The sequence below is a fragment of the Pseudovibrio ascidiaceicola genome (assembly GCF_900114245.1).
Classification (GTDB): Bacteria; Pseudomonadota; Alphaproteobacteria; order Rhizobiales; family Stappiaceae; genus Pseudovibrio; species Pseudovibrio ascidiaceicola.
Window position 1 is genome coordinate 1 of sequence record NZ_FOSK01000023.1, and the last position, 41,365, is coordinate 41,365.

At 51.2% G+C, this 41,365-nt stretch carries 33 protein-coding genes and 1 pseudogene; 22 read left to right on the forward strand and 12 right to left on the reverse strand.

Annotated elements, in window-relative coordinates:
* Positions 1–375: 375 nt before the first annotated feature.
* Genes BM231_RS25870 through BM231_RS27280 form a run of 4 tightly spaced genes read right to left on the reverse strand, consistent with a single transcriptional unit; the run spans position 376 to position 1,679 of the window.
* The gene (locus BM231_RS25870; protein WP_093524193.1) at positions 376–642 is read right to left on the reverse strand and encodes a hypothetical protein; all 267 of its coding nucleotides are present in this window, start codon (positions 640–642) and stop codon (positions 376–378) included.
* 36 nt (positions 643–678) lie between these two features.
* Positions 679–1,011 (reverse strand): LssY C-terminal domain-containing protein, encoded by a 333-nt coding sequence (locus BM231_RS25875; protein ID WP_093524195.1) that lies wholly within the window; start codon positions 1,009–1,011, stop codon positions 679–681.
* A 40-nt stretch (positions 1,012–1,051) separates the two neighbouring features.
* Positions 1,052–1,507, reverse strand: coding sequence for an FCSD flavin-binding domain-containing protein (locus BM231_RS27275; RefSeq protein WP_208860661.1), 456 nt, complete (start codon positions 1,505–1,507; stop codon positions 1,052–1,054).
* Complete coding sequence (locus BM231_RS27280; protein WP_208860662.1) at positions 1,413–1,679, reverse strand: hypothetical protein; 267 nt, start codon at positions 1,677–1,679, stop codon at positions 1,413–1,415. Before BM231_RS27280 ends, BM231_RS27275 begins: the two co-directional genes overlap by 95 nt.
* A gap of 589 nt (positions 1,680–2,268) precedes the next feature.
* Here BM231_RS27280 and BM231_RS25885 point away from each other — a divergent pair.
* From BM231_RS25885 to BM231_RS25905, 6 genes and pseudogenes are all read left to right on the forward strand, one after another.
* Positions 2,269–3,942, forward strand: coding sequence for a cytochrome D1 domain-containing protein (locus BM231_RS25885; protein ID WP_208860663.1), 1,674 nt, complete (start codon positions 2,269–2,271; stop codon positions 3,940–3,942).
* Between the two features lie 247 nt (positions 3,943–4,189).
* A pseudogene (locus tag BM231_RS27415) lies at positions 4,190–4,681 on the forward strand (NapC/NirT family cytochrome c); the annotation flags it as partial.
* A 90-nt stretch (positions 4,682–4,771) separates the two neighbouring features.
* A complete protein-coding gene (locus BM231_RS27420; RefSeq protein WP_280142378.1) occupies positions 4,772–5,914 on the forward strand; it encodes an ethylbenzene dehydrogenase-related protein in 1,143 nt (380 codons plus the stop codon).
* 209 nt (positions 5,915–6,123) lie between these two features.
* A complete protein-coding gene (locus tag BM231_RS25895) occupies positions 6,124–6,543 on the forward strand; it encodes a cupredoxin domain-containing protein (protein ID WP_093524201.1) in 420 nt (139 codons plus the stop codon).
* Between the two features lie 189 nt (positions 6,544–6,732).
* Positions 6,733–8,265, forward strand: a complete 1,533-nt coding sequence (locus tag BM231_RS25900) for a nitrite reductase (RefSeq protein WP_093524203.1) — start codon at positions 6,733–6,735, stop codon at positions 8,263–8,265.
* Between the two features lie 1,021 nt (positions 8,266–9,286).
* On the forward strand, positions 9,287–10,480 hold the full coding sequence (locus BM231_RS25905) for an NnrS family protein (protein WP_093524205.1): 1,194 nt from the start codon (positions 9,287–9,289) through the stop codon (positions 10,478–10,480).
* A gap of 10 nt (positions 10,481–10,490) precedes the next feature.
* On the opposite strand, the gene BM231_RS25910 is transcribed toward BM231_RS25905, so the two are convergent.
* The 4 genes from BM231_RS25910 to BM231_RS25925 all read right to left on the reverse strand — a co-directional run bounded on the left by BM231_RS25910 (position 10,491) and on the right by BM231_RS25925 (position 15,035).
* Positions 10,491–11,636 carry an HlyD family secretion protein gene (locus BM231_RS25910; RefSeq protein ID WP_093524207.1) on the reverse strand — a complete coding sequence of 382 codons (1,146 nt, stop codon included), beginning with the start codon at positions 11,634–11,636 and terminating at the stop codon, positions 10,491–10,493.
* Positions 11,633–11,845 carry a DUF1656 domain-containing protein gene (locus tag BM231_RS25915; RefSeq protein ID WP_093524209.1) on the reverse strand — a complete coding sequence of 71 codons (213 nt, stop codon included), beginning with the start codon at positions 11,843–11,845 and terminating at the stop codon, positions 11,633–11,635. The genes BM231_RS25910 and BM231_RS25915 overlap by 4 nt, the downstream gene beginning before the upstream one ends.
* 14 nt (positions 11,846–11,859) lie before the next feature.
* Positions 11,860–14,010, reverse strand: coding sequence for an FUSC family protein (locus tag BM231_RS25920; protein WP_093524211.1), 2,151 nt, complete (start codon positions 14,008–14,010; stop codon positions 11,860–11,862).
* Between the two features lie 146 nt (positions 14,011–14,156).
* Positions 14,157–15,035 carry a LysR family transcriptional regulator gene (locus BM231_RS25925; RefSeq protein ID WP_093524213.1) on the reverse strand — a complete coding sequence of 293 codons (879 nt, stop codon included), beginning with the start codon at positions 15,033–15,035 and terminating at the stop codon, positions 14,157–14,159.
* Between the two features lie 265 nt (positions 15,036–15,300).
* On the opposite strand from BM231_RS25925, the gene blaPSV reads away from it, so the two are divergent.
* Positions 15,301–16,167: a PSV family class A beta-lactamase gene (gene blaPSV / locus BM231_RS25930; RefSeq protein ID WP_093524215.1), complete on the forward strand. Its 867-nt coding sequence runs from the start codon at positions 15,301–15,303 to the stop codon at positions 16,165–16,167.
* A 59-nt stretch (positions 16,168–16,226) separates the two neighbouring features.
* On the opposite strand, the gene BM231_RS25935 is transcribed toward blaPSV, so the two are convergent.
* Entirely contained in the window at positions 16,227–17,741 is a 1,515-nt protein-coding gene (locus BM231_RS25935) for an alkaline phosphatase family protein (protein ID WP_093524217.1), read from the reverse strand.
* A gap of 214 nt (positions 17,742–17,955) precedes the next feature.
* On the opposite strand from BM231_RS25935, the gene BM231_RS25940 reads away from it, so the two are divergent.
* The 7 genes from BM231_RS25940 to BM231_RS25970 all read left to right on the forward strand — a co-directional run bounded on the left by BM231_RS25940 (position 17,956) and on the right by BM231_RS25970 (position 26,215).
* The gene (locus tag BM231_RS25940; protein WP_093524219.1) at positions 17,956–18,729 is read left to right on the forward strand and encodes a DeoR/GlpR family DNA-binding transcription regulator; all 774 of its coding nucleotides are present in this window, start codon (positions 17,956–17,958) and stop codon (positions 18,727–18,729) included.
* 214 nt (positions 18,730–18,943) lie between these two features.
* Positions 18,944–19,783, forward strand: a complete 840-nt coding sequence (locus tag BM231_RS25945) for an EamA family transporter (RefSeq protein ID WP_208860665.1) — start codon at positions 18,944–18,946, stop codon at positions 19,781–19,783.
* Between the two features lie 204 nt (positions 19,784–19,987).
* Complete coding sequence (locus BM231_RS25950) at positions 19,988–20,884, forward strand: LysR family transcriptional regulator (RefSeq protein WP_093524223.1); 897 nt, start codon at positions 19,988–19,990, stop codon at positions 20,882–20,884.
* A gap of 104 nt (positions 20,885–20,988) precedes the next feature.
* Positions 20,989–21,465 (forward strand): formate dehydrogenase subunit gamma, encoded by a 477-nt coding sequence (locus BM231_RS25955; protein ID WP_063297700.1) that lies wholly within the window; start codon positions 20,989–20,991, stop codon positions 21,463–21,465.
* Positions 21,465–23,021 (forward strand): formate dehydrogenase beta subunit, encoded by a 1,557-nt coding sequence (locus tag BM231_RS25960; RefSeq protein ID WP_093524225.1) that lies wholly within the window; start codon positions 21,465–21,467, stop codon positions 23,019–23,021. The genes BM231_RS25955 and BM231_RS25960 overlap by 1 nt, the downstream gene beginning before the upstream one ends.
* Positions 23,022–23,025: 4 nt before the next feature.
* Positions 23,026–25,896 carry a formate dehydrogenase subunit alpha gene (fdhF, locus tag BM231_RS25965; RefSeq protein WP_093524227.1) on the forward strand — a complete coding sequence of 957 codons (2,871 nt, stop codon included), beginning with the start codon at positions 23,026–23,028 and terminating at the stop codon, positions 25,894–25,896.
* Positions 25,897–25,996: 100 nt separating this feature from the next.
* Positions 25,997–26,215 (forward strand): formate dehydrogenase subunit delta, encoded by a 219-nt coding sequence (locus BM231_RS25970; protein WP_063307844.1) that lies wholly within the window; start codon positions 25,997–25,999, stop codon positions 26,213–26,215.
* Between the two features lie 78 nt (positions 26,216–26,293).
* On the opposite strand, the gene BM231_RS25975 is transcribed toward BM231_RS25970, so the two are convergent.
* The 3 genes from BM231_RS25975 to BM231_RS25985 form a co-directional block, all read right to left on the reverse strand.
* On the reverse strand, positions 26,294–27,091 hold the full coding sequence (locus BM231_RS25975) for an enoyl-CoA hydratase-related protein (RefSeq protein ID WP_093524245.1): 798 nt from the start codon (positions 27,089–27,091) through the stop codon (positions 26,294–26,296).
* A 138-nt stretch (positions 27,092–27,229) separates the two neighbouring features.
* On the reverse strand, positions 27,230–28,081 hold the full coding sequence (locus tag BM231_RS25980) for a carbon-nitrogen hydrolase family protein (protein ID WP_093524229.1): 852 nt from the start codon (positions 28,079–28,081) through the stop codon (positions 27,230–27,232).
* 24 nt (positions 28,082–28,105) lie between these two features.
* A complete protein-coding gene (locus BM231_RS25985; protein WP_063311731.1) occupies positions 28,106–28,984 on the reverse strand; it encodes a MurR/RpiR family transcriptional regulator in 879 nt (292 codons plus the stop codon).
* Between the two features lie 604 nt (positions 28,985–29,588).
* On the opposite strand from BM231_RS25985, the gene dctP reads away from it, so the two are divergent.
* The 8 genes from dctP to BM231_RS26030 all read left to right on the forward strand — a co-directional run.
* A complete protein-coding gene (gene dctP, locus BM231_RS25995) occupies positions 29,589–30,623 on the forward strand; it encodes a TRAP transporter substrate-binding protein DctP (RefSeq protein WP_093524233.1) in 1,035 nt (344 codons plus the stop codon).
* An 81-nt stretch (positions 30,624–30,704) separates the two neighbouring features.
* Complete coding sequence (locus BM231_RS26000) at positions 30,705–31,307, forward strand: TRAP transporter small permease (protein WP_093524235.1); 603 nt, start codon at positions 30,705–30,707, stop codon at positions 31,305–31,307.
* Entirely contained in the window at positions 31,304–32,593 is a 1,290-nt protein-coding gene (locus BM231_RS26005; RefSeq protein ID WP_093524237.1) for a TRAP transporter large permease, read from the forward strand. The genes BM231_RS26000 and BM231_RS26005 overlap by 4 nt, the downstream gene beginning before the upstream one ends.
* Positions 32,594–33,248: 655 nt before the next feature.
* The gene (locus BM231_RS26010) at positions 33,249–34,613 is read left to right on the forward strand and encodes a TolC family outer membrane protein (RefSeq protein WP_063290605.1); all 1,365 of its coding nucleotides are present in this window, start codon (positions 33,249–33,251) and stop codon (positions 34,611–34,613) included.
* A gap of 88 nt (positions 34,614–34,701) precedes the next feature.
* Positions 34,702–36,879 (forward strand): type I secretion system permease/ATPase, encoded by a 2,178-nt coding sequence (locus BM231_RS26015; RefSeq protein WP_093524239.1) that lies wholly within the window; start codon positions 34,702–34,704, stop codon positions 36,877–36,879.
* Between the two features lies 1 nt (position 36,880).
* Positions 36,881–38,188 carry an HlyD family type I secretion periplasmic adaptor subunit gene (locus tag BM231_RS26020; RefSeq protein WP_093524241.1) on the forward strand — a complete coding sequence of 436 codons (1,308 nt, stop codon included), beginning with the start codon at positions 36,881–36,883 and terminating at the stop codon, positions 38,186–38,188.
* A 28-nt stretch (positions 38,189–38,216) separates the two neighbouring features.
* Complete coding sequence (locus tag BM231_RS26025) at positions 38,217–39,122, forward strand: transglutaminase-like cysteine peptidase (protein ID WP_093524243.1); 906 nt, start codon at positions 38,217–38,219, stop codon at positions 39,120–39,122.
* Between the two features lie 369 nt (positions 39,123–39,491).
* On the forward strand, positions 39,492–41,365 hold a 1,874-nt coding region (locus BM231_RS26030; protein WP_244527220.1), incomplete at its 3' end, for a T1SS-143 repeat domain-containing protein.

Here is a 41,365-nt window from a genome sequence, read left to right on the forward strand (position 1 = left end):
GTGGCGCTCCGTTGCACCTGCATGCGGTGGAGGAGCTTTTGGAGGTGATTGACGGGACTGCAGAGATCACTTGCGGAGACGACCGGTATGTTGCGTTGCTAAGTCGGAAACAGGCGTGTGCCATGGTTTGAGTGGTTTGACGGGTGATGTTCGTCTGCGGGAATAAGTGGCGTGGGTGATGCCGGTGAACTTGGAGGTTCGCCTAGGAGTGCTTAAAAAGATATCCCCGCGTCGCTAAGCCTTCTCAGAAATGTTCTTGGAAGCAGGTCGGGGATGCGAGGGGAATAACCGGTGTGCAGGGGCGGCTTGTCTGCAAGAAAAAGAGTAGACGCCATGTTCGTTGTCTCCCGACGACTTTGCCCGTCAAAGCCCCGGTCATTCACGTTCCCACCCGCTTAGAGTTATTCCCTTTGCCGCCGCAACCAGCAGTTTGCCGTCGGTAATGTATTCGTAGTCGTCAGCTTGCGTAACGGGTGAGGTCAACGACGACATGGATGCTCTGCTGATGAGTTTGCTTTGTGTAAGTTGAGCTTTGAGCAGGTTCCGGTCACGGTCAACGTTTGGAGCTATGCCATGGAGCAGGGCGGGGATGGCTTTGTAGTATTTGATGGTCAGTTTGTGATCTCTGCTGATAGCGCGCATGTAGCCCTTCTTGTCATTGCTCTGCGCAACCTGCCATCACCGGATGTGGATGCGCTCAATCCAGTCTCCTGGCATCTGGAAGGCGCTGGTGGCTGGTTGGCCCCAGAGGTAAAGCTCGGAAACGGGTAGAAGGTTCTGAAGGGCCAGTTGTATGTAGGTGAAGAGGTTGATGTGGTTGCGGGTGTAGGTGTGGTTTTTGTACCAGCCGATGTCACCCATGAGATCTTCCAATGGTTGATCAGTGATCAAAATTGCATTGACTGGTTGGGGAGCATGCCAACTGGTGGAGCCAGGTTTTACGATCAGTTGACGTTCCAGAACTTTGCAGACGTTGGAGGTCAGCGTCGGAACTGGAGGTGGTGAAGGCATCAAACAGTCCTCTCAGCACTGGCTCAAATCCGCAGAGTACTCAGTTGAGCGCCCCGCAGCTACATTTGTTATCCAAACATGCCAGAGGACATGTCGGCGTGCCAGCCGAGGCTTTCCTCGTAGGTTTGCTTGTGCAGGCGTCGTCCTCGTTGTTTTGGGAGATGAAGCCATCCACTTTGGCGATCTTCTCATCTGTGGCTACATAGCTTGCACCAACCTTCACGCCGTTGTCTGGAGAGAACAGCGACCAGCAGGTGTTGGAGAACCGTGGTTTGAACCCGCGTGGGCCGGTGAGGGCGTGACTGATCGCCATGGAGGCAGCTTTGGCCTGATTGTTGGGAGAATAGCCGGACTTTGGCATGTCACAGTTCTGGGTCGCATCACCAAGCACATGGATGTTCTCATCCAACTGGCTTTGCAGTGTTGCTGGAACGATCGGACACCAACCTGCCTCGTTGATCGAACCGGCTTGCTGAGCAATGTTTCCAGCCTGCATAATGGTTCTCCCAGCCTTCCATGAACAGGCCTTGTTTGGAGAACTTCTCCTTTGGATCAAGAATGGGGATCTGGGCAGTCGGGTTCCGTTGCTTCAGCACATGAGCAATCATGGCAAAGGTGCCACCTTTCGGCATGACCTCAACCAGCGCCTTGAGCAGCTGGGTCTGCATGCCAGCCTTCAATAGCCTTTTTGACGAAGTCGATACATAGAGACTGCACCAGTCGGATGTAAGAAGTTGCATCGGTTGGTAGACGCTAGTCACTGCAGCATTGAAGTTGGTAATCTTCGCAAGCTATCCGAGTTAATTGATCCCAACTGATTTCTGCATTGGTGTCGAGCCCGGCTCCATTATTGTTGGTATCTAAGCCGGATCGGCATTTGGGAGAAGATGCACTTGTGGGGTGGCATTACTTACAACGGAATCGTCACCTCAATGTTCTGAATTAGTTTTTTGAAAATTTAGAATCAGCTTGGTCAATGCGATTTTGTTGAGGCTTTATCGGGGTGTCACTCTTTCATAGTGTACCGGAGTAACCGGTTGGCGATGGCTTGGGCCAAATTAATTTACTTCTTTTTACACCTCAATTTCAGATTGAGACGTTCTGTCGCAAGTTTGGTTAAATGGGGAGTTTTCGGCGGTTTTTGGGGGCGTGATGTTTCAGGGCGAGGTTCTAAGTTTTCTTGCTTAACATTAGTCAAGGAGGAGGATGCCCGTTCAATTCACTGTGACCTCGTCTCACCAGCATTGGAGATTGAGAATGTTACAAAATAAGAGACGTGGGTCAGGGTACGCTTTAGCGGCCGGCTTCGCGATGTTGCTAGGTAGTGCAGCTGCACCTGCATTTGCTGAAGGTCCATCACTGAGCGAAGAAGCCTTTGAACGTTCTAAGCAGCTTTATTTTGAGCAGTGCGCAGGCTGTCACGGCGTTCTGCGCAAGGGCGCGACAGGTAAAAACCTTGAGCCGCATTGGAAGAAAAAAGGCAAGGACGGCACCGTCACTGAAGGTGGTACCCTTCAGCTAGGTCAGGAACGCCTTGAGAAGATCATCGCCTGGGGCACAGAAGGCGGCATGAACAACTTCTCGGAAATCCTGAGCGAGCAAGAAATCAAGGACATGGCGACCTACATTATGTTGGAACCGCCTAAGCCACCTGAGATGTCACTTGCTCAGATGCGCGAAACCCGCAAGGTTTACGTCGAAGAAAAAGATTACCCAACCAAGCCTATGCATGGCCGCAACTGGGAAAACTTCTTCGTTGTTATCGAGCGTGATGCAGGTAAAGTTGCAGTCATCGACGGCGACACCAAAGAAGTTCTGGTTCATATTCCTACCGGTTATGCAGTGCACGTGATCAAAGCATCCGAGCATCACAAACTGGCAGAGCCTGAAAATCCAGGTCGTTTCTGGTACACCATGGGCCGTGACGGCAAGATGACGAAAATCGACCTCTGGCAGACACCAGACAAGATGCTCGTTTCTGAAGTTACCGTTGCTTATGATGCACGTGACGTTGCCGTATCCGGCGATGGCAAATACATCATTGGTGGTGCTTACTGGCCTCCACACTTCGTGATTTCTGACGCAGTGACCATGGAACCGCTTAAGGTTGTTTCAACCCGCGGCGTGAACGTGGACGGAGATTATGTAGAAGAAAGCCGCGTTGCTGCTATCTACACAACTCCAAATGAGCCTACATGGCTGGTTGCTGTTAAAGAACTTGGCCAGATGTGGCAGGTTGATTACTCCGATATCGACAACCTTCGTATCGACAAAATCGACTCCGCTAAGTTCCTGCATGACGGCTTCTTCGATCCAACAGGCCGTTACTTCCAGATCGCTGCTAACGCATCGAACAAAATGGTTGTTGTCGACACCAAAGAGCGCAAGCTCGAAGCTATGATCGACGTTGCTGCTCTTCCACACCCAGGTCCAGGTGCTAACTGGAACGATCCTAAGTGTGGTCCGGTTGCAGGTACAACCCACCTCGGCGTTGGTACTGTTTCTGTTTGGTCAAACGACCCTGCAGGACGTCCGGATGAAGCTTGGAAGAAGTGTTACGAAGTTGAAACTGACGGCCCAGGCCTGTTCATCCGTACACACCCAGACTCCAAGTACGTATGGGCTGACCAGACCAAACACCCAGATCCTGAAATTCAGCAGGCTGTTCAGGTGATCTCGAAAGAAACCGGTGAGATTGTGAAAACAATCACCATCACCGAAACAGAGGGCAATGCCGCTGTTCACTTCGAGTTCAACGCAGATGGTTCTGAAGTTTGGGTATCCAACTGGAACATGGGTGACTCACTGGCACCAAACGGTGAAATCGTTGTCTTCGATGCAGAAACACTCGAAGAGAAAACCCGGATTAAGGGCCTTTACGCTCCAACCGGTAAGTTCAACGTTCACATCCGTTCGAACCACGTTACCTAATGTGATCTAACGATCCTTTTGAGGGGCGGGCACCACGCCCGCCCTTCTTTTTTATCAGCGGTATCGAGACTGCAACGGCTGGACACCAGTCGGAGATGGCGGATTTGCTCCCCGCATCTTGAAAGCCGACCGCACACGACCCGGCAAGGATGGGTCGACAGAAAATCCAAAACGGAGCCTGGAAATGACCCAGTCCAACGATACGGAAAAGAAAAAGCCGATCTGGCGCAGGTATTTCCTATGGGGAATGCCGGTAGGTGGCCTCTTGGCGGCCTTTGTCGTCGGCATCATCTTCTGGGGTGGTTTCAACACCGCCATGGAAGCGACAAACACAAAAGAATTCTGCGTCTCGTGCCACGAGATGAATGACTTTGTCTATCAGGAATACCAGGGCACGATCCATGACGTAAACCGGTCTGGTGTTGGTGCAGTTTGCTCAGACTGCCACGTTCCTAAAGACTGGACACATAAGATCATCCGCAAGATCAAGGCATCCAAAGAAGTTTGGGGCAAGTTGGTCGGCACCATCAATACACCAGAGAAATTTGACAAGAAGCGTCTGCACCTCGCCAAAAACGAATGGGCGCGGATGAAGTCTTCTGACTCTCGTGAATGCCGTAACTGTCATGACTTTGAATCTATGATGCCGGAGTTCCAGAAGCCACGCGCACGTCAGCAGCACCTGAATGCAATGAAGACAGGCCAGACCTGTATTGATTGCCACAAAGGTATTGCGCACACCAACGTTCGTGATCGCGCTTCTGACGAATATCTGGAAATGATCGAAGCGCCGAACCAGAACTTCGTTCGCGAGATTCCAAAAGAATACATGGAAAGCCTTGCTCGCATTGAAGCCAAGGAAGCTGCTGAAGCGGAAGCTGCAAGCGCTGCGAAGAAAGCACAGCAGGAAGCCACACAGGCACAGATTGCTGCTGCCGTTGATGCAGCTGTTGCTGAAGAACGCGCCAAAGCTGCCGGTGATGCACCTGCTGCTGATGCAGGCGATACGGTTGGTGCCAACATCGACTGGAGCGGTGTGGACAGCGTAGACATGACCTTGTTCTACCCTGGTCAGGCTTCCTTCGAGTTTGTACAGAACGGCAAACAGCACGGTGGCGCTCGTCCGCTGACAAAGGGTGGTGACCAGTGCACAACCTGCCATGCGAAAGAGCTGAACAACATCGGCAACAAGATCGTCAAGGGCACTGAAAATACTGAGCCAACCCCAATTCCTGGGAAGCCTGGTGTGATCAACGCAACAATGCAGGCTGCTCATGATGATGAGAACGTCTACTTCCGCCTGCAGTGGCCAGATACTCCTCATGCACCTGCACCATTTGTTGACGGTGGCAAGATGGATCCTGAAAACCAGATCAAGGTTGCCATGATGATCACAGGCACTGGCATCAAGATGGGTGAACAAGTTGGTTGCTGGGCAACATGCCACGCAGACAACACCTACATGCCATTTGATCCGGGTCCAGAAGCTATCGCTGCTTCCGGTGATGTTGCTGAGATGCTGCAAGCCAAGCAGTCTATCCAGAAGTACCTGAGTGAGACCCGGACAAAGGTCGAGATCAAAGGTCGTCGCGGTAAGGCTCAGGGTGGCTGGAACAAGCTGAAGTCCGCTGAGGAAATCGATCAGCTGCTGGCTGATGGTACCTTCATGGACCTGATGCGCGTCTATGCTGACGGTTCTGCAACCAATGGCTACCTGCTTGAGCGTCGTGTTCAGAACGACGGTGATATCACTGCCTCTGCCAAGCTCTCCGCTGGCATGTGGACTGTGGTCTTCTCCCGTCCGTTGACAAGCGACAAGCCAGGAGATGTGCCTCTGGAAGCTGGCAAAACCTACACAGTTGGCTTTGCTATCCATGATGACTTCTCAGCAGCACGTTTCCACCACGTGACGTTGAACACCAGTCTGGCACTGGATGACGAAACTGCCCAAATCAATGTGGTAGGGCGCTAAAAAACACAAAGGGTGGCCGAGCAATTGGCCACCTTTTCTTGGAGGTTGGATCCTCCTTTATTTTTTGCTTTTGCGTATCTTTATCCGAAAACCGGTTTCCACTTTTCAAAGATATGCATAGTTGCAGAGCTTGCTCTAAGTTTTTCCGAGCATATCATTATCAATAATATCAGGTGATTTTTGGATATGCATTTGCGAGGGGGCGCTTCATGTACTCAAGATTTCTTCACTCTTCCGCACTTCTTCTGGGTTTTTTGATGGTGGCACCTGCTGTTGCAGCAGATGACAAAGCAGCTGCGCTGTGCGCGAAGGCTGAAGCCCGTTATGTCGATATGTTTGGACATCTGGCAGCTGAAGCAGATGGCGTCACTATCGTGAAAATGTACAAGTACCGGTTCTGCCCTGAAAAGCTTTCTGTCCCTGTTGGTACCACCGTCCGCTGGGTGAATGTTGACAAGCGGACAAGCCACACCGTTCATTTGAATGAGGCGGGTGAGAAAGAGTCCGATCGATTGTTCCCTGAAGAGACCTTCGAATTCACATTCCTGAGTGCGGGATCACAGCAATATCTGTGTGGTCCACATTGGGAAACACAAAAGATGATCGGCATGGTTACTGTCACGCCTTAAAGCAGTTCGCATTTAAGTTGAAACACATGAACTGCTTTAGCCTTTGTCTCTGCGTATCTTTATCCGAAAACCGGTTTCCACTTTTCGGATAAAGATACGCCTTAAGTGACTGCCTTTATTCTGGCGTACCTTTGAACGAACACAGCAACTGGTTTTCAAAGGTACTCTCCCCAATTTTGAGTTATTTCAATGATCAGGCTCCTTGTTTCTCTTGGGTCGGCTGTTCTTTCAGCATCGGCTTGTCTTGCTGACCCCACGGCTCTTTATCAAACGCACTGCGTGGAGTGCCACGGTGAAAACCGTTTGGGCTTGATTGGGCCGGCTCTGCTTCCTGAAACTTTGGGGAGTATGCGCGGCACCGCATTGCAAGACACAATCAAGCACGGTCGAGACGCAACTGAGATGCCGTCCTTTCAGGATGTCCTGAGCGACCATCAGATTGATGAACTCAGCGCTTTTCTCAAGATGCCATTGAAGCCCACACCGACATGGACGATGGCACAGATTTCTGCGAGCCTGATTGCCAACGATGAATATAAAGCGACTGTGAAACCTGTCTGGTCAGCCGATCCCATGAACCTGACATTGGTCGTGGAGACGCTGGACCATTCTGTCAGCGTGGTGGATGGCGATAACTTTCAAGTTCTGACGCGTTTCAAGATTCCGTTCGGGACACGCGGGCAGCCCAAGTTCTCCCCTGATGGGCGATACGTCTACATCATGTCCCGCGATGGCTGGATCCTGAAGTATGACCTTTATGCGTTGCAGGAGGTGAGCCGCATCCGTGCCGGGCTGAACAGCCGAAATATTGCTTTGAGCCATGATGGCAAATGGATTGCTGTGGCGAACTATCTGCCCAACACATTTGTTATTCTCTCCGCTAATGATTTGAGCCCGCAGAAACTAGAAGAGGTTCAAGGCAAGGACGGTACACCAAGCCGTGTCTCTGCCGTTTACCTCGCCGCTAAACGCAAGAGCTTTGTGTTGGCACTGAAGGATACGCCCTCTATCTGGGAGGTGTTTTATGGTCCCAATCCGCCGCATTACGGATTTGCCCATGACTGGCGCGTTGAGGGGCCTGCTCCTAACAAAGACCCGTTCCCTTTGCGCAAGATCACTGTCAAAAGTTTGGTTGAAGATTTCTATCTCGACCCAAGCGATGAATACGTGATGGGTGCTTCACCCAGTGGTGTTGGTGGGCAGGTGGTTGATTTGGTCATTGGACATAAGATTGCTGATCTGGACTTGGCAGGCCTGCCACATCTGGGCTCGGGTTCCACCTGGAAGATGGGTGAGCAGATCGTCATGGCCACCCCGCACCTGAGAGAACCGCTGGTTTCCATTGTAGACATGAAATCATGGGAGACCATCAAGCAGATTGAGGTGCTCGGCTCCGGCTTCTTCACCCGCACGCATGAGAGCTCACCCTATGTCTGGGTAGATGTGTTCTTTGGTCCAGACAAAGATGCGATCCAGGTGATAGACAAACAAAGCCTTGAGATTGTGAAGACCCTGCGCCCTCAGAAAGGCTCCCGTGCAGCCCATGTAGAGTTCACAGATGATGGCAAATACGCGATGGTTTCTGTGTGGGAAGAAGATGGGGCTGTCATCGTCTATGATGCACAAACGCTGGAAGAGGTGCGCCGTTTGCCTATGAAAAAGCCTCGGGGCAAGTACAACGTCGGCAACAGGATTGTGAGCACGGGAGAAGCAGGTAAGTAACCCTACAATTCATTCCAGATGAGTGATCTGTTGATCGCTTGTGACTTCCCCTGCTTTAAAGCAAATCTCTGACTTCAGCGCAAACGTAGCTGAAGACAGAGGGGCTGCAGAGTAAAATTTTCACTTTGACCTTATTGATTCCAAAAACGTTAGAACTCGGTGATTTTTGATGTTTGGTTGGTTTTGAGTTCTGGAGCTCTCCGGTGTCCTCCCGGCCATCGCGCCGGGATGATATCGATGGATGGGGCAAAGACTGTCTCAAAAACTTATCCCCCTCCTGAACTCCTCCCATATTCTGAACCTATGCCTACGTAACGGGCTGCTGGCGGAGCGACCGTCAGTTTGTCGTAGGTTGGGCGGGGCTTCTGGAAGACGTAACGCACCTTTCAGAGGTCCGGTGAACCGAACTTCAAACGTGACCGCATGGTTTGAGGGGAAGGGCCCAGGACTATAGGGTATCACGCGGCGACAAGTGCAGATGTACCGGTGAGGTAACTCACTTTTGCAAAAGTGTTTGTCAAAGACGGAGGAACTGTCTGGTCAGGGAAACCTGACTGGATAAGCCACTTTCTTTCCGGGAAACCGGCTATCGTGCCTTATAGGCAAAAGAGGCGACGTAGTTCATTCAAAGAAAGCCCGGGCAAGGCGTGTAGCCAATGCCGAAGAATCATTACTAATAAATAGCGCAGGTATTGCCTGCCGCCTTGCTCATCCCGACTTCCGGGAATTCTGGTTCCACACTGCATGAGAGGTCATGTGGTGGTTTCAGTGCTTGTGCGATCATAAGCCACCTAAGGGATGTTTTGGGCGAACTGAGGTACCGAAACACTCTCCTCTCTTTAGGCTGCCCGTATTCTCACTCAAAACCTGAAACCACTTTTCGGGAACATTTTTGAAATGCAGAGTGCACTTAATAATAGTCAAGGACATGACGGGTTAGATTGGGGAAGCTGATTGGAAAGCTTACGCATCGATCACTGAATGTGCACGCGCGCATCAACAAAAGCCAAAAGAGCGCCTCATGTCGACCACTATGGAACAAGTCAGATCCTGGCAAGGCCCTGTGCTATTCAGTTATGGGTTCAGGCCGTTCTTCCTCGCCAGCGCAGTCTGGGCAATTGTGCTTATGCTGCTCTGGATTCCGCTTATTTCAGGCCACATTGAGCTGCCTGTCGCATTTGATCCGGTTTCATGGCACGCGCATGAGTTTCTTTTTGGCTATCTAAGCGCCGTTGTTGCAGGCTTTTTGCTAACTGCCATTCCCAACTGGACCGGGCGTATGCCCATTGTGGGCAGACCACTCATTTTCCTGTTCAGTCTTTGGGTGATTGGCCGCGCCGCAATCTTATTTGGCGCCTACCTTCCAGCAGGCATTGTCGCCGCGCTTGATGTTGCAATGCCATTGGTGCTGGCTATTGCGTGCCTACGTGAAATCATGGCAGGCAAAAACTGGCGCAATCTGATCGTGCTGGGTCTGCTGGGCCTGCTGATTGCAGCCAACTTGTTGTTCCATTGGGAAGCCTGGAGTGATGGGTACGCGGCACAGGGCTATGGTATGCGCTTAGGGATTTCGACGATGGTTCTTATGGTGGGGCTTATCGGTGGTCGGATCATTCCTTCCTTCACCCGCAACTGGCTGGTGAAACAAGGCAGTAAGAGCCTTCCCGCGAGCCCAATGCAGACGTTCGACAAGATCTCCCTACTTACCCTCCTGATCGCACTGCTTGTCTGGACTGCGCTTCAAGATCATTGGCTTGCAGGTGCGGTGCTTCTGATTGCCGGAGCGGTGCACTTTGCACGATTGGCTCGCTGGAAGGGACAGTACACCTTCAAAGAACCTCTGGTCCTGGTGCTGCATGCGAGCTATCTGTTTATGCCGCTGGGTCTGCTTGCACTTGGCTTTGCAATTCTCCAACCAGACCTGGTGGACATCACCGGAGCCCAACACCTACTTATGGCTGGCGTCCTAGGTATGATGACGCTAGCCGTCATGACCCGCGCAACCCTCGGACACACAGGCATGGAGCTCAAAGCAAGCCGCGGCGCCACCTTCCTCTACTGCGCAATGGCCACATCAGTCCTCCTGCGCTTATCCGCAGGCCTATTCCCAGACCTCGCAACCCGCCTCTACGACGCCTCAGCCCTCGCCTGGATCCTGGCGTTTGTGGTCTACGTGGCGACGTTCGGACCACTGCTGGCTTGGGGGAAGAAGTGAGGGGTGAAAACTACTGAAACAGCAGTGGTGCTGGGGGTTCTTCTGGTGTGGTTGTGTCGTTGGCGGTGTCGGTTAGGACCAGGACGGAGACGGTTGTGCCTACGCGAAGGAGGATGTCTTTGGGAATGTCTGTGAGTTTTACGCGGACTGGGATACGCTGTGCAAGGCGGATCCATTCGAAGGTGGGGTTGATGTTGGGCAGAAGATCGGAGCCGGTGCTGCCGTCTGATTGAGAGATGCCCCAACCGATGCTTTCGACTTCTCCGTGGACCACCTGATCAGGGTAGGCCATGAGGGTCATGATGACCTTATCGCCGATGTCTATTCTGCGGATTTTTGTTTCTGGAAAGTATGCATCGATCCAGAAACTGGAGATGTCCACGAGTGCAAGGGCTGGCTGGTTTTCGACTGTTTGACTGCCCAAACGAAGGTTAAGATTGGTGACGTAGCCAGAAACTGGTGCGGATACATGTGAGAACCCTAGGTCCAGCTCCGCCATGCGTAATGCTGCTTTGGCAGAGCGTAACTGAGCGTTCTCGTCTCCTTTCGCTCCAAGTGTTGCCACGACCTGAGCCAGAGTTGCTTTTGCTTCAACAAGCGCAGCTTCAGCCTGGGCCAGACCTGATTGTGCTTGTTCAGCATCTGCCAGAGCAACAATGTAGCTTTTTTCGATTTGGTCATAAGTACGCTGAGTGACGAAGCCATCCTTCAGAAGCTTTGCGTTTCTCTCCAGATTCCCCTTAATGTTTTTTAGGGTGGCTATGGATGAACGTACTTCCGAGTTTGCTTGCTCAATGTTTGAGCGGTATTGAGCGACGCTGGCCTCAGCCGCATCTCGTTCTCTTGCAAGGGCGTTGAGCTGATCGACTGTCTGGTCCAGATCGGCTTTCTTTTCCGCGTAGGTTGCTTCAAATGTCCTTGGATCGATACGGAAAAGCAGTTGCCCTGCTTGGACGCTCTGATTGTCTTTGATTGGAAGATCCACGATTGGGCCGGAGACGCGGGTTGCAATTTGGATGACGTTCGCTCTGACCTGGCCATCGCGTGTCCATGGATTTTGCAGGTAGGCATAGTATTTGTAGGCGAAGGCGAGCACTGCCACGCCAACGATAGTGCCTGTGATTATTGCTTTATGTATGGGTTTTAATGCTTTCATATCGGAATAACCCAACTTCCAATTACTGCGGTATAGATGACTGCCAAAGCTATGAAGACGCCGGGCGGATAGAGGAGAAATCTGGAAAGCCGGTATCTGTTTAATAGGCGTGATGTGGTCCAACTAAGAAGCAAACCCAAGAACGAAGCGATCAAGAGAGGGGGGAAGTAAACAGAACCAAAAGCCCATTCACCAGGATATCCATTCATTGACGCATACTCCTTTAAAAACGAGCTTCCTTCAGATATGGCCAGTTGACCTTTTGAGATTGCTTTTCGTAGTCCTCTAATGCCTGATAAACACTGCGAATACCTCCAAGAATGCGATAGACATTTAACTGTTCTCCTAACTCTACTTCGTCTTTGTTTTGCCTTTGCATGGCCTTGGATATGGTTTCTTCTATTTCCGGAAGTTTGATTTCGCGTTCTTTTGCAGCGGCTTCTAATGCCTTTCCAGAGGGCTCTTCTACCAGTCCGGCGAGATCAGTCTTCAATTGGATGCTCCACCCGTGAATCTCCTGCTTTAGCACTGCATAAAATTGGTTCTCTTCTGCAGTTTTGAACTCGTCCATCAGAACAGTGAGGCGAATGGAAAGAGCTTCAAGCACAACGATAATTTTGATTAATTCGCTTTTCTCAATTTTGGGAGAAATCTCTGCTATCCAGCCTCGCATAATATGTGGGATGTTCTGGATTTCGTTGACATAATGCCGCCTCAGATAGCGCCGCCAGACAGTATCTTTTGAGGTGATACCGTTATTTTGATCGGCCAGAAGGTAACTTGCACCGTTGAAGAAACGGCGTAGCAGGTTGAGGTATTGGATCTCTGGTCGAAGGTTGAGTGTGAATGTAGAAACACCCGTAAATATCGCTATGACTATCAGGAAAACGAGCAGCTGATCGACTGCATAGCTAAAGCTGTATGTCTGATTGTTACTTATACCGGTCGTCATGACGAGGTTGGCAAGGCCAAACATTCGTCCCAGGGTCGCCTCGGGAGAGTGAAAGAAATAAGAAATGGAAAAAACAGATATGAAAATGACCGCGCCCAAAGACCAGAAGCTATGTAAATGCGGCATTAATAAAAGGTAGATGCATGCCGCGAAGATCGTTGATGGGACGCCTATTTTGAGTAACGTTAGGGGCCTGATGTACGGGTCTGTTGACAAGGAAATGCTGTACACACCTGCCAGGATAAGGAGCACTGAGCCGCCTGGAATATCCGGGACATAAATGTAGATAATGTAAGCAACCCAAAGGCATAGAAATGCTCGAAAAGCGCCTTTCAAGGCTCCAATGTTAATGATGTAATTTTTTTGCGGATGTGTAATTGTGAAGCTTGTATCAGAACGCTGGTGTAAGCCAAATATGACGGCGTTTATCTCATATAGCTGATATGTAATGTTCTCGAGATTCTTAAGTTGATTAACGTAAAGCGAAAGAGCTGCTTTCTCGAGTTGCTTCAGCCCTGTGGTATCGGATGTGTTTACATGAAACTCTCGTTGTGGACTGGTGTAGCTCATGTGGTCATCGGAAGACATCTGGGCGATGCCAGCTAAACGGTGCTCGATTTCCTCCATATATTGCTTGCGCCAAGGCAGGTGTTTTTCAAGATCAAGTCCTTGAACGTCGTCTATGTTTTGTCGGCAAGCTTCGATTGCTCGTTCGTAGTCGATCCAGAGTTTGGATGTATCCTTCCATAAATCGTGGACTTCCCAGATTTCATAGCTTTCGAGTTGGGCAATATTAGAAAGCTCCTCAAATCTGGCTTGCAGCGCTGAGAATTTGCCTTGTTGCTTCAGGTATTGCCGCGGTGCGCGTGAGAACCCATTGTCCAATGTGTCTTGAAAGATGCTAGCGGCAGCGCGACTGAGTTGGCTGGTTGTGCCGTAAAGTGCTTTGGCTGATGTTTTTGGCCAGAGTATTGCTGAGACTACACTGTAGGTGATCACGCCTAAAGCGGTCTCTTCGATCCGTAACATTGCGGTATAAAATGCTGGTTCATTGCTTGAGGCTGAATCTACCGCGACAATAATTGTTACGAAGCCAGCCACGTTCCAAAAGTAAGCATTTCGTGTGGTGCTTTTCATATAAGTGCAAATTAAAACAAAGCTGGATAGGACAACCATAAACATCCAGCGTTGTTGCGGATATAAAGACAGGATCACCAGTGCAGCGACCGCTGCAAGGAGTGTCCCGCCAATGCGCTGCGCGCCTTTGTTGAAAGATTGCCCTGATGTTTCCAGCGAGATAAATGCAACGGCAAGCCCAGCCCAGTACGGGCGGTCCCAATCCATGTAGAGTGCAATGGCGTAGGCGATCACCATTGCTAACCCAACCTTGATTGAATCCTTTGCTTTGTCGCTGAGAAACATATCCTCACTCGCTGACGTTTCCAGTGGTTCCTGAAAAGCACTCCAGTCAAAATAGGTTGAAGACGTGTGGGATAGGTTTTGGTTTTTCTTTCAATTCGTTGCGTTGTTTCATCATCCATTTGCGCGGTGATAAGACATGGAGGTCTTTAGGCTACGTGCTCGGGCAGCTCAGAAAGTAACCAGTTTTTGAAGAGGGTGGTTGCTGGTGTGGTTGGTTTGGATTTGAGGTGGGTGAGCCAGTACTTGCCGGTTGTGATCTCGTTAGGAAATGGTCTGACTAAACGGCCCTCTGATATTCTGCGCTTGAACATGCCGTAGGGCAGAAGCGCGATGCCGAGGCCAGCTTCGACCATGTCGGCCATGGCGACGGATGAATCGAAGACTGAGCCTGTTATTTTTGGGCAAGGCGTTGATGCGTTTTGGAACCATAATTCCCATTCATCTGAACGGTAGGACCGGAAAAGAATGTGCTTGGTGAGATCCTGAGGGGTTTTGAGGGACGCTCCAATATCTGGTGAGCATAAGGGGGTTAAAGGTGTTGTCAGCAATGGTATCGCTTGCAGGCCAGGCCAGAGACCTTCTCCAAATCGTATTGCAATATCAAGGCCTTCTTTGGCTATGTCGACGCGGTTGTTGTTGGTGAACAGGCGCAGGTTCACACCGGGGTGTTTTTGCTGAAAATCTGGCAGCCGCTCTATGAGGTAGCCAGTTGCAAAGGTGGTCACAACGCCCACATTGAGAGTTTCCTGATAGCGACCATCAAGAAAACGATCGAGGACATTTCCGATCCTGTCGAAGCTTTGGGTGAGGATGGGGTGTAGGACTGTGCCTTCATCGGTGAGGATCAGACCTTTTGGTGTGCGGTGGAAAAGAGATGTGCCGAGCAGTTCTTCCAGCGCGATAAGTTGATGGCTTACAGCAGCTTGTGTGACACGCAGCTCGATTGCAGCGCGGGTAAAACTGCCTTGCCGGGCTGCGACTTCGAAGGCGCGCAGGGCGTTGAGGGGGATATTTGGACGGTCCATGCCTATTAGTTTTTCTAATATTTGTGTCGAGAATTAGTCGTTTGTGGCTCTACCTAAAAGTGTTTAGGTCTGAAGGTGCATCTGACTAGTAAGGTGTCCATTACAAAGACATTTCAGATTTAAACGCAGGTTTTGGCGAATTTATGCTGCTGAGTGCTAGGCTTTGCGGTAATGGCCAAGCTGTATCTAAACTATAAGAATTATTTGTTTTGGGCACGCTCTTTGTCATTTTAGGAGTTTGACTATGCGGCGTCTTTTTCAAAGAATGCGTACACCTTTGAGGGGTTTTTCTTGCACTCTTGCTATTGTCTGGGGACTGCCATCTGCTGCGGTCTCTGGAGAGCTGATGGACACTGTCACTCGTCTGGAGAGTGAGGTTGGTGGCCGAATTGGGGTTGTGTTGCAGCACACTGGATCCGAGTGGGGGATTGAACACCGGGAGGATGAGCGCTTTCCCCTGGCCAGCACGTTCAAGGCACTGCTCTGCGGGGCTGTTTTAAGCCGTGTTGATCGCGGTGAAGAGAGCCTTGATGATCTTGTCACTTACAAAGCAACCGAGCTCGTCTCTTATTCTCCTGTCACCAAGAACCATGTGGCTTCAGGAATGAGTGTTGGCCAGCTGTGTGAAGCGACGGTCACCATGAGCGATAACACTGCTGCAAACTTGCTTCTGAAACGTGTTGATGGGCCGGAGGGGTTGACCAGATTCTTACGTGGGCTTGGTGATCGCGTGACGCGTCTGGACCGGAATGAGCCAGCGCTGAATGAAGCCAAGCACGGAGATTCCCGTGATACCACCACACCTTCTGCGGTGCTGAAGACTTTGGACAGGCTGCTGTTTGAGGATGTGTTGCTCCCGTCTTCCCGCGCACAGCTGCAGCAGTGGATGGTGGATGACAAGGTTGCGGATGAGTTGATTCGAAAGCACCTGCCGAAGGGCTGGCGCATTGCAGACAAGAGCGGTGGAGGTCAGAATGGTTCGCGTGGGATTATCAGTGTTATCTGGCCGGACACTGGCGCGCCTTATCTTGCCGCGGTTTACATGATGGGCAGTGATGCGAGTTTTAAGCAGCGCAATGCGGTAATCGCTGAGATTGGTAAGGCGATGATTGAGGAGATCAAGCAGCGTTGATCCACTGGTTGTCTGTTTTTGGTGAGAAACGGGGCATGATGTGATGCCCCGTTTTGGGTTCAGCGTTTCGGACCGTCTGTTGTGATCATCCAGTTGGACAGGGTCTTGTCCATGTTCTTCATACGGTGGCGGAGGAGTTCACGGGTCATACGGGCCAGTGTTTGAGCATGCTCCGGCTGTTCCGCGAGATTTTCCATTTCACCTTTGCCTTGTGCGTCAAACAGCATGGGGGGTAAATCGGCTGCAAATTCCACAAGTGTGAAACGCTCATCGCGTAAGATGCTCAGGCAGGAGTTGTCCAGTTTGGTACCTAACTGTTGCTGCCAGAGTGTTGGCTGCAGTGGATCTGCGAAGTCCAGCTCAGACATGGAGACAGTGCGCCAGTCCTCAGGTGTTTCGCCTTTAAGGAACGGGAGGAGGGATTTGCCGTCCACTGAGCTTGGGACTTCCTGCCCGACCCATTCCAGAATGGTTGGCATAATATCGATGGACTCTGTGACCTGTGAGACCTGCGTTCCGCACTCTCCCTCTGGCATGCGGATGATGAGCGGGGTGTGGTAGGCCGCATCATAAACGGTCATTTTCCCCCAGCTGTGATGGTCGCCCAGCATCTCGCCATGGTCAGCTGTGATCACCACCATGGTATCGTCGTACTGTCCTGTGTCTTTCAGAAACTGCACAACACGGCCTACATGGTGATCGACTTCTGTAGCCAGCCCCAAATAGATAGCGCGCAGGGTGCGGATGTTTTCGTCGGTTGGTTCCAGATCCGGGAAGCCTTCAACAAAGCTGGCTGCGCTGTTGTTCTGCATCACTGGAGCGAAAAACGGATGTTGGGCTTGCTCGTCTTCCATGCTTTCCAGCTGCTCTGGTTGCGGCAGGCTCTGCGGGTCGTACATGTCGTTATACGGGGCAGGGGCGACGAGCGGAGGGTGAGGCCGAATGTAAGTGAGGTGGGCGAACCAGTTTTGCTGGCTGTAGGCCGGCATGGTCTTCAGGAAGGCGTCTGTCAGAAATGCCGTATCGCTGTCCTTGGCTGCATAGAGCGCAGGATCATTGAGGCGTGGTGTTTTGCCTTCTGGTGAGACTGGTTTGTAGACGTCCCAGTACTTCTCAAATTTATAACCCTGATTCATGAGGTGGGATTGCCATGGATAAGACATATCCATGCGCATCTCCATCATCTCATGGAAGCCGTTCATTGGGTATTCGTAGGTTCTGACTGCTGGATCGTTTGGGTGGAAGGCACGGGGATCCTGTGAGGTGTCCGTGTATCCAAACAACATGGGCAGATAGCCTGCCTTGCGCATTTGCGTTGCGATGTTGGGCGTGTCGTGGCGCAGGGGCGTGCCATTGCGAACGGAGCGATGGTTCATGGCGTATTGCCCTGTCAGCAGTGATGCTCTGGACGGGCCGCAGGGATTGGTGACAGAGAAATGGCGCGTGAAGGTGACGCTCTCTTCCATGAACGCGCGTAGGTTTGGCAGGTCTACGTGTTTGCCAAGTTCACCGAACACACAATCCGCGCGCAGCTGGTCGATGATGATAAAAAGCACATTGCGTTTGTTTTGCATGTTCCTGATCCCCCAAAGCCACAGGTGTGGCGCAGTCCGACAGACCGTTACTCCGGCAATATGAAAGAGAGATGTAACTGTGGTCGTTTGCCAGCAAATAATCCACAGCTACGCACAAAAACCAACATAATTCGACGTATGTGTTGGAATTTGACTGTAGTTGTGGAGTAAGGCAGTCGCATAACGTGATTATCAGCGCAAACGTGAGGGGCAGATGTCTCATAGCCACCGCGAACTGGAACTTCTGGAAGTTTTGAAACGGCTTGGCGGGTCAGCACGTAATGCTGATCTGGCAAAGGCGCTGGATGTTTCTGAAGAGACCGTACGACGGACTGTGAAGTCTTTGTCCATGACCTCTGAGGTTCAGCGGGTGCGCGGTGGGGCGTATCTGGCGAGCTCGCAAAACGACCCAAGCTTCTTTCGTCGGATTTCACAGCGTACAGATGAGAAACGGCTGATCGCTTCTGTTGTGTGTGATGTGGTTGAAGATGGCATGACCGTCTATCTGGACGTCGGTTCAACCACTGCATATGTGGCGGAGGACTTGAGATTGCGGAAGAACCTGACGGTGGTCACAAACTCGATTGGAGTTGCGCAGACATTGGTGAATGTGAACGGCAACCGCGTGCATTTGCTTGGTGGTGAAATGCAGGTCAATGATCGGGGAACCTTTGGTTACGACACCTATTGTCAGGTACAGCGGTTCGCGCTTGATATGGCCATCTTCAGCCTTGATGCAGTCTCTGCCAGCAAGGGGTTTCTCTATCAAAGCAGTGTTGAATCCCAACTGAGTGCAGCCATTGCAGAGAAAGCGGATCAAGTGCTGGTTGCGTTTGATCATGGCAAGCTGAGTGAGACAGCACCGTATATTGGACCAGATCCGCGGCAGGTGGATTATGTGGTGACCGACAGCCCGCTTGAAGAGCCGTTTGCGACTGCGTTTGCGGACTGGGGTATTCAATGCCTCATTGCCTCCCGAAAAAGCTGAGTTGAAACAAGACTACCCGCCTGTAGTTTGCTTAAAGCTGCACACAGGCAACCAGATGCAGAAATCGAAAACCTTCGAAATTACGGCATTTTAAAAGATAGATAAAACAAGATGGAAGTCGGTTTTCTGGTGTTGCGAGGTCAGTCGCAGCTTGGATGATGGAGCTTTAAAAAAGCTGCCGGGCAGGCTTCCACACTACGAATGGTTTTGATTGATGAGCCTATCCATCATAATGATAATCCTTGCGGCAGCACTGCTGCATGCGATCTGGAATGCGATTGTTAAAACAGCAGGTGACCGCACACTCACCCTCGGACTTGTGGCGTTCGGCCATGTGATCCCAGCGGGTGTGATGATCATGATCCTGCCTTTGCCAGCACCTGAGAGTTTTGGCTACGTGGCGCTCTCCACCTGCATTCACTTTGTCTACTATTACACGCTGGGGCAGGCATACCGTCATGGGGACCTGAGTGTGGTCTATCCCATTGCACGCGGTATTGTCCCGGCGCTGGTCTCCTTATGGGCGATGCTGTTTGTGGGCGAAGTGCTGCCGTTCTGGGCGTGGTTTGGCATTGGCTTGATTGGGTTTGGTATTCAGATGTCCAGCTGGTCTGCCTTGCGGCAAGGTGTTGGTGGTGCGGCGCTTGGGTTTGCGGTTGCCACGGGTGTTTGTATCTCCGCTTACTCGCTGGTTGACGGTGTTGGTGTCCGGCTCTCCGGTAATACCTTGAGCTATTGGGCATGGGGTGCGTTTTTGCAGGTCTTTATCGCGGCATTCATTGGTGTGCGGCGGTGGTCTGTTTTGCCAAGCCTTTCCAAGAGAACATGGGCCCTGGGTCTCACGGGTGGTCTGGTTTCCATGATTGCTTATGGTCTGGTGCTTTACGCCAAAAACTTTGCACCGCTGGGCGCTGTCTCAGCCTTGCGTGAAACCTCCGTCATCTTTGCCGCCTTAATCGGCTTTATCGTCCTGGGTGAAGGCAACTGGGTGCGCCGCATGCTGGCCGCTATATTCATGGTCGCTGGTGTTAGCTTCATTGGTATGAACGTCTGATTGCAGAGTTTATCCAAACCTCGCCGTGTTCTTGATGTTCCGCGTTATCGTTCTTGCTCTGAATATGCTAGTTCATTTGAGAGCTAAGAAAAAACATCTAAGGGATTGCTTGTAGGAGGATATGAGCAATCCCGAGCGGTATTGGCCTGACAGGTTGATGCCCACTGATGGATGGTGTTGCGGGAACGTTTGCGAGGATAACCCATGATCGACAAGCTGGAGATGTTTATTGCGTTGGCGCGTGAGAAGCATTTTGGGAAGGCGGCGGACGAGTGTGGTGTGACGCAACCGACGCTTTCGGCCAACATCAAGCATCTTGAAGAACAGCTTGGCGCTCTTTTGGTTCTGCGTGGCTCGCGTTTTCAGGGCCTGACGCCAGAAGGGGAGCGGGTGCTGGAATGGGCCCGCAAGCTTGTTGCTGATACGCGGACCATGAAGCAGGAGCTGAAGGCGGTCAGTGATGGTCAATCTGGGACGTTGCGGATTGCCTCCATTCCCACAGCTCTGACGTATGTTCCCGAACTCACCACATGCTTTAGCGAGGAAAACCCGGGCGTTGATTTTGCAGTGTTCTCGCGTCCGTCCTCTGAGATTCTGGCGCAGTTGGAAAATCTGGAAATTGATGTGGGGCTGACCTATCTGGACAACGAGCCTTTGGGGCGGGTTTTACAAATCCCGCTTTACCGGGAGCGTTACTGTTTTGTGGTGGCTGAAGGCGGACCGCTTTCTGGCCGTGAGAATGCCACGCTGGAGGATGTGAGCAGGGTTCCGCTGTGCTTGCTGACCAGTGACATGCAATGTCGGCGTATCATCAACAATATCCTGCATGATGTTGATGTGGTGGCAAAGCCTGTACTGCAGTCAGATTCCATCATGTGCCTGCTGGCGCATGTGCGTACCGGGCGGTGGGGGACGATTATCCCGCAGGCCGTGGCGCAGACAATTGCCTCTGATCATCTGGAGATCATCCCGATCTCTGATCCTTATGCCAGTATTATGGTTGGATTGATTGCGACGCAGCGTGAGCCTCGTGCGCCGCTTTTGGACATTTTTTTGAAGAGAATTACTAGAATATCGCAGGGCAAAGAGCTCTCTACGTGATTTCCTTGATAGGGATGTGCAATCGCCCAACGGATATATCATATTGATTGCCTGCGACATATTGTGCCAACACGAAGCATTGACGTGCGAGGAGGGAGGATTTTATGGCCTTGCAGACGCAATCGCAGGATATAGAAAAAGAAACGGCCGCGATTATTGATGTCCACGAACATCAGGAAGGGCCGCTCCTGCCAATCCTGCACGATGTGCAGGGGAAATTTGGTTATGTTCCCGAGGATGCGCTTTTAAAGATCGCAGATCGGTTGAACCTGAGCCGTGCTGAAGTGCACGGCACAATGAGTTTTTACCCCGACTTTCGTACGGAACCTGCCGGACGCCATGTGTTGAAGGTTTGCCGTGCAGAAGCCTGCCAGTCGATGGGCGGCGAAAAGCTTGCAGATGACATTCAAAGAGACCTTGGCATCAAATGGCACGAAACCACGCCTGATGGAAAGGTGACGCTGGAGCCGGTCTATTGCCTTGGCCTGTGCTCGTGTGCACCAGCTGCCATGATGGATGGCAACCTGCATGGTCGCCTTGATGAAGATGCTGTACTGAAGCTTGTTGAGGAGGTGAAGTGATGGGTGCTGTCCTTTATGTTCCTTGCGATGCTGCTGCTTTGGCGGTTGGCGCTGACCGCGTAGCTGAGACGCTTGCTGACGAATTGCGCGCTCGTGATGTTGAGGCGACAATTGTCCGCAACGGATCTCGCGGTATGCACTGGCTGGAGCCGCTGGTTGAGATTGAAACCGAGCAGGGCCGGATAGCCTATGGTCCGGTGAAGCCATCTGATGTGGCAGGACTGCTGGATGCGGGCCTGCTGGATGGTGGTGACCATCCTTTGTGTCATGGCTTGACCGAAGAGATACCTTATCTAAAGCGACAGACGCGTTTGACGTTCTCACGCTGTGGCATCACTGATCCGCTTTCTCTTGAACATTACGAGATGCATCACGGTTTTCTTGGCTTGAAGCGTGCGCTTGAGATGACGCCTGCGGAGATTGTGCAGGACGTGACCGACAGTGGTCTGCGTGGCCGCGGTGGCGCTGGTTTTCCGACAGGCATCAAATGGAACACTGTGCTGAAGGCGCAAGGTGCGCAGAAATATATCGTTTGTAATGCCGATGAAGGGGACAGTGGTACGTTCTCTGACCGGATGATCATGGAGGGCGACCCGTTCGTTCTCATCGAAGGCATGACCATTGCGGGTATCGCGGTGGGCGCGACCAAGGGGTACATCTACACCCGCTCTGAATACCCGCATGCGGTTGCTATTATGCAGGACGCGATCAAGATTGCGCGCAAAGCCGGTATTCTTGGAGTTTCCGTGATGGGCTCTGATCACGCATTCGATATGGAAGTGCGTGAAGGGGCTGGTGCTTATGTGTGCGGTGAGGAAACCTCACTGCTCAACAGCCTTGAAGGCAAACGCGGTATCGTGCGAGCCAAGCCTCCACTTCCTGCGATTGAGGGCCTGTTTGGCTGCCCGACTGTGGTCAACAATGTGATGTCGCTGGCGTCTGTGCCGATCATCATGGATCGCGGTGCGCGGTTTTACCGAGATTATGGTGTTGGCTACTCCCACGGGACTATTCCGATCCAGCTGACTGGCAATATCAAGAACAGCGGGTTGTTTGAGACGGCGTTCGGTCTGACGCTCAACGAGCTGATTTACGATATCGGCGGCGGCACCTTGAGTGGTCGTCCGGTGAAGGCTGTTCAGGTTGGTGGACCGCTGGGTGCATATTTCCCGCCATCTTTGTTTGACACGATCTTTGATTATGAGGCGTTTATTGAGCGTAATGGCATGATTGGCCATGCGGGGATCGTGGTGTTTGATGACACGGTCGATATGCTCAAGCAGGCACGCTTTGCCATGGAGTTCTGTGCGATTGAAAGCTGCGGCAAGTGTACGCCGTGCCGTATTGGGTCTGTGCGTGGTGTGGAAGTGCTGGACCGAATTGCCGAGGGGGATCAGCCGGAGCAGCAAGTGGAGTTGCTCACTGACCTTTGCGATACGATGAAAATGGGCTCGCTGTGTGCTCTTGGCGGGTTTGCACCTTATCCTGTGATGAGTTCTCTGACGCATTTTCCGCAGGATTTTCATGTAAAGCCATTAACAGACGCTGCGGAGTGAACCCATGACCCTGATTAAAGAAACAGATTACGGCACTCCTCAATCGACCGCTGAAAAGACTGTCACCATCAATGTTGATGGTTTTGATGTGAGCGTACCTGAGGGCACCTCTGTGATGCGGGCTTCCATGGAAGCTGGTATTCAGGTTCCCAAGTTGTGCGCGACGGATATGGTTGATGCCTTTGGCTCCTGCCGCCTGTGTCTGGTGGAGATTGAAGGACGCCGTGGAACGCCTGCCTCCTGTACCACTCTGGTGGAAGAGGGGATGCAGGTTCGTACCCAGACGGATCGCCTTAAGGGCCTGCGGCGTGGTGTGATGGAGCTTTATATCTCTGATCACCCGCTAGATTGTCTGACCTGCGCTGCCAATGGTGACTGTGAGCTGCAGGACATGGCCGGAGCGGTTGGCCTGCGGGATGTGCGCTATGGTGCTGATGCGCAGAACCACTTTAAAATGCGTGATGGCGGCGGTGAGGTGAATGCCTGCTGGAAGCCAAAGGACGAGAGCAATCCTTATTTCACCTACGATCCTGCCAAATGCATTGTCTGCTCGCGTTGTGTGCGGGCCTGTGAGGAAGTGCAGGGTACTTTTGCACTGACCATTACTGGTCGTGGCTTTGACTCTCGCGTGACTGCGGGGATGTCTGAGAGTTTCCTTGATTCTGAGTGTGTGTCTTGCGGTGCCTGTGTTCAGGCGTGTCCGACAGGGACGCTTCAGGAAAAGTCCGTGATCGACATTGGGCAGCCAGAACGTTCTGTTGTGACGACCTGCGCTTATTGCGGTGTTGGTTGTTCCTTCAAGGCTGAGATGCGCGGTGATGAGCTGGTGCGTATGGTGCCGTATAAAGACGGCAAAGCGAACCGTGGTCATTCCTGCGTGAAAGGCCGCTTTGCATACGGATATGCTGCGCATCAGGACCGTATCCTCAACCCGATGGTTCGTGAGAGCGTTGATCTGCCATGGCGGGAAGTGTCCTGGGATGAAGCGCTGAGTTTTGCAGCGAACAAGATGAAGGGCATTCAGCAGCAGTACGGCAAAGAGTCTGTTGGTGTGATCACGTCCTCTCGCTGTACCAATGAAGAGACTTTCCTTGTCCAGAAGCTGACCCGTGCCGTGTTTGAAAACAACAACACGGACACCTGCGCACGCGTATGTCATTCGCCAACCGGTTATGGCCTTGGTCAGACGTTTGGCACTTCTGCGGGGACGCAGGACTTTGACAGTGTCGAGCATTCTGATGTGGTGCTGGTTATCGGGGCGAACCCGACAGACGGGCATCCGGTGTTTGGTTCTCGTCTGAAGAAGCGTTTGCGTCAGGGCGCAAAACTGATCGTGATTGATCCGCGCCGGACTGATCTGGTGAAGTCTCCGCATATCAAGGCATCGCACCATCTGGCGTTGCGTCCGGGAACGAACGTTGCCATTGTGACGGCAATGGCGCATGTGATCGTAACTGAAGGCTTGTTCGATGAAGCCTTCATTCGTGAACGCTGTGATATGGATGAGTTTCAGGATTACGTTGAGTTCGTCTCTAATCCGGCCAACAGCCCGGAAGCTGCTGAGTTGCTAACAGGCGTTCCTGCTGAGGAAGTACGCGGTGCGGCACGGCTTTATGCGCGTGGCGGCAATGGCGCGATCTATTACGGTCTTGGCGTGACGGAACACAGTCAGGGTTCTACGACCGTTATTGGCATTGCGAACCTTGCCATGCTGACAGGCAACATCGGCAAGAAAGGTGTTGGTGTTAATCCGCTGCGTGGTCAGAACAACGTGCAGGGCTCCTGTGATATGGGGTCATTCCCGCATGAGCTGCCGGGCTATCGCCATGTGAAAAATGCAGATGCACGTGATATTTATGAGCAAATCTGGGGTGTGACCATCTCTGATGAGCCGGGCTTGCGTATTCCGAACATGCTTGATGCGGCTGTTGAGGGAACGTTCAAGGGCATCTACGTGCAGGGTGAGGATATCTTGCAGTCTGATCCTGATACGAAGCACGTAGCTGCAGGCCTCGCAGCTATGGAATGTGTGATCGTTCATGACCTGTTTTTGAATGAGACCGCGAACTATGCGCATGTGTTTTTGCCGGGATCTACCTTCCTTGAGAAGGACGGGACATTCACCAATGCTGAGCGCCGTATCAACCGCGTACGCAAAGTGATGGCGCCGCGCAATGGCTATGCGGATTGGGAAGTGACCCAGTTGTTGGCCAATGCCATGGGCGCAGAGTGGAATTACACGCATCCTTCGCAGATCATGGAGGAGATTGCGGCAACCACTCCAAGCTTTGCCAATGTGACGTATGACCTTCTGGAAGAGAAGGGCTCTGTTCAGTGGCCTTGTAACGATGAGATGCCAGAAGGCACGCCAACCATGCATTTGAACGGGTTCGTTCGTGGTAAGGGCCGTTTCATTCGTACCGACTATGTCGCGACGGATGAGAAGACCGGACCACGCTTCCCGCTGCTTTTGACCACTGGCCGTATTCTGAGCCAATACAATGTTGGTGCCCAGACACGGCGTACTGACAATGTTGTCTGGCATGAGGAAGATGTGCTGGAGATTCATCCGCATGATGCAGAAGTGCGCGGCATTAAAGATGGTGACTGGCTCAAGCTTATGAGCCGTTCTGGCGAAACCAGCTTGCGGGCAAATGTGACGGACCGTGTTTCAACGGGTGTTGTTTACACCACGTTCCACCACCCAGCGACACAGGCAAACGTGGTGACGACCGACTATTCCGATTGGGCGACGAACTGCCCGGAATACAAGGTGACTGCGGTTCAGGTTTCTCTTTCCAACGGTCAGACAGACTGGCAGGAAGAGTATCAGGAACATGCTGCTCGGTCGCGCCGGATTGAAGCTGCGGAATAAGTGCATTGACGCTGGGCGGCATGAGCTTTTCTGACTTGAGAGAGGCTTGTGCAGTCTGGTTCAATGGAACTGAGAATTTAAAAGGGAGGAGAGCTCGGGTATGGCACCAGAAAAGCTCACCTACATGGCAAACCAGATTGCTGGTTTCTTCAAGCATAAGCCGCATGAAGAGGCGGTTGCAGGTATTGCCGATCACATCAATGATTTTTGGGAGCCGCGCATGCGGTTGCAGCTGTTTGCTATCGTAAAGGATGGTGGAGAAGGGCTCAATCCGCTGGTTTTGGAAGCGGAACCTTCCATTCGCAGGCCTGCGAAATAAGGCATCTCTCGTTTCTTGAATGAGCGCTGTATGCTGTCGGGTATCCGCCAGTATGCAGCGCTCTTCTTGTTTGCGGCCTTATTTCATCTTTTTCATAAAGGCGAGCACGGCTTCCAGATGTTCCGGCTCATTGTGGCTCATGCCCTGGAAACAGGCGGACAGATCGAGGAAGTCTTTTAACTCTGTACGCTGGGCCATCTTCAGCAGACGTTTGGTGAGGCGCGTGGCCTTTGGGGGCTGGGAGGCGAACTGCTGAGCCATCTTGTTGGCTTCCGCCATGAGGTCGTCTGGCTCGTACACATCCAATACAAGGCCGTACTCTTTGGCTTGCTGCGCGTTGATAATACGTCCTGACAGGGTGAGCTCTGCTGCGCGTTGGTAACCAATTAAGCGCTGCATGAACCACGCGCCGCCATCGCCAGGGATGATGCCCAAGTTCAGGAAGGTCTCACCGAACTTGGCCTTGGTGGAAGCAAGGCGGATGTCGCACATGTTGGCAAGGTCAAAGCCAGCTCCAATGGCAGGGCCGTTGACGGCTGCAATGACCGGCACTTCCACATTCTGCATGGCAAGGGGGATGCGTTGGATGCCGCGTCTGTAATGGTTTTCGACCTCAGCCACATTGCCAGCAAAGTCGCCGCCACGTTCTGCCATATCTTTGATGTTGCCGCCTGAGGAGAAGGCTGATCCTGCGCCCGAGAGGAGGAGGACAGAGACGTCTGGGCAGGTGTTCACCCACTCTGCAGTTGCAACAATGTCGTCAATGAGGGCAGATCCCGTCAAAGCGTTGCGCAGGTCATGACGGTTCATGGTCAGTGTCGCCACGCGGTTTTCAAGCGTCAGAATTGCATCGGTGAGACTTGGCAGATCTGTCATAATGTGTTTCCCCTCCAGAAAAATGCAGTGCTGCGAGCCTTGAATGCGATTTCCAATCAACTGAAGTTCAAAGGAAATCGCTGTGCTTCGCATTCTTGTGGGTGATACTAGAGGGAAAACTTGCGCGCGCAGAGATAGCTATTGGTTGAGGAGCTCAGGCTCCTGATGCTGCAACCCGGCGTAGTCCTGCAGCAGGTCTTTGCGGAAGGTGTAATTTTCGCGCACCTGATCCAGCGTTGCTGTGTCCAGCTCGATGCTTGCAAAATGCTCGTCTGTCTGCGGGAAGGAGACACGTGGTGTGTTCTCGTCCGTCCATGGTGGGCAGAACGTGGAGTTGCCAAAGTTCTCACCAGCGCGGTTGAGGCTGAGGAAGAAGATTTGACTTTCCAAAGCTCTGGTGACCACAAAATCGTGCCAGCTGAAGAAGCTTTCATCCCGGGCATACGCGCCGCTGTGCAAGATCAGGTCAACGCCGTGTTGCAGGGCCAATGTACGGCTGAGTTCAGGAATACGGATGTCATAGCAGATGATTGGCGCAACCTTTATTCCCTTCACGGAGAACGTGAAAAGGTGGTCACCTTTCTCGAAGTATTCCTTCTCCATGGATGCACCATACTGACAGATATGGAGCTTATCGTAGTAGCCGATGACCGCCCCATCAGGCCCGACAGCGACCTGAGAGATCTTGTAGTGATCCTCTGCTTTGCGCGGCATGCCAAAAACGATTGTGGTGTTGTGCTCTTTCGCCAAAGTGCCAAATGCTTTGACGGAGGGGCCGTCTAGGTCTTCTGCCAGTACGCTGAGTTCAGCGAAGGCGGCTCTGGAGTAATCAACGGTCGAAAGCTCAGGTAAAACAACCAGATCATGTGGCCTTGTAGTGAGTTGCTGATGCAACTTGGCGGTCACGGAGCGCACGTGTGCGTCTCGCTGGTCTGCTGTGGTCATTGCAGGAATGTTGATCTGACCGGCAAGGAGACTGAGCTTTGTCATATAGTATTCCGAGTTCTTATTGGTTTATTGGTCTGGCCAGTATTCGCCGAGTTCATTACGGCAGCGTTCCAGCCTTGTGATGTTGTCGATGACGACCTGCCCGCTATCTGCCACCAGTAAGCCAAGGATCATTTCCAGAAGTGCCGCAGTGGCGACGTAACTCTCAAAGAAATGCGGGCTTTGAACTGGGGTGAGCAGGAGGTCGGTTGAATAAGTGGCAAGCGGGGATGTTCTGGTATCGGTGATGCCGACGACCTTTGCACCCACTTCATAGGCCCGTTTTGCAACGAGTACTGTGTCTGCAGCGCACGGGTTCAGGGAGATTGCGACGACAACGTCATCTGCATTGATGTACTCAACCTGATCCGCGATTTCGCCATTCTTGCGATTGATGAGTCGCCAGTTGCGAAAACACATGGAGGCGACATAGTGCAGGTAATTTGCGAGAGAATGGGATGCATGCATGCCAACAACAACCACGTTACGGGCTGTTGCCAGTGACGAGACAATTTGCTGGAGATGATCCCGATCGACGGTGTCGAATAAATGCTTTAGGTTGCCAAGAGCTGCGCTTTTGAAGCTCTGCAAGGAAGCTTCAATATCTGAAGTCCCATGTGTGGCCTGCAGCTCTCCGGCCCTGGATGGATAGTTGGAGGAAAAATCCTCGAACCCGCCACGATAAACATCACGCAAGGCATTGTAGGTGCCGAACTCAAGCGACTTCGCAAGGCGGTTCATTGTGGGAGGAGGGACGTCTGCGCGGGCTGCAACCTGACGCATGGACAGGGTGGCGACATCACTTGGGTATTCCAAGACGTAAGCTGCGCTTTTTTTGAGCTGCTTGCTTAGATTTGGATAGGCCTTCGTGAGTTGATCAACCGTCTCCTGATAGCTTTTCGTCATAGTTTCCCCTCCCAAACGAATCATTGTTTCAAATTTTTTGGTGCAAATGGATCAAATGTATCAGCCACTCAAAATTCTCGATTTTTGCGCTGCGTGTTTCTGCACCTTCGATATTACTCACGATTTTTGACCGATATTAAATTGATATATCAGTGTCTTTTTTTGATGCAGAAAGTTGCTGCTGCCATTTGGTTTGCCTAAATCGCTATAATTTGAAGAGCTTTCCGCCCAAAATTTCTTCAAATTCAGTAGATATGACTAGTTCATAAGGTGACAAATGGTCAATAGTGAAAAAAATATGGATCATTTGAATTATATCTAGTATGTTTCCCGAGTTAGTAAAAGTATGCATGTGAAACGCACTGCGCTTTATTGCCAGTTCTTCGCATCTATTCGGCAGAAGGGGATAAGCACTTACAGGGACATCGCTCATCAAGAGCAATGAAAGATGTTTCTGATTGCGGCCCCTGAGCTGTAGCAATCTAAAAATCTTGAGTGACACGATTTGACGCAAGTCACCAGTGTTGCGAGAGGCATAATCGGCCATCCGGGAGCCAATGATAAGCAATAGATGCGTATCTGGATGGTTATTAGGGAGACAAGAATGAACAAACCTAGCCTTAAATCTGTATCAAAGGGTTTCCGTCGCGTATTGAGCGTAGGTGCAGCAAGTGCAGTTGCTTTGACACTGGCGTCCTCCGTTTACGCTGCTGATCTGCGTCTGAAAATCGCTGGTACGGTACCTGTCGATCACGAAGGCACCAAAATGCTGAAGCAGATCGAAAAGGAAATTGAGGCTGCTGATGTTGGCCTGAAAGTTTCTGTCTTCCCTGCAAGCCAGCTCGGTTCCGGTGAGTCTCTGGTTGAAGATACCATCCGCGGTAACGTGGACTTTGTGATGGCGTTCATCTACTCCCACAAAGACCCTGTGCTTGACATCATGTCCATGCCTTACCTGTTCACCAGCTGGGATGATCTGGAGAACGTAATGTTGAACCCGGATTCCGAGTACAACAAGATCATCAACGAGCGTCTTGAAAGACTTGGCCTGAAGCTGTTCAACCACAACCCTGAAGGTTTTGTTGGTGTTGTTGCGAACAAGAAGCCTGAAGACTACACAGGCTTTGGCGACAAAGGCATGAACATCCGTGTTTGGTCTTCTGCTGTTGTTAAAGACATGGCTGAAACTCTGGGCTACAACACCACCACAATGGCTTGGGGTGATATGTTCCCTGCAATGCAGTCCGGTATTGTTGATGGCACTCTGTGCTGCACCAAACAGGCTGCTTACACCATCTTCGCAAAGTCCAATGTTGGTAAGTACTTCGTAGAGTACAATGCGATCTCTGAAATCAACTCTTTCTACGGTTCTATGAAGACCTGGAACAAGATGAACGAAGAGCAGCGCGCTGTTGTGAAAGCTGCGTTTGATAAAGCTTCCAAGCAGTACTTCCAGTTCAACAAAGAGAACGATGCGAACTTCAAGCAGAAACTCGTAGAGTCCGGTTACGAAGTCCTGAGCTTCACACCTGAGCAGGAAAAAGTTCTTGCTGAGCGTGTTCGTGAACAGGTTTGGCCTGCAATGGCTGAAGTTGTTGGTCAGGACACCATTGACCGTTTGAAGAAAGACTTTAAATAAGCCCTTCTCTTCGAGGCCGACGCATACTCTGCGTCGGCCTTTTCTATGAGTGTTTTGTTTTCATAACGAAGGGCATATCAGATGAGTATTCTGACAAGCGAACTTCCGAAGCCAGTGGCTAAGCCGCTGAACGGCCTCATTAAACTGATGAACCTCATGATTACAGCAGGCGGTGTAATCATGGCGCTCACATTTTTTATGGTGGTGATTGTCCGTTATGGCTTTGGTGGCAACCTATTCGCCTATGAAGAATGGCTGATGACCGTCAGTTTCTGGATGTTCTTCATGGCAGCTGCTGTCGCCTCAGCACGCAAAGAGCATGTCAACGCAGACGTGCTTGGCTTTCTGATTAAAAATCCACGCATCATCTGGTGGCGTGAGATTGCCGTTGAAGTTATCGAGATCGGTGTTCTGTCCGCTGTGACGTATTGGGGCTACCTGATGCTTCAGGAGGAACTTGCATCCTACCCAATCTGGCAGACCACTGTTGCGCTAAAGATCCCGTTCTTTGTGCCGCGTCTTGGTATCTTCCTTGGCTTCCTGTTTATGAGCCTATTTGCTGTGCTGCACTTCTATCTGCTGCTCAGAAATGGCCCGAAATGGCCAGAGCGCGAGCCGCGCGAAATCGCGGAAAGTGTCGACCCTGAAGAAGAAGCAATAATAACACAAGGGGCTGCGCAATGATTATTGTAGGATCCATAGCCATACTTTGCGGCCTGTTGCTGCTTGGTGTTAGCGTTCATCTGGCGTTTGGCGCAATTCTTGTTTACCTCGCCTATATGGGCGGCCACGATGTGGCGGGCTACTTGCCAACCGGTCATTGGAAAATGAACTCCGTGGTGCTGCTGGCTATTCCGCTGTTCATTATTGCAGGCGGCATTATGGAGAAGGGCCGCATTGCTGCCCCTCTCGTTGCGCTTGCTGAGTTGTTCATTGGGCACATCAAAGGTGGTTTGTCTGCGGCGACGGTGCTTGCCTCCGGTATTTTCGGTTCTATCTCCGGCAGTGCAAACGCGACCCTGACCTGTATCGGTGGCATCATGATGCCTCACCTGCGCAAGGCAAACTATCCTCAGGGGCAGTCTGCTGCGTTGATTGTGAGTGCAGCACCTCTTGGCCTTCTCATTCCGCCAAGTGCTTCTCACATTCTTTATGCGTGGGTTGCTCAGCAGTCCGTGCTGCGTGCGTTCCTGTCTACGGTTATTCCGGGTCTGATCCTGATTACGCTGCTGATCGTCGTGAACCAGTTCATGCTGCGTAAACATAAAGACATCAAGCTGGAGCAGCGTCCGGAGAACTTCAATTTCGAGTTCAAGAAGCGTGGTCTGAAGGCGTTTCCTGCTCTGATGATGCCAGTGATCATTCTTGGCGGCATCTATGGCGGTGTGATGACTCCGACAGAAGCTGCTGGTGTGGCTGTGATCTATGCGATCCCTGTTGCGATCTACATCTACCGTGGCCTGACCTGGAAGACCTTCCGCGAAACCGTGCTGAATTCCGGCATTACCATTGGTGTGGTGATGGCGATGATCTTCATGGTGCTGATCGTTAGCCGCTTCCTGATCTTTGAAGACATCCCAGCGATTGCAGAAGAGTTTGTCTATTCCGTCTCAGAAGATCCAATCATGATCTTGCTGATGGTGAACCTGGTGATGATTATCATCGGTATGTTGATGGATGATATCTCCGGTATCCTGCTCTCCACACCGCTGCTGCTGCCAATTGTGCAGGGCGTTGGCATGGACCCGATCCACTTTGCGGCTGTTCTGGGCGTCAACCTGGGCATGGCGAACATCACGCCGCCGACTGCGCCACTGTTGTATCTGGGATCCAAGGTGACGGATACCTCTGTCGACAAAATGCTGAAGCCGACGCTGATGTTCATCTTCTTTGCATGGTTGCCGACACTGGTGTTGACCACGTTCATTCCGCAGCTGGCTCTGTACATTCCAAACTTGCTGCTGAACTAAGCGTTTTGCAAAATGATGCAGATTTGAAAGAGGCGGATGTCGATGGCATCCGCCTCTTTTTGTGAGGGAGCCCCTGAGTTTTTAAGGGGATCTTGAGCTTGAGAGCTAAGGCTTTGGGTAGGGTGAAACTAAAAGAATCAGTATTCGGTTTTTGGGTCTTATAGTTAACTTGTGGGAACTGTTGGATTTCTCAGAGACCGCTTGCGTAAATAAAATTCAATGACAGGTGGTATTTTAGAGGGAGTGAATGAATATCTATAAAATTTTATCTTTCTATATATGCTCAGTACTTTTTTGGATTGAATACAATTGATGTTCTTTCTTTGTTATTCTATTTTTGATGAGGTGTTTCGCATGTTTAGCTGTAATGCGTTTTGCATGATTTGATTTGTTATTTGAGTGTTCTTGTATTCATCTATGTATTTTATTTGGTTTAGCTTGCTTATGGTTGGGTGATATCTTGAGATTTTAGGGTACCATTTGTACTATGAAAAAATATATTGATAAAAATCTCTACACGTGATTTTACTCTGTTAGATTTTCTTTTTGTTTTTCCCATGGCCGGAAAATCAGGGGCGCTGTAATGATGAAACACCGCTGCCTTTGGTTGTTTGAGGTAAACGCCGTTCATGGAAAAGTCATTGGGGTGTAGGCAATGCTTTTTCGAGGTACTTCTGTTGCACTGTTGATGTGCGCGTTGGGGGTGACGTCTGCTCATTCTGCGTCTTTACGAGATGCTGTTGAAACCGCCGTTCTCACTAATCCAGACATTGTAGAGTCCGCTGCAAACAGAAGGGCGCGTGATCAGGAATTGCGTGCTTCTCAAAGTGCGTTCATGCCGAAGTTGAGTGTGAATGCTTCTTTTGGTGCGGAGCGCTTGCGCAGGGCACAATCCAACACCACCGAGCAGTGGCGTGCCGCCAAGCAGGTGAGTGTTGAAGCTGAGCAGCTGTTGTTTGACGGTTTCGGCTCAGTGAATGAGATCTATCGCCAGAGCGCCCGTGTTGATGGTGCTGCTCTGCGTGTTCTGGAACGCTCTGAAGCGATCGCACTTGATGCTGTTGAAGCCTATGTCGATGTTGTGCGCCATCAGAAGATTCTGAACAAGTCTAAAGAAAACACGGCACTTCACCAGCGTCTCGCACGTGAAGTGAAAGAGCGTTACGATGGTGGTGAAACTGGTGCTGCTGATCTTGCTCAGGTGCAGGAACGCGTTGCCGCTACTCGCATGATTACAGCAAGCGTGCGTAAGTCGTTGCTGGATGCAATGGCTAAGTATCGCCGCGTCGTTGGTGTCGCTCCAAGCAATCTAGGTGCTGTTTCTGCTGCAAACTCAGCTGCTGCAAAGAGTTTGTCTTCTGCGTTGGCAATGTCTCGTCAGAGCAATCCGCTGATCTTGTCAGCAGAGGCTGATACGGATGCTGCTGGTTTTGCGATTGAGCAGAGCAACTCTTCCTTTATGCCACGGGTTACTCTGAATGGTTCTGCCAACTTCGGAGATGACCTGAACGGTTATGAAGGTCGTAGCGATGACTACCGCATCATGGTTCGTCTGAGATGGAACCTTTACAATGGCGGTTATGACAGTGCGATGCGTGGCCGTGCGGTTGAGCAGCATGCAGAAGCACAGGCACGTGTTGATCGTATGCGCCGCGAAACTGACGAAGCTGTTGAGCAGGCATGGGCGTCTGTGCAAACAACACGCGAGCGCATCTCCGCTCTGCGTCAGACCGTTTCTGCCAACCAGCGTGTTGTGAGTGGCTACCGTCAGGAATACAACATTGGTCAGCGCTCATTGCTGGATGTATTGAACGCAGAAAACGCGTTGTTTAACAGCCGTATCGATCTGATCTCTGCAGAATATATTCTGAAGTTCTCTACCTATCAGCTGCAAGGTACCACTGGTAACCTGCTGGCGATGTTCAACATCACTCCACCAGCTGAATCAAGAGCGGACCGCCGCGGGAACACATCGATCTTCCCTCAAGCTGCGGGTTTCCAGATTGAACCACTTCGTTGATGGTGTAATCTGCACGCATAGCCGAAATTTTCTTCAGGAAGGGAGCCTTTGCGGCTCCCTTTTGTCGTTAAGAATGATGAGACTGTAAATGACCGTCGAGACTGAAAACTCTGCTGAAGTGACCATCAAAGATCCGCTTATCGAGGCGATCAAGTACATCGCCAGAAGCTACGGTAACTACGCAACCGACTCTGTCATTTTGGCTGGGTTACCTTACGATGGTCAGCGGCTTTCCATCAAACTGATTGAGCGAGCATCCTCGAATTGCGGAATGAGGGCGGTCACGGTCAAAAAAAAGGCTGGAACGATACCTGCGATTTCATTGCCTGCGATACTTGTGTTTGAGGATGGAAGCCTTCGTATTTTGAAGGAACTAAATGAGAGTACTGGTCATGCTTCGATTGTTGATGCGGAGAGGCCAGAGGAGCAGCAAATTCTCTCAATTGCTGCGCTTGAGAAGCTTTATAGCGGACATGGTATCTTCTTTAAGCCCGTTAATATGACGTCTGAGAATAATGGCATGGGATCAGGCAGGGACGGTCATTGGTTCTGGAGTGTTATTGCAGGCTTCTGGAAGGATTACATCCACGTTGCAATTGCTGCGCTGGTTATCAATAGTCTGGCGTTGGCCTCACCGCTTTTCATTATGAATGTTTACGACCGTGTGCTGCCAAACTTTGCTATTCCAACACTCTGGGCACTTGCGGCAGGTGTACTTCTTGCTCTGGTGTTTGATGGTATTTTGAAGACCGCGCGTAGCTCAATCATCAATATGACCGGCAAACAGGCGGATCTGGCCATTGCATCGCGAATTTTCTCGCACGCTCTTGGGCTTGATCTAGAGAACCGACCAGGATCGACCGGACAGTTTGCTAATCACATCAAGGAGTTTGAGACCGTTCGTGAGTTCTTCACGTCCTCCTCCTTGGTGGCATTGATTGATATGTGTTTCATCGGCTTGTTCATCATGGTGCTTTTCCTGATTGTTGGGCCGATTGCTTATGTGCCGCTTGCTGCTGTTCCGGTGGTTATTCTGATCAACTTACTTGTTCAGCCTGCGCTTGCTGGTTCTGTTGATCAGGCCACAAAGGAAAGCGCGATGCGTCATTCCGTGTTGGTGGAAAGTATCGCGAATATCGATACCATTCGCGCGTTGAATGCCGAGAGCTCTATGCAGATCAAGTGGGAGCGGTCTGTTGCCTCTAGTGCTGCAGCTATTTTGAAGGGGCGTTACTGGTCTACATTGGCCCAGTCGCTGACAGGCTTTGCGCAGGCTCTGGTGTCCATCTGCATCGTTGTCTGGGGTGTTTATCTGGTCAATGACGGCGCTGTGAATATGGGTGGGCTGATTGCCGCGATGATGCTTTCGGGGCGTGTTCTTGCGCCTTTGTCATCAATAGCGGGTACGCTGACACGACTGCGTCAGACCATGCATTCCTACAAGATGCTGTCTGGTCTAATGGATCTACCTGCGGAACGCAGACCAAATCGGACTTATGTAAACAGCCGCATCACGTCTGGTGCGATTTCCTTCCAAAATGTGTCATTTCGCTATCCTGAGGCCGCCGAAGATTCTTTGCGCAATGTGAGCTTTGAGGTTCGGCCCGGAGAGACGATCGGGCTTATTGGACGTGTGGGTGCCGGTAAATCGACGGTTGGGCGTTTGTTATCCGGACTTTATACGCCCTCAGATGGTGCAATTCTGGTCGATAAGATTGATACGCGGCAGTACGATCCTGCAGATCTGCGCGATGGTGTCGGGTTCCTGTCACAGGACAATGTGTTGTTTAGTGGCAGCCTGCGAGAGAACATCGTTGTCGGACGGCCTCAGGCTTCCAATGAAGATATCTATCGTGCCGCCCATATTGCAGGCGTTGAGGATTTTGTTGCGACACATCCTCATGGGTTTGACATGCAGGTGGGTGAGGGGGGCCGTTTGCTCTCAGGCGGGCAGAAGCAAAGCGTCGCGCTCGCCAGAATGTTGCTGCGCCAACCGCGTTTGTTGTTTTTAGATGAGCCGTCCAGTCATCTTGATACAGCGTCGGAGCGTCGGTTGCTGGAGCGTCTGCGAGAGTACAACTCGCCTGATACCACGATGATCATTAGCACTCATCGAACTTCCTTATTGCAGCTTACAGACCGTTTGGTTGCCCTTGATAGGGGGCAGCTTGTGGCAGATGGACCACGGGATTTCGTGATTGAGAAGCTCCGTACCCTTGGTGCGGCGCGGAACGAAGAGCGCCAGCGTCGCGCGGAGGGTGTGTGAGATGAAGAACTGGGATTACGCAACCGATATCCGTGCAAGTTTGCAGACCCGTCCTCCTCGTGCTGCCACGCGTGTCATTCTAATTGTCTTCGTGGCTTTGGCTGCTGGGATCACATGGGCCTCTCAAGCTGAGCTTGAAGAGGTTACACGTGGTGAGGGGCGGGTTGTGCCGTCCAGCCAGATCCAGATTGTACAGGCGCCTGAAAAGGGCATTGTAAAGTCTCTTCTCGTGGAAGAGGGGCAGATCGTTCAAAAGGGGGACGTTGTTGTCCGGGTGGATGATACAGGCTTTTCTTCGCAGCTAGGTGAGCTTCAGCAGCGCCAGTGGAGCCTTTTGGCACGTGCTGAGAGGTTGATGGCGGAAGCAAGTGGTGTGCCTCTGGAGCTTTCTGGTGAGCTTACAACCAATGCGCCGGGTCACACGTTTGAAGAAGAGCAGGTCTATCAGGCGCGCAACCTGCAGCTCACGAGTGAAATTTCCCTTTTGAAAAATCAGCGTTTGCAGAGAGAGCAAGAGCTGGAAGAGCTGCTTGCTGAGAAACGTAAAACCGCTGTCACCATGGAGACGCTGGCGCGTGAAGTGGAGATTAATGAGCGTCTCTTCAAACGCAAGGTGCTTCCTGAGATTGAGTTCCTACGTCTTAAGCGCCAGCTTGATGAAGCGCAGGGCAGTCTGGAGGTGCTGAATGCCTCTATCCGGCGTGTCACGTCAGCTGGACAGGAAGCGGAAGAGCGCATTGCCAATGCGCAGACGGTGTTCCACGCCAAAGCACGTCAGGAACTAGCGGCTGCGCGTGCTGAACTTGCGGTAATAAATGAGACCATTAAGGCGGCCAGAGACAAGGTTCAGCGGACGGATCTTGAGGCCCCTGTCTACGGTGTGGTTAATCAATTGAATATATCCACAATCGGGGCTGTGGTGCAGCCTGGAGAGCCTTTAGTCGAGATTGTTCCGCTGGAAGATACGCTTCTGATTGAAGCGCAGATTAGTCCTCAGGACGTGGCATTTCTTAGGCCAGGTCAAGAGGTTACGGTCAAAATCACTGCCTATGACTATTCCATTTATGGAGGTCTGAAAGGCAAGCTGGAAAGGATCGCTGCGGACTCCACCAAGGACGAGCAGGGTAATCGATTTTTTAAAGTCAATGTCAGAACAGATAAAAACTATCTTGGGACGGAAACGGATCCTTTACCAATAATACCAGGAATGGTGGCCTCAATTGATGTTTTAACCGGTTTTAAAACCGTGTTGGATTATATCCTTAAGCCTATAAACAAAGTGCGTTCGGAAGCACTTCGCGAGAGATAATTCCGAACGCCTGACAAGGGGCGTCAGGATGTTTTGTAATAGGTTTTGGACCGCCGGCAAATGCCGTGCGGTAACGAAGGATTATTGCGTCTACAAAGCTGCAGTTCTTGGGTTTGCCGGTATTGCGCTTGGATTTTCTCAATTTGTTTCTGCGGCTGCTGCATTGGAGCCTCAAACTCCATATTTTCCAACCGATCTTGCTTCTGTTGCTACTCCTGAGCCAGTTCTTGTTGCCAAAGTGCGATTGCCTGTTCCAATGGCCAAGCCTGAGCTACCTGCCATTGAAACAGCATCTGCGCATGGTTCTAATACTGAGTTGAATACTCCCACACGTAATCTACAGCGTATGGTTCGTTCTACTGCCGGAACTTCCATCGACAGGCGCTGGAACATCATTACAACTCAGATGGATCGGATTACGGGCTCTTCTAAGTGTTTGAATAGTAGCGATAAATGTGAGGTTAGCGTTTTAAATACCTGGGGCAATCTGATTAAAGCCGCGCGTAAACTTCCGCGCTATAAGCAGCTTGCCTATGTAAATCGTGGGATCAACGCACTCATCAGCTATAAGAGTGATCAGCAGGTTTGGGGGCGCAGCGATTATTGGGCCTCACCAATTGAAACGCTGAGTCAGCGCAGAGGAGACTGCGAGGACTATGCTGTCTTAAAGTATTGGACCTTGAGGGAACTGGGTATTCCTGCGGAAGATATGAAGGTGGTTGCAGTCTATGACACGAAGATCGGCCAGTATCATGCAATCCTCAGTCTCTCTTATAAAGGCGGAGAGTATGTGCTTGATAACCGCTTTGGCCGGGTTGCACTCAAGCAGGATACCAAAAACTATAAATGGGTGCATGTGGCTGGTAGTGGCCAACAGCTTCCGCAAAAGGTGAAATTTACATCTCTTGCCGCAATGACACGCGCGTTTAATTAGAACCGCGAATCTATTTTTAAAAATCTATCAAGAGCGCGTTGCAAGGGGCAAAGAACGCGCTCTTTTTTTGTTTGAAAATACCCTTCTTTCCTGAGCTTTACTCTCCAGAAAACGGCATTTCCCGTTAATAACTTCGCTACCCTGTATAGGGAGCGGTGTTTAACAAAAAGTAAAATACTCAATAAAATTTAATCAAATTAAAACCTTGGTCGCAGAAACGTGCGAATTCAGGGTGTTGCCGGACTGTGACGGAATTAACGATGTTAAAAATTCCTTAAGGAAATGATTTGACTTTTATCATGATTGGCAAAATTATCGGCGCAATTGCTAAAATTTTATTAAAACTGTTTATGCGTCGGGTTTGCTAAAATGTCAGAGCGTCAAGCGTCTACTACGATCACAGCCACCAACACTTCCCAGGCAGCTATTCCTTCTCAAACGTTGAAGATTGGAATTGTCACCCAAGGCCAGTCGGAGGTTCTTGTTCGGCAGCCGGGGCAGTTGGTTGACTTCAGCCAGATGCTGGAAGTGCCTGTTAGCCTGTTCCGCTACGGTGAGAGCTTGCAAATCCTGTTTTCTGATGGAGGGACGCTTCTTGTTGAGGGGTTCTTTGCTGGAGATCAGACTGACGGATCGCTGATCCTGAGTGATACTCAAACGCTGACGATTGAAGAATTTGGAGCGCTTGTTGAAATCTTACCGGTTGATACGCTCCAAACCGCTGCTGGCGATGGAACACCGATTGCTGAACAGTTGGAAGATCCAAACAGTTCAGGACAAGATTTTGATGACAACCCTGATGGTGGTCCGCTGGGGCCAGGCTTGAATGTCAATGATCTCCTGAGACCAGAAGATAATGCCGGTGCTGCAGCAGCTGCGGATGATCCTGAACAGGACGTTGATGATGTGCCTGTGGCTGGCATTGCAGAGATTGGCGCACTTGATGAAACTGAGTGGGCTGATGCTGGAAAAGGGCCGTTATCCTTTACAGGCAATCTGAATATTGATTTTGGGTTGGACGGTGTGAGCGAGCGTTCATTGGCGTTTCAACTCGATGCCGGTGCTCCAGTCGACCGGGCGGGAAACCCAATCCCTCTGACTGCTGATGGACAACCGCTAACTTATGAAGTGCAGGACCTTGCTGTAGATGCTGCCAATGAGATTGGTGCAGGCAGCCAGTTGCTTACTGCCAAGTTGCCAAGTGGCGAGGTTGTTTTTGAGGTGTTGCTGAACACCTTCCCGGAATCTGGTGAGTATACTTTCACGCTTCACGGCAATCTGGATCATCTGGAAGCAGATGTGAAAGATATTTTGGAGCTGGAGTTTGGTTTCCAGGCGTTTGATGCTGATGGAGATTCCGCAGACTCGTTCCTGATTGTTAATGTTGCTGATGATCTGCCTGAGATTGGCGAGCCAACCATAGGTACTGTCGATGAAGATGGTATTCCGGATATCGGTAACGGCAATGATGATGCAGATGGTGATGCACCAGCGACCTCTCATGAAGTTACAGCCTCCCTTGATATTGATTGGGGTGCGGATGACGCTGACAGTGAGGCAGGGGGTGTTGGTGATCGCTCAGTCAAGTTTGAGGGAACTCCAACAGCTCCTCAAGGGCTGACATCTGGCGGTGTTGCGCTTGTTTACACGGTTAGTGCAGATGGCACTGAGCTAACAGCAACACAAGGCGAGGATGGCGATACTGTCTTTACTGTGACGCTTGATGATGATGGTTCGGGCACATACACCTTCGAGCTTTTGGGCAGCCTCGACCATTCGGTAGCCAATAGTGAAGACGACATCAACCTGACTTTTGACTTTGTTGTTACGGACAGTGATGGCGATACAGTCAGTTCTAGCTTTACTGTGATTGTCGATGACGACATGGCGGAGATCACGTCGATTGAGGTGAACAAGTACGTTCAGGTTGATGAGAGTGCTGGTCTTGATAATGACGACACCACTGATACTGCAGTGTCTGATCTGTTTGCAGGTGTTTTGAACCCCGGTTCAGATGATGACATGGTGGCGCAGTTTGCCCGTGATAACGTGGTGGACTTTGCCTATGATGATGGGGCTGATGGTGCGACGCATGCGGTTACGCTGAGTATTGATGATACCACCTCAGGTCTTCAGACCACTTCTGGCACTGATATTCTGCTTTATCTGGAAAACGGTCTTGTTGTTGGCCGTGCTGGTGGCGCTGATGGTGATGCAGTCTTTGCGATTTCCATTGATGAGGA

What these genes read in the sequence shown, in the direction of transcription:
- BM231_RS25870 (WP_093524193.1), bottom strand. Translation starts at nt 642, where the DNA reads ATGCGCGCTATCAGCAGAGATCACAAACTGACCATCAAATACTACAAA.
- BM231_RS25875 (WP_093524195.1), bottom strand. Translation starts at nt 1,011, where the DNA reads ATGCCTTCACCACCTCCAGTTCCGACGCTGACCTCCAACGTCTGCAAA.
- BM231_RS27275 (WP_208860661.1), bottom strand. Translation starts at nt 1,507, where the DNA reads ATGCAGGCTGGAAACATTGCTCAGCAAGCCGGTTCGATCAACGAGGCA.
- BM231_RS27280 (WP_208860662.1), bottom strand. Translation starts at nt 1,679, where the DNA reads ATGCAGACCCAGCTGCTCAAGGCGCTGGTTGAGGTCATGCCGAAAGGT.
- BM231_RS25885 (WP_208860663.1), top strand. Translation starts at nt 2,269, where the DNA reads ATGTTACAAAATAAGAGACGTGGGTCAGGGTACGCTTTAGCGGCCGGC.
- BM231_RS27420 (WP_280142378.1), top strand. Translation starts at nt 4,772, where the DNA reads ATGGAAAGCCTTGCTCGCATTGAAGCCAAGGAAGCTGCTGAAGCGGAA.
- BM231_RS25895 (WP_093524201.1), top strand. Translation starts at nt 6,124, where the DNA reads ATGTACTCAAGATTTCTTCACTCTTCCGCACTTCTTCTGGGTTTTTTG.
- BM231_RS25900 (WP_093524203.1), top strand. Translation starts at nt 6,733, where the DNA reads ATGATCAGGCTCCTTGTTTCTCTTGGGTCGGCTGTTCTTTCAGCATCG.
- BM231_RS25905 (WP_093524205.1), top strand. Translation starts at nt 9,287, where the DNA reads ATGTCGACCACTATGGAACAAGTCAGATCCTGGCAAGGCCCTGTGCTA.
- BM231_RS25910 (WP_093524207.1), bottom strand. Translation starts at nt 11,636, where the DNA reads ATGAAAGCATTAAAACCCATACATAAAGCAATAATCACAGGCACTATC.
- BM231_RS25915 (WP_093524209.1), bottom strand. Translation starts at nt 11,845, where the DNA reads ATGAATGGATATCCTGGTGAATGGGCTTTTGGTTCTGTTTACTTCCCC.
- BM231_RS25920 (WP_093524211.1), bottom strand. Translation starts at nt 14,010, where the DNA reads ATGTTTCTCAGCGACAAAGCAAAGGATTCAATCAAGGTTGGGTTAGCA.
- BM231_RS25925 (WP_093524213.1), bottom strand. Translation starts at nt 15,035, where the DNA reads ATGGACCGTCCAAATATCCCCCTCAACGCCCTGCGCGCCTTCGAAGTC.
- blaPSV (WP_093524215.1), top strand. Translation starts at nt 15,301, where the DNA reads ATGCGTACACCTTTGAGGGGTTTTTCTTGCACTCTTGCTATTGTCTGG.
- BM231_RS25935 (WP_093524217.1), bottom strand. Translation starts at nt 17,741, where the DNA reads ATGCAAAACAAACGCAATGTGCTTTTTATCATCATCGACCAGCTGCGC.
- BM231_RS25940 (WP_093524219.1), top strand. Translation starts at nt 17,956, where the DNA reads ATGTCTCATAGCCACCGCGAACTGGAACTTCTGGAAGTTTTGAAACGG.
- BM231_RS25945 (WP_208860665.1), top strand. Translation starts at nt 18,944, where the DNA reads ATGAGCCTATCCATCATAATGATAATCCTTGCGGCAGCACTGCTGCAT.
- BM231_RS25950 (WP_093524223.1), top strand. Translation starts at nt 19,988, where the DNA reads ATGATCGACAAGCTGGAGATGTTTATTGCGTTGGCGCGTGAGAAGCAT.
- BM231_RS25955 (WP_063297700.1), top strand. Translation starts at nt 20,989, where the DNA reads ATGGCCTTGCAGACGCAATCGCAGGATATAGAAAAAGAAACGGCCGCG.
- BM231_RS25960 (WP_093524225.1), top strand. Translation starts at nt 21,465, where the DNA reads ATGGGTGCTGTCCTTTATGTTCCTTGCGATGCTGCTGCTTTGGCGGTT.
- fdhF (WP_093524227.1), top strand. Translation starts at nt 23,026, where the DNA reads ATGACCCTGATTAAAGAAACAGATTACGGCACTCCTCAATCGACCGCT.
- BM231_RS25970 (WP_063307844.1), top strand. Translation starts at nt 25,997, where the DNA reads ATGGCACCAGAAAAGCTCACCTACATGGCAAACCAGATTGCTGGTTTC.
- BM231_RS25975 (WP_093524245.1), bottom strand. Translation starts at nt 27,091, where the DNA reads ATGACAGATCTGCCAAGTCTCACCGATGCAATTCTGACGCTTGAAAAC.
- BM231_RS25980 (WP_093524229.1), bottom strand. Translation starts at nt 28,081, where the DNA reads ATGACAAAGCTCAGTCTCCTTGCCGGTCAGATCAACATTCCTGCAATG.
- BM231_RS25985 (WP_063311731.1), bottom strand. Translation starts at nt 28,984, where the DNA reads ATGACGAAAAGCTATCAGGAGACGGTTGATCAACTCACGAAGGCCTAT.
- dctP (WP_093524233.1), top strand. Translation starts at nt 29,589, where the DNA reads ATGAACAAACCTAGCCTTAAATCTGTATCAAAGGGTTTCCGTCGCGTA.
- BM231_RS26000 (WP_093524235.1), top strand. Translation starts at nt 30,705, where the DNA reads ATGAGTATTCTGACAAGCGAACTTCCGAAGCCAGTGGCTAAGCCGCTG.
- BM231_RS26005 (WP_093524237.1), top strand. Translation starts at nt 31,304, where the DNA reads ATGATTATTGTAGGATCCATAGCCATACTTTGCGGCCTGTTGCTGCTT.
- BM231_RS26010 (WP_063290605.1), top strand. Translation starts at nt 33,249, where the DNA reads ATGCTTTTTCGAGGTACTTCTGTTGCACTGTTGATGTGCGCGTTGGGG.
- BM231_RS26015 (WP_093524239.1), top strand. Translation starts at nt 34,702, where the DNA reads ATGACCGTCGAGACTGAAAACTCTGCTGAAGTGACCATCAAAGATCCG.
- BM231_RS26020 (WP_093524241.1), top strand. Translation starts at nt 36,881, where the DNA reads ATGAAGAACTGGGATTACGCAACCGATATCCGTGCAAGTTTGCAGACC.
- BM231_RS26025 (WP_093524243.1), top strand. Translation starts at nt 38,217, where the DNA reads ATGTTTTGTAATAGGTTTTGGACCGCCGGCAAATGCCGTGCGGTAACG.